This window comes from Neobacillus drentensis, assembly GCF_036965425.1.
In the GTDB taxonomy this organism is placed as follows: domain Bacteria; phylum Bacillota; class Bacilli; order Bacillales; family Cytobacillaceae; genus Neobacillus; species Neobacillus drentensis_F.
On the sequence record NZ_JBALPP010000023.1, the window covers coordinates 1 to 57,671 of the forward strand.

Annotated in this window: 55 protein-coding genes and 1 pseudogene (1 of these 56 running past the window's edge); 44 read left to right on the forward strand and 12 right to left on the reverse strand. The window is 39.9% G+C overall.

Features of this window, described 5'->3' with window-relative positions; translation table 11 throughout:
- The 6 genes from V7161_RS06680 to V7161_RS06705 all read left to right on the forward strand — a co-directional run.
- Positions 1–567, forward strand: a 567-nt coding sequence (locus V7161_RS06680; protein ID WP_335443355.1) for a hypothetical protein, incomplete at its 5' end; no start/stop codon positions are given.
- Positions 568–837: 270 nt separating this feature from the next.
- Complete coding sequence (locus tag V7161_RS06685; RefSeq protein WP_335443357.1) at positions 838–1,182, forward strand: hypothetical protein; 345 nt, start codon at positions 838–840, stop codon at positions 1,180–1,182.
- Between the two features lie 229 nt (positions 1,183–1,411).
- The gene (locus V7161_RS06690; protein WP_335443359.1) at positions 1,412–2,701 is read left to right on the forward strand and encodes a glycosyltransferase; all 1,290 of its coding nucleotides are present in this window, start codon (positions 1,412–1,414) and stop codon (positions 2,699–2,701) included.
- A 130-nt stretch (positions 2,702–2,831) separates the two neighbouring features.
- Positions 2,832–3,185, forward strand: a complete 354-nt coding sequence (locus tag V7161_RS06695; protein ID WP_335443361.1) for a hypothetical protein — start codon at positions 2,832–2,834, stop codon at positions 3,183–3,185.
- Positions 3,186–3,452: 267 nt separating this feature from the next.
- Positions 3,453–3,896, forward strand: a complete 444-nt coding sequence (locus tag V7161_RS06700; RefSeq protein ID WP_335443362.1) for a hypothetical protein — start codon at positions 3,453–3,455, stop codon at positions 3,894–3,896.
- 24 nt (positions 3,897–3,920) lie between these two features.
- Entirely contained in the window at positions 3,921–4,259 is a 339-nt protein-coding gene (locus V7161_RS06705) for a hypothetical protein (protein WP_335443364.1), read from the forward strand.
- A 44-nt stretch (positions 4,260–4,303) separates the two neighbouring features.
- On the opposite strand, the gene V7161_RS06710 is transcribed toward V7161_RS06705, so the two are convergent.
- From V7161_RS06710 to cidR, 3 genes are all read right to left on the reverse strand, one after another.
- Positions 4,304–4,675, reverse strand: coding sequence for a hypothetical protein (locus V7161_RS06710; protein ID WP_335443366.1), 372 nt, complete (start codon positions 4,673–4,675; stop codon positions 4,304–4,306).
- Positions 4,676–4,688: 13 nt separating this feature from the next.
- Entirely contained in the window at positions 4,689–5,207 is a 519-nt protein-coding gene (locus V7161_RS06715) for an acyl-CoA thioesterase (RefSeq protein WP_335443367.1), read from the reverse strand.
- Between the two features lie 217 nt (positions 5,208–5,424).
- Positions 5,425–6,321, reverse strand: coding sequence for a cidABC operon transcriptional activator CidR (gene cidR / locus V7161_RS06720; RefSeq protein ID WP_335443368.1), 897 nt, complete (start codon positions 6,319–6,321; stop codon positions 5,425–5,427).
- A gap of 177 nt (positions 6,322–6,498) precedes the next feature.
- Here cidR and V7161_RS06725 point away from each other — a divergent pair, with 177 nt between their 5' ends.
- From V7161_RS06725 to V7161_RS06780, 12 genes are all read left to right on the forward strand, one after another.
- Entirely contained in the window at positions 6,499–7,179 is a 681-nt protein-coding gene (locus V7161_RS06725) for a helix-turn-helix transcriptional regulator (RefSeq protein ID WP_335443369.1), read from the forward strand.
- A gap of 43 nt (positions 7,180–7,222) precedes the next feature.
- Positions 7,223–7,429, forward strand: coding sequence for a CDGSH iron-sulfur domain-containing protein (locus V7161_RS06730; protein WP_335443371.1), 207 nt, complete (start codon positions 7,223–7,225; stop codon positions 7,427–7,429).
- 434 nt (positions 7,430–7,863) lie between these two features.
- A complete protein-coding gene (gene rlmD / locus V7161_RS06735; protein WP_335443373.1) occupies positions 7,864–9,234 on the forward strand; it encodes a 23S rRNA (uracil(1939)-C(5))-methyltransferase RlmD in 1,371 nt (456 codons plus the stop codon).
- A 418-nt stretch (positions 9,235–9,652) separates the two neighbouring features.
- On the forward strand, positions 9,653–9,982 hold the full coding sequence (locus V7161_RS06740) for a hypothetical protein (RefSeq protein WP_335443374.1): 330 nt from the start codon (positions 9,653–9,655) through the stop codon (positions 9,980–9,982).
- A 238-nt stretch (positions 9,983–10,220) separates the two neighbouring features.
- Entirely contained in the window at positions 10,221–10,544 is a 324-nt protein-coding gene (locus V7161_RS06745) for an ArsR/SmtB family transcription factor (RefSeq protein ID WP_335443376.1), read from the forward strand.
- Positions 10,545–10,546: 2 nt separating this feature from the next.
- Positions 10,547–10,933, forward strand: coding sequence for an SRPBCC family protein (locus V7161_RS06750; RefSeq protein ID WP_335443378.1), 387 nt, complete (start codon positions 10,547–10,549; stop codon positions 10,931–10,933).
- A 50-nt stretch (positions 10,934–10,983) separates the two neighbouring features.
- Positions 10,984–11,451 carry a phage tail protein gene (locus V7161_RS06755; protein WP_335443380.1) on the forward strand — a complete coding sequence of 156 codons (468 nt, stop codon included), beginning with the start codon at positions 10,984–10,986 and terminating at the stop codon, positions 11,449–11,451.
- 145 nt (positions 11,452–11,596) lie between these two features.
- On the forward strand, positions 11,597–14,767 hold the full coding sequence (locus V7161_RS06760) for an ATP-binding cassette domain-containing protein (RefSeq protein WP_335443381.1): 3,171 nt from the start codon (positions 11,597–11,599) through the stop codon (positions 14,765–14,767).
- 135 nt (positions 14,768–14,902) lie between these two features.
- Positions 14,903–16,978, forward strand: coding sequence for a sigma-70 family RNA polymerase sigma factor (locus V7161_RS06765; protein WP_335443383.1), 2,076 nt, complete (start codon positions 14,903–14,905; stop codon positions 16,976–16,978).
- 167 nt (positions 16,979–17,145) lie between these two features.
- Positions 17,146–17,541 carry a VOC family protein gene (locus V7161_RS06770; RefSeq protein ID WP_335443385.1) on the forward strand — a complete coding sequence of 132 codons (396 nt, stop codon included), beginning with the start codon at positions 17,146–17,148 and terminating at the stop codon, positions 17,539–17,541.
- Positions 17,542–17,652: 111 nt separating this feature from the next.
- Positions 17,653–18,150 carry a DUF1456 family protein gene (locus tag V7161_RS06775; protein ID WP_335443387.1) on the forward strand — a complete coding sequence of 166 codons (498 nt, stop codon included), beginning with the start codon at positions 17,653–17,655 and terminating at the stop codon, positions 18,148–18,150.
- Positions 18,151–18,163: 13 nt separating this feature from the next.
- Positions 18,164–18,871: a M48 family metallopeptidase gene (locus tag V7161_RS06780; RefSeq protein ID WP_335443388.1), complete on the forward strand. Its 708-nt coding sequence runs from the start codon at positions 18,164–18,166 to the stop codon at positions 18,869–18,871.
- A 26-nt stretch (positions 18,872–18,897) separates the two neighbouring features.
- Here the strand turns inward: V7161_RS06780 and V7161_RS06785 are convergent, their stop codons facing one another.
- Complete coding sequence (locus V7161_RS06785; protein WP_335443390.1) at positions 18,898–19,398, reverse strand: hypothetical protein; 501 nt, start codon at positions 19,396–19,398, stop codon at positions 18,898–18,900.
- A gap of 94 nt (positions 19,399–19,492) precedes the next feature.
- Here V7161_RS06785 and V7161_RS06790 point away from each other — a divergent pair, with 94 nt between their 5' ends.
- From V7161_RS06790 to V7161_RS06820, 7 genes and pseudogenes are all read left to right on the forward strand, one after another.
- Complete coding sequence (locus tag V7161_RS06790; RefSeq protein ID WP_335443392.1) at positions 19,493–20,074, forward strand: vWA domain-containing protein; 582 nt, start codon at positions 19,493–19,495, stop codon at positions 20,072–20,074.
- Between the two features lie 276 nt (positions 20,075–20,350).
- Entirely contained in the window at positions 20,351–21,127 is a 777-nt protein-coding gene (locus V7161_RS06795) for a transporter substrate-binding domain-containing protein (protein ID WP_335443394.1), read from the forward strand.
- Positions 21,128–21,190: 63 nt separating this feature from the next.
- Complete coding sequence (locus tag V7161_RS06800; protein WP_335443396.1) at positions 21,191–21,835, forward strand: amino acid ABC transporter permease; 645 nt, start codon at positions 21,191–21,193, stop codon at positions 21,833–21,835.
- Positions 21,832–22,560: an amino acid ABC transporter ATP-binding protein gene (locus tag V7161_RS06805; RefSeq protein ID WP_335443398.1), complete on the forward strand. Its 729-nt coding sequence runs from the start codon at positions 21,832–21,834 to the stop codon at positions 22,558–22,560. The genes V7161_RS06800 and V7161_RS06805 overlap by 4 nt, the downstream gene beginning before the upstream one ends.
- A gap of 103 nt (positions 22,561–22,663) precedes the next feature.
- Positions 22,664–24,109, forward strand: coding sequence for an HD-GYP domain-containing protein (locus V7161_RS06810; RefSeq protein ID WP_335443400.1), 1,446 nt, complete (start codon positions 22,664–22,666; stop codon positions 24,107–24,109).
- A 146-nt stretch (positions 24,110–24,255) separates the two neighbouring features.
- Positions 24,256–25,459 (forward strand): annotated as a pseudogene (locus tag V7161_RS06815) (MFS transporter).
- Between the two features lie 50 nt (positions 25,460–25,509).
- Positions 25,510–26,115, forward strand: a complete 606-nt coding sequence (locus tag V7161_RS06820) for an SAM-dependent methyltransferase (RefSeq protein ID WP_335443402.1) — start codon at positions 25,510–25,512, stop codon at positions 26,113–26,115.
- Positions 26,116–26,145: 30 nt separating this feature from the next.
- Here V7161_RS06820 and V7161_RS06825 read toward each other — a convergent pair whose 3' ends face one another.
- A complete protein-coding gene (locus V7161_RS06825; RefSeq protein WP_335443404.1) occupies positions 26,146–26,721 on the reverse strand; it encodes a hypothetical protein in 576 nt (191 codons plus the stop codon).
- Between the two features lie 185 nt (positions 26,722–26,906).
- On the opposite strand from V7161_RS06825, the gene V7161_RS06830 reads away from it, so the two are divergent.
- The 5 genes from V7161_RS06830 to V7161_RS06850 all read left to right on the forward strand — a co-directional run bounded on the left by V7161_RS06830 (position 26,907) and on the right by V7161_RS06850 (position 32,965).
- The gene (locus V7161_RS06830) at positions 26,907–29,024 is read left to right on the forward strand and encodes a sensor histidine kinase (RefSeq protein WP_335443406.1); all 2,118 of its coding nucleotides are present in this window, start codon (positions 26,907–26,909) and stop codon (positions 29,022–29,024) included.
- Positions 29,021–29,689: a response regulator transcription factor gene (locus tag V7161_RS06835; protein WP_335443408.1), complete on the forward strand. Its 669-nt coding sequence runs from the start codon at positions 29,021–29,023 to the stop codon at positions 29,687–29,689. Before V7161_RS06830 ends, V7161_RS06835 begins: the two co-directional genes overlap by 4 nt.
- A gap of 13 nt (positions 29,690–29,702) precedes the next feature.
- Positions 29,703–30,257, forward strand: a complete 555-nt coding sequence (locus V7161_RS06840) for a histidine phosphatase family protein (RefSeq protein ID WP_335443410.1) — start codon at positions 29,703–29,705, stop codon at positions 30,255–30,257.
- Positions 30,254–31,261: a DUF418 domain-containing protein gene (locus V7161_RS06845; protein ID WP_420491590.1), complete on the forward strand. Its 1,008-nt coding sequence runs from the start codon at positions 30,254–30,256 to the stop codon at positions 31,259–31,261. The genes V7161_RS06840 and V7161_RS06845 overlap by 4 nt, the downstream gene beginning before the upstream one ends.
- Positions 31,262–31,504: 243 nt before the next feature.
- Complete coding sequence (locus V7161_RS06850; RefSeq protein WP_335443414.1) at positions 31,505–32,965, forward strand: PAS domain-containing sensor histidine kinase; 1,461 nt, start codon at positions 31,505–31,507, stop codon at positions 32,963–32,965.
- A gap of 55 nt (positions 32,966–33,020) precedes the next feature.
- Here V7161_RS06850 and V7161_RS06855 read toward each other — a convergent pair whose 3' ends face one another.
- Together V7161_RS06855 and V7161_RS06860 are read right to left on the reverse strand one after the other, a co-directional pair.
- Positions 33,021–33,557 carry a ribonuclease H-like YkuK family protein gene (locus tag V7161_RS06855; protein WP_335443416.1) on the reverse strand — a complete coding sequence of 179 codons (537 nt, stop codon included), beginning with the start codon at positions 33,555–33,557 and terminating at the stop codon, positions 33,021–33,023.
- Between the two features lie 272 nt (positions 33,558–33,829).
- Complete coding sequence (locus V7161_RS06860; RefSeq protein WP_335443418.1) at positions 33,830–34,333, reverse strand: DinB family protein; 504 nt, start codon at positions 34,331–34,333, stop codon at positions 33,830–33,832.
- Positions 34,334–34,642: 309 nt separating this feature from the next.
- Here V7161_RS06860 and V7161_RS06865 point away from each other — a divergent pair, with 309 nt between their 5' ends.
- The gene (locus tag V7161_RS06865; protein ID WP_335443420.1) at positions 34,643–37,030 is read left to right on the forward strand and encodes a M14 family zinc carboxypeptidase; all 2,388 of its coding nucleotides are present in this window, start codon (positions 34,643–34,645) and stop codon (positions 37,028–37,030) included.
- Between the two features lie 103 nt (positions 37,031–37,133).
- On the opposite strand, the gene V7161_RS06870 is transcribed toward V7161_RS06865, so the two are convergent.
- Complete coding sequence (locus tag V7161_RS06870; protein WP_335443422.1) at positions 37,134–39,530, reverse strand: M14 family metallopeptidase; 2,397 nt, start codon at positions 39,528–39,530, stop codon at positions 37,134–37,136.
- A 526-nt stretch (positions 39,531–40,056) separates the two neighbouring features.
- Here V7161_RS06870 and V7161_RS06875 point away from each other — a divergent pair.
- Both V7161_RS06875 and V7161_RS06880 read left to right on the forward strand, forming a co-directional pair.
- On the forward strand, positions 40,057–40,221 hold the full coding sequence (locus V7161_RS06875; RefSeq protein ID WP_335443424.1) for a hypothetical protein: 165 nt from the start codon (positions 40,057–40,059) through the stop codon (positions 40,219–40,221).
- 180 nt (positions 40,222–40,401) lie between these two features.
- Positions 40,402–41,328, forward strand: coding sequence for a phosphotransferase family protein (locus V7161_RS06880; RefSeq protein ID WP_335443426.1), 927 nt, complete (start codon positions 40,402–40,404; stop codon positions 41,326–41,328).
- A gap of 103 nt (positions 41,329–41,431) precedes the next feature.
- Here the strand turns inward: V7161_RS06880 and V7161_RS06885 are convergent, their stop codons facing one another.
- The gene (locus V7161_RS06885; RefSeq protein ID WP_335443427.1) at positions 41,432–42,679 is read right to left on the reverse strand and encodes a GGDEF domain-containing protein; all 1,248 of its coding nucleotides are present in this window, start codon (positions 42,677–42,679) and stop codon (positions 41,432–41,434) included.
- 345 nt (positions 42,680–43,024) lie between these two features.
- Here V7161_RS06885 and V7161_RS06890 point away from each other — a divergent pair, with 345 nt between their 5' ends.
- Positions 43,025–43,495 carry a nucleoside deaminase gene (locus tag V7161_RS06890; protein ID WP_335443428.1) on the forward strand — a complete coding sequence of 157 codons (471 nt, stop codon included), beginning with the start codon at positions 43,025–43,027 and terminating at the stop codon, positions 43,493–43,495.
- Positions 43,496–43,577: 82 nt separating this feature from the next.
- Here V7161_RS06890 and V7161_RS06895 read toward each other — a convergent pair whose 3' ends face one another.
- Positions 43,578–44,525, reverse strand: a complete 948-nt coding sequence (locus tag V7161_RS06895; protein ID WP_335443430.1) for an iron-hydroxamate ABC transporter substrate-binding protein — start codon at positions 44,523–44,525, stop codon at positions 43,578–43,580.
- 298 nt (positions 44,526–44,823) lie between these two features.
- Between V7161_RS06895 and V7161_RS06900 the strand changes: the two genes are divergently transcribed.
- Genes V7161_RS06900 through V7161_RS06915 form a run of 4 tightly spaced genes read left to right on the forward strand, consistent with a single transcriptional unit; the run spans position 44,824 to position 48,696 of the window.
- Positions 44,824–45,828, forward strand: a complete 1,005-nt coding sequence (locus V7161_RS06900; RefSeq protein ID WP_335443536.1) for a FecCD family ABC transporter permease — start codon at positions 44,824–44,826, stop codon at positions 45,826–45,828.
- 8 nt (positions 45,829–45,836) lie between these two features.
- Positions 45,837–46,847, forward strand: coding sequence for a FecCD family ABC transporter permease (locus V7161_RS06905; RefSeq protein WP_335443538.1), 1,011 nt, complete (start codon positions 45,837–45,839; stop codon positions 46,845–46,847).
- 14 nt (positions 46,848–46,861) lie between these two features.
- Complete coding sequence (locus tag V7161_RS06910; RefSeq protein WP_335443432.1) at positions 46,862–47,686, forward strand: ABC transporter ATP-binding protein; 825 nt, start codon at positions 46,862–46,864, stop codon at positions 47,684–47,686.
- Positions 47,687–47,700: 14 nt separating this feature from the next.
- Positions 47,701–48,696, forward strand: coding sequence for an NAD(P)/FAD-dependent oxidoreductase (locus tag V7161_RS06915; protein ID WP_335443434.1), 996 nt, complete (start codon positions 47,701–47,703; stop codon positions 48,694–48,696).
- Positions 48,697–48,742: 46 nt separating this feature from the next.
- Here V7161_RS06915 and V7161_RS06920 read toward each other — a convergent pair whose 3' ends face one another.
- Positions 48,743–49,951 carry an MFS transporter gene (locus tag V7161_RS06920; RefSeq protein WP_335443436.1) on the reverse strand — a complete coding sequence of 403 codons (1,209 nt, stop codon included), beginning with the start codon at positions 49,949–49,951 and terminating at the stop codon, positions 48,743–48,745.
- Between the two features lie 268 nt (positions 49,952–50,219).
- On the opposite strand from V7161_RS06920, the gene V7161_RS06925 reads away from it, so the two are divergent.
- Positions 50,220–51,650: an alkaline phosphatase gene (locus tag V7161_RS06925; RefSeq protein WP_420491587.1), complete on the forward strand. Its 1,431-nt coding sequence runs from the start codon at positions 50,220–50,222 to the stop codon at positions 51,648–51,650.
- An 87-nt stretch (positions 51,651–51,737) separates the two neighbouring features.
- Positions 51,738–52,391, forward strand: a complete 654-nt coding sequence (locus V7161_RS06930; RefSeq protein WP_335443440.1) for a DUF4352 domain-containing protein — start codon at positions 51,738–51,740, stop codon at positions 52,389–52,391.
- A gap of 23 nt (positions 52,392–52,414) precedes the next feature.
- Here the strand turns inward: V7161_RS06930 and V7161_RS06935 are convergent, their stop codons facing one another.
- Positions 52,415–53,158 carry an IclR family transcriptional regulator gene (locus V7161_RS06935; protein WP_335443442.1) on the reverse strand — a complete coding sequence of 248 codons (744 nt, stop codon included), beginning with the start codon at positions 53,156–53,158 and terminating at the stop codon, positions 52,415–52,417.
- Between the two features lie 148 nt (positions 53,159–53,306).
- Here V7161_RS06935 and V7161_RS06940 point away from each other — a divergent pair, with 148 nt between their 5' ends.
- The 4 genes from V7161_RS06940 to V7161_RS06955 form a co-directional block, all read left to right on the forward strand.
- Positions 53,307–54,173, forward strand: coding sequence for a dimethylarginine dimethylaminohydrolase family protein (locus V7161_RS06940; RefSeq protein ID WP_335443443.1), 867 nt, complete (start codon positions 53,307–53,309; stop codon positions 54,171–54,173).
- An 18-nt stretch (positions 54,174–54,191) separates the two neighbouring features.
- Positions 54,192–54,953 (forward strand): dimethylarginine dimethylaminohydrolase family protein, encoded by a 762-nt coding sequence (locus V7161_RS06945; RefSeq protein WP_335443444.1) that lies wholly within the window; start codon positions 54,192–54,194, stop codon positions 54,951–54,953.
- A 211-nt stretch (positions 54,954–55,164) separates the two neighbouring features.
- Entirely contained in the window at positions 55,165–56,565 is a 1,401-nt protein-coding gene (locus V7161_RS06950; RefSeq protein ID WP_335443446.1) for an amino acid permease, read from the forward strand.
- 37 nt (positions 56,566–56,602) lie between these two features.
- Positions 56,603–57,671, forward strand: the 5' portion of a protein-coding gene (locus V7161_RS06955) for a M20/M25/M40 family metallo-hydrolase (protein ID WP_335443448.1). It continues 551 nt past the right edge of the window; 1,069 of the gene's 1,620 nt are visible here — the first part of the coding sequence; it begins with the start codon at positions 56,603–56,605; its stop codon lies off the right edge, out of view.

Genomic DNA, 57,671 nt, shown 5'->3' on the forward strand with positions numbered 1-57,671 from the left:
ACTACAACAACTACTACAACCACTACAACAACTACAACAACTACAACAACAACAACTACTACTACTACAACTACAACAACAACAACAACAAGAGCTCCAATCAGCGGATGTGCTTGTGATGAATTTAATTGCGCAGGATTAGTATGTATTGCTAATTTAGAAGGACAAGGACCACTTGCTGGAGTGATTTCTGCAGATGTAACAGCAAATATTAGTAGTGATGGATCAACAATTACATTTACGGTAAAGAATACTTCGAATAGCCCTACCGCGTTAATTGACCAATTTTTCTTTCAACTCAATCGTGAATTTGATTCTACTAATAAAATTACTGGGCATTCAATGACACCACCATCAAAAAGATTTGATTTCGACTCTGCTAAAGGGGGAGTAACACCAAATGATTGTGGTACTTTCCAATATAAATTTGGACGTGATACGCCTGCAGATAGACTAGCTGTTGGAGAAACTGGTATTTTTGTCATTAACGCAAACGGAGGTACTCCTTTTACGGCAGCTGACCTAACAAATCAAACAGTTTGTGCTCGTTTTCAGGCTATAACTTAAGTGGTGCAAGGAGCTAGAGGATGTTCTTGAGGCAATTGGAATTGCACCTAACAACAGTACCTTAGATTCTTATGTAACAATGACACTTCGATATTGTTTTAATCGGAGTGTCGTTGTTTCTTCAATGAAGATATAATCATTCTCACATGACATACAACCACAATTCCATTTATTAAAGTGCTTTTTCATAGGTGACCCACCTAAACAAATAGGACAACTCTTGAATACCTTATTATAGTAAGAAAAAAATACAAGGAGTTGAAAACTTATATGTCCTTTCCTAATACCCCTCCAGAGGGGATAAATCCCATTGAGGGTTTAGATTCTAATCAGGTAGCGCTTTTGCTTCTTGCGAGCATTGCGTTTGAAGAACTTGCACTAGCCCATTTAATTAATGCTGAAGCAGAAAAGCTTCAAGCAGCGATTGGTACGCTTGTGATAAATGGACAACCAGTAAGAACAGGAATTCAAGCTGGAAGTTTTGATGAGCTATTAGCGGTTAACCGTTCAGCGGAAAAAATGTTGCGTACAATTATCAAAAAAGAAATGTTACTCCAATTTAAATTTGAAAATGTTCTTGAATTTCTTTCAAGACCAACTAGTACAACAACATAATCAACTACTCAAACATCGATAAAAGAGGCATTCAAAAAAACGAACTTTTTGGGTGCCTCTTTTTCCTTAATCAAACAACAAATAAGTACATAAAAAAGCTATGTTTCTTCAATGATACTATTTTCAATAATTAATTTAGTTTATATATACTTCCTCATTTATGTTCACCGGTAACCCTATCCAAGTATATAGTATAATGTCTAATCTCACGCAAGGAGGAATTTTTTAAATGAAAGTTGCTTTGCTTACCATGTTTAATGGCCTTACTAGTACGTACTCTTTAGTAAATGTAGTAGCTGAACAGCTCCGGATGATGTTAGATTCCGGGATCGAACCGAAACTACTCGTGAGCGAAACCTGTCCACTTGATGATCGATATGGAGTTTTTTTAGATGAACGGATTGAATGGGTAAAAATTGTAAACCAAATAGATGGAAAACAAATACATTGGCGAGATTATTCCCAACCAAACGAAAAAGTGCACAACACTTTTTTTAATGAAGCGGACGTCATCGCTAAAGACTTTGTTAAACACCTTGAAGACGTCGATGTCTGTATTATGCACGATATTCATTATCAAGGCTGGCATTTAGTCCATAATGTAGCCATTAGAAAAGCCCAAGAACAATTACCTAAAGTGAAATTTATTGCCTTTACACATTCTGCCCCTGCGAATCGTCCGCCTAATTCCAAATGGCCGCTTTCAGCACGTTTTTCTTCCATGCCAAATACATTGTATGTGTATCCAACACAATCGGGTATACCGGCTCTCGCTAAACAATACAATGTCCCAGAGGGAAGATGTAGAGTCGTAAATAACAGTCTAGATTTATTAAACTTTGTAAGCGATGAAATTAAGCTTCTGAACAAAGAAACTGATTTAATTAGCCCTGATATATTAATCGTTTACCCTGGACGTTTAACCACTGGTAAAAAATTTGAAAAGGTAGCTATGCTGGCTGGTGCCATAAAAAAACAAACAGAACTAAGTGTTAAAGTCATATTCTGTGATTTTCCAAGTATGGATATTGCTCCTAAAACCTATAAAGCTTTAATTCGATTACAAGGTACAGTCTATGGATTAAGCAATGCTGATTTATTTTTCACTTCAGATATAAAGGAATTTAAAAATGGATTTCCAAGAAAAGGTGTTATGGAATTATTGGGTTTATCAAATTTATTTATATGCCCATCCTTTTCAGAGTCGTTTGGTTTAACCGTATTAGAAGCTGCCAGCAAAGGAAATTTCCTCGTTTTGAATGAAAGAGTGCCTGCTTTAGAGGAGTTAGGTAAAAATTTGGATGCCTATTTCATGAAGTGGGATGCTAGAAACTTTGGTTTTGATACGAAGGAAACCTATAACCCGTCAGAAGAAGCGTACCTTACCGAACATGCTAACATCATTGTGAATAGGATGAGGGAAAATTCCATACTGAAAGCTAAAACTATGGCCCGACAGCGTTATAGCCCTAAATGGGTGTGGGAAAACCAGCTCGAACCGATGATCCAATTTTTATAAATATAAACTGATGCCCAAACCAGCAAACAAATTATTAGATGTTTTTTAACAATTAATTTTCTCAAAAGTCCAGACAATCTAGGCAAATTAGAATAATGTAATGTAGTTTCAAAAAAGGGAGGTGGATGTCATGTCTTTTCCAAATATTCCAGAAGATATTAATCCCATTGAAGGTCTTGATTCTGAACAGGTAGCGCTTTTGCTCCTTGCTTCTATTGCTTTTGAAGAGCTGGGCTTAGCTCATTTAATTAATGCAGAAGCAGAAAAGCTTCAAGGAGTAATTGGTACACTTGTTGATGATGATGGTGATTTAATTAACCCAGATATAAAGGCAGACAGTCTAGAAGAGTTATTAGATGCAAACAAATCCGTAGAAAGAATGCTTCAAACGATTGTCAAAAAAGAAATGTTACTTCAATTTAAATTTGAAAATGTTCTTGATTTTTTAAATCAAATAGAAAACTCTAGCGATGATAGTAAGTGATAAATAATCGCTCTATTGTAAAGAATAGCGAAACCGGCCATGAATGATTTCTTCATGGCCAATTTTATGGTATTTCTAATTAAAAGTTGCATTTGGAAGTCTATTATTTTGAGATAAATTCTTTTTATCGTTAAGACTTTTCTATGTAAAATATTATTTCTTTCCGAGGGTTTTTTGCAATTTTAGGCTTGTCATAAAGGTTCCACCAAACCTATTTGGGCATAGACTACATGAGAAAGCAAATTGTTTAGAGGAGGTTTTTCTCAAATGGGTATGCCCACAATCCCACAAGAACCGCATCGTCCCAATAAGAAAGAAGTAGTAATTGATTTGCTTGAGTCGATTGCGTTAGAGGAAATTGCTTTGTCCCACATTATGAATGCGGAAGCAGAGAAGATCCAAGCATTTGTAGGAAAAAATTTGAATTTCCCTACCCGTCCAGGGAATGGAGATATTATTAAATTTAATAATGGCGTCAACCGGCTGCTTGAAACTATTGTGATGAAAGAGTGGCTTTTACTAAAAAAATTAGAGAATGTTATAGATTTCATCGAGGAAGAGATGCCGCAACACGAAGAGGAAAGTAGTTCATTTATTAGCTCAGGTAGTTCGGGCAGCAGCGGCAGTTCGGGCAGCAGCGGCAGTTCAGGCAGCAGCGGCAGCTCAGGCAGCAATGGCAAGGCTGGTAAAAAAGGACCTAGAAAAAGATAACAAAGAATAAAGGAGTGATCTGAATTGAACAGCCTAGATAATGATGAAAAAATCATAAAATCATTAAGGTCGGTTTCCTACTTGCAAATGGCGCTAACAAACTATTTACAATCTTCTCTTACGTTGTTAAAGGCGGAATTCAACATTATAGATCACCAAACAATTGCAGATAGTGTACACAGAATGAAAAAAAGTGTAAATCAATTACAAAGTTTAACAGATGAAAGAATCAGGATTTATTCAGAAAATTACTCCGAGACTGAAATCAATACTGTGTTTAAGAGGTATCAACCATTAAATGAGAAGATTAATTCTGAATTCAATCAATTCTTTTTGACACTCCAAAAACAAGGAAAGAATTGAGGAAAGGACTGGTTGCAACAGTCCTTTTTAATATGAGGGGAAGATTATTGAATACTAGAGGCACCTAATAAAGATTCAGGAGTATTCCCTAGTGCTAAAAGGCTGATTTTTGCATATCCAATACCTTTAAATTTAGCGAAAAATTGTTTAAATACTTCGGAATCAGCATCATTTTTTACTCTTTGTAATTCCTTTTTATATAAACGGAGTACTGATCCATAGACAAAATTGGGGGAATATTGACCAGGATCTTCATCCATTAGTAAACATCCCATGTAATGATATTTAAATTGGAAAGCACGGGTTAGATTAATTACTTCCAACAGTTTTTCAAAAAGGTTTGGATAGTCCTTTTTTAGGTTCTCGATGCTTTCTTTAGCTGCCTTTAATTCTTCTATATTAGATAAAGTAATCATAGATGCTCCTCCTTTATTTATCCCAAGGTTTTTCTATTGAAATATACGCTGCTAATTCTTTACTCTTTTGTCTTCTTAATTTACGGATTTCCGCCCTTTCCTTACCTGTTTGGTAAAGAAACTTTTCTTCTTCCGTTTCTGGAATGATACTTGGGACGATTACGGGCTGTTTATTCTCATCTAAGGCTACAAAAGTCAAAAATGCGGTAGCAGCAATACGGCGTTCGCCAGTCATGATATCCTCAGCAATAACCTTACAAAAAATTTCCATTGAGGTTTTTCCTGTATAAGTTACAAACGATTCAACACAAACAGAATCCGTTTGATGAATAGGGCATAAAAAATCGATTGAGTCTGTTGAGGCCGTCACACATTCTTTCACTCTCGAATGACGGCGGGCTGATAATGTCGCGGCATCATCTAGTTTTTTCATCAAAACGCCGCCAAACAATGTATTGTAGTTATTTAAATCGCAGGATAATACTTGAGCTGTATTAACAATGCGGCTTTCTTTTACTTTTTTTGCATTCATTGGTTGCATCCTTTCATGCTTAGATATTAGTTAGTAAAAACTATATCCACGTTTTTAAAAGGTTTTTCTTATCTGAAACAAGTGTAAGCCCCATTGGAACATTAGTAAAATGGTTATATTTCATCAATCCTATAGCTTTTATCTATGTAAATGCTTTCAACTATGCAATGTATATATAGGTGACAAGTAAAAAAACAGTTCACAAAAATGAACTGTTTTAATCGTTTTGATAACAAATTGCAAGCTGGTCTTTCGTAAACTGCAGCCATTCTTTTGCAGCATAGGAGAAATATTGATTTTTTCCCCAGATGATCCCGAGGTTCCAACTAATAGACGGGTTTACAACTCTGACTGACCTTACATGTTTATTTAAATGATGGCAAATACTTTCGGGTAAGAGCGAAACGCCAAATTTGCTTGCCACCATTTCTTCAATAAAAGAGCGTTGTGAACTTTCCGAAATAATGTGTGGATTAAAGCCAGCACTATTACATGCAAAGATTATTCGATCGTTAAGAACAAAATCCTTGTTAAACAATATTAACGACTCATTTGCCAGTTCCTCTAAATTGATTTCCTCTTTCTCTGCTAAAGGGTGTGAAGCGTGCACGATAAGTTTAAGGTTTTCTTCCATAAAAGAAAAATGCTCAAATATCTCATTCTTAGTTGGAAGAACCACTACACCGACATCCAGAAGATTCTTTTCAACATTTTCCTCTATTTTCTTTGAGCCTTCCTCAACCAATTGGAAGGTAATCCCTGGGTATCTTTCGTGAAAACTGCCCACAATCTTAAGGAAATGGTGGGCATCAAATATTGGCGGCAGGCCGATGCGAATATGCCCTTTTTTCAGTCCTGTAAGGTTATCCAATTCCATTTCTAAATTCTTAAATGCTTTGTCAATAAGTTTTGCTTGCTCTAAAATGATGCGCCCTGCATCTGTTAAGGTTAATTGCTTACGAGACCGATCAAAAAGAGCGACTCCCAGTTCCGTTTCTAAGTTTTTAATCATCTTACTAATGGTAGGCTGTGTAATAAATAAATGATTTGCGGCACGTGAGAAGCTATTATAATTTGAAACTTCTATAAAGTATTGTAAATGTTTAATATCCAATTTTGCGGCACACCTTCTTGTGTATATTGATAACGTATCTTTAAAAAATGTACTATTTTGCTTAATCATTAGATTGGGCTATTTTAATTCGATTAATCAACTTTATCAATAAAAAACTTGAACTATTATTTAAATTCATGAATATATTTTTAAAAAGAACAGCGGGGAGGGGAATTTTTGAGTTTCCAAGCCGAGCATTTATCAGAACCAAGGCAGAGAATTATTCATGTCATAAAAAGTCATGGGGCAGCTTCCATGAGCGAAATAGCGTCAGTGTTGGACATTACTGGAGAGGGCGTACGCCAGCACCTGCTGCAATTAGAGAGGGATGGCTGGATCAGCCGTTTTGCAGAAAAAACTAATGGAATTGGCCGTCCACATATCCGCTATCGTCTAACCACAGCAGGAGAGCATTTGTTTGAAAAAAATTACGATCATTTAACAATAGAAGTTCTTGATACAATGGTCAATCACCTGGGAGAGTCGGCACTTAAACAAGTACTTTCTGCGATGATTGAAGAAAGAGTACGTGAATGGGAACCGAAATTAGCGGGCTTAACTACCATCGAAAGGTTAAATGCACTAAAGGATTTTTATATGAAAAACGACTTTTATATGGAAGTTGTACAAAAGGGTAAAGAATATTATCTGATTGAGAGAAATTGCCCTTTTCACAATGTGGCCTTAAAGCGGCCCATTCTTTGCAGTGTTACGTTATCGGTTCTCACCCATTTACTTGGATGTAGCGTAAATAGAGTGCAGCGGCTTCAGAATGGGGATGGCTGTTGTGCATTTTATGTGCAAATAAACGAACCTGTTGATAGTAATACTCCCTGTATCATTATGGAGGATGAATAGTCCAATTCATAATAAAAAATAAAAAGTTAGGAGACTGATAAACATGGAAAATCAAATTAAAATATCGGACAATGGTCCACTAGCAGTAACTGGTGACTTCCAATTAGTCGATGCTGAAGGAAATGAGTTTCCGAAAAAAGCAAAAGTGTATTTGTGCCGCTGCGGTCTTTCGGGTAAAAAGCCGTTTTGTGACGGCTCTCATAAGAAAGGCGGATTTGAAAGTAATCCAAGGGCCGGGGATGGAAAGTAAATCGGTTTACGGGTTTTTAATCTGGGTGGTGGTAGAAAGGGTTTCGCAAGTAAAATGGAAAAAGTGGCGAGTATGCAGCGTAAAATGAAAGTTTGGCTAGTAAACACTGACTTTTGGCGAGTAAATATGAAATGCTCTTCAAAAATTGGATTTTCGTTCTGCTTTAATGTGAGCTTTTCATAAAAATCATAAAATATAGGTAGGAAATGGAATTGTTTGAGTTTCTTGCCTTTATTTTTTTATTTGACGAAAATAAATGATTAATCGTCGGAATTGTTGTGAAATCTCGCGAAATTAAGTTGGTTATTCGCGAAATAAAGTAAAAAGTTCGCGGAATTAATGCTGAATTCAGCGGAATACGGGGACTCATTTCGTATTCTTCTCCATTCTGTGATACAATTCATCTAGTCAAAACGGAGCAAAGGAAGAAGCGAATGAGCAGAACATTGCCAGTAAATAAGAATGATTACATAGATGTAGTTTTTGAAGATTTAACCCATGACGGGGCAGGGGTTGCCAAGGTGGAAGGATATCCGATTTTTGTCCAAAACGGGCTGCCAGGCGAAAAAGCAAAAGTAAAGGTGATTAAGGCCAATAAAGGCTACGGTTTTGGACGTTTAATCGAGCTCTATGAAAAGAGCCCCTATCGGGTTGATATTCCAAACAATGAAAAGCACAAATATGGCGGCTGCCAGCTTGAGCATATTAGCTATGAAGGTCAGCTTCAATATAAAGAAAATCAAGTTCGTCAGGTATTGACGCGTATTGGTAAACTCGAAGATGTTATCGTCCATCCGATTCTAGGGATGGACAACCCTTTGCGGTACCGGAACAAAGCCCAGGTGCCAGTAGGGAAAAAAGACGGCAAGCTGATTGCCGGATTTTTTAAGCCAAGAAGCCATGAAATTGTTGATACGGATGAAAGTGTGATCCAGCTTCCGGAAGTAAATGAAGCGGTACAGGCTGTGAAGGAAATCTGCAGCGGGCTTGGCATACCTGCTTATCAGGAGGAATCGCATAAAGGTGTATTAAGGCACATTATGGCGAGGTACGGAAAACAAACTGGTGAACTGATGGTCGTGATTATTTCAAAGACTTCGGAAATACCTCATCAGAAAAGGATAGTAGAGGAAATTATCGCCCGGCTGCCAAAAGTTAAGTCCATTGTCCATAACATCAATTCCAAACGGACAAACGTTATTTTAGGAGAAAAAACAACTGTGTTATGGGGCAACGAAGTCATCTATGACTATATTGGAGACGTGAAATTTGCGATTTCTGCATTATCATTTTACCAAGTGAACCCAGTGCAGACAAAGGTTCTATACGATAAAGCGCTTGAATACGCAAACTTAACTGGGGAAGAACTTGTCATTGACGCATATTGTGGAATCGGAACAATTTCATTATTTTTAGCACAAAAAGCGAAGAAGGTTTTCGGCGTAGAAGTTGTTCCGGAGGCGATTGAGGACGCCAAACGGAATGCGGAATTGAACGGGATTAAGAATGCGGAGTTTGCGGCCGGAGAAGCAGAGATTGTAATTCCTAAGTGGTATAAGGAAGGCAATGTTGCAGATGTACTTGTTGTCGATCCGCCGCGCAAAGGCTGTGATGAGGCCTTGCTTCAAACCATCATTGAAATGAAACCCAAAAAGGTTGTTTACGTATCCTGTAACCCGGCCACCTTGGCTCGGGATTTGCGTATTCTTGAAGATGGAGGCTATAAGACAGTAGAAGTGCAGCCGGTGGATATGTTTCCGATGACGACGCATGTGGAGTGCGTATCGCAGCTCGTTTTAAAGTAAGGCAACTCCCCCTTTGGGAGTTGCCTTTTTAAGGTACTTTAACTTTTATGATTAACTAAAGAAAGTGTTCACATAATTGTAGAAAAGCTTTAGAAATGACTAAATTCATTTGGAATTTAATGTGATATTATTTTAATTAATTACTTTTTCAAACTTGGGTTTTTCTTCTCATAATTTCCCCCATCAAAACAATAATTTCATTATGCAAACATTTCTGAACAACCTCTTAATTGATTCTTTACATTTTTCTGCCATATCATCCTTTTTCCTTCTATAAGCTTTCAACTAAAAGTTCTTCTATATAAACAAATGTGAAAGGAGTGGTAAGTTATGTAACCTATTTATTACCATTTAAAAGCTTGTAAAGGCAAAGTATATCATTGCTGGTTTACAAATTATTTTTGAAGGAGGATTATCAATGGGTCATGATATATCAGGATACAATAAAGCAGGAAAAGAAATCGCATATGCCCGCTTTAGCATGGGGAATTATAATGCAACCATACTGTACAGTTTACTTGATGCAAATAAATACTATGCAGGAGTTAGCGGATCAGGCGGCAGTTCTACCTTTTCAAGACAACAAATTGAAAAAGCTTTGAATGACTACAATCAATTATTTAATAATAATAATTCCCCATCAGAAAAAGATTCCTTACCCTGGGATCAAAAACAAATCCTGAATTTTATACTAAACTGTTTAGCAACAGCACAAAAAGAAGAGAGTGTAAGAGTGTATTTTGGCTAATGTATTTTCCCTCCAGCCTAATCCATCTTATGAATTGCGTTTTATCTCCCAAAGAAACACTTCATTCAAGCCTTCCCAAAAAAAACTCTCTTTATAGTAAGAATCTTATATATTAGGTAATGGCCAAATTAATGAATAGAATCGTAACTTTATGACTAAAATAAAATTGACACGACACCAATTAGTGTCCTATAATTACGACACCAATGGGTGTCTAATTTGTAAGGGGCGGGTGATTTTGAACGAGAAAAATCTTGAGCGTGATGTTTATGCAGCCATCGCTGACCCAACAAGACGTAAATTGCTGCGGTTGTTGGCAGATGCAGGAGAACTACCTCTTCACGAATTAACCTCTCAATTTCAAATGGGGCGTACCGCTGTTTCTAAACATTTGGCTATCCTTAAAGAAGCTGGTTTAGTTGCTGACCGTAAAGTGGGCAGAGAAACAAGGTATCGACTAAATGCAGCTCCTCTACAGGAAATTAAAGATTGGGTATCTTTTTACGAGAAGTTTTGGAATGAAAGAGTAGCACTATTAAAAAATTTATTAGCGGAGGAATAAGGATGGCAGAAATATCATTAGATTTTCAGTTTACAAGTTCAATCAATGCTGTGTGGAATGCATTAACAGATTCGGATACTCTTGCGAAATGGATTATGGCTAATGACTTTAAACCAATCGTCGGACATAAATGTCAATTCCGAAATCCGCAGTGGAATTTGATTGTAGATTGTGAAATATTAGTGGTCGACGAGCCTAACAAGTTATCTTACACATGGATAGGCGGTCCAATCAACACTGTAGTCACATGGACATTGAAGGAAGAGGATGGAACCACCTACTTACACCTCGAACAAACAGGATTCGAAAAAGAAGATCAGGCGTTCAATGGTGCGAAATATGGTTGGGCAAATATGGTTGAAGGACTTAAAAAGGTGTTAGAGGCATAGTATGACCTTTCCTGTTTTTAGGAAATAAAGAGATAAAAGGAGGGATGGAAATGTCCTATATCGTTGATTTTAAAAATGTGTCTACAGTTGGTTTAGAGTCTTCACCTGTAGCGGAAACGCTTGCTGGATTACGTGCAAATGAAGCCCGTTACTTTATGAACAAATACAAGCATGAATTTACGGTTGTACCAGCTAGCGAAAGCCAGGAAACCCTTGATTATGTAAACCGAATTTTAAAAGAAGAGCGTGATATTGAATTTTCGGCCAAGCCTTTAGAAACGTCGCGTTTTCAAGTGGAAAATATTAATATGGCCTACGTCTTTTATGAGGATGGCCTTGAGGTCAATGTTATGTATACAGTTGATGGCCCTAAGCCAAAGCGGGCCGTTGGTTTTAAGCTTTCTGAGGGGATGGAGGTACCAAAGGAATTAGAAGGCAAGTTTAAGTTTGCCAGGCAAAAGTCTAAGCTTGCTGGAACAATTCGGGGCTCGTTTTTTGTGATAAAAGGAGAATATTAAAAGCAATCAAAAGCGAATAGGAAAAAGCAAGCGGCTCAGTAAAGGACTGGGCCGTTTTGATTCGAAAAAAACTAGAGGCAGATTCATTTGGAATTGTGCTAACATGGCAATACTAGATTTAGAGAATAGAGAGAGAGGATATCCGATGAAAATAAATCAATTGATTGCCAACAATATTAACCGTTTAGATTACCTATTGCCGGAGGATCAGACGCTCGGAATTGCTGGCTTGTCTGGTTCTGGTAAAACTACCTTTTGTCAAACCATTGGTGAAGAATCCAAGAAGCGTCTCGTTTCCTTATTGCCTAAGGCTGAATATCAGTATTTGTTTTCTAATATAATGGAAACGAATTTTAGCGCCATCAAGATGGAAGATATGCCTTTAGTACTTTTTCTAGGGAAATCATCAATTTCTTCGAATCCGCGTTCAACAATTGGCACCCATACCGGCGTTTTTAAAGAGATTCGAGAGCGGCTTGCAGAAAGCTTTTATCTTTCGCCAGAAGTTTTTTCCTTTAATAATGAATTAGGATGGTGTCCGGCTTGTAAAGGACGCGGAACGACTAAAAATGTCGAATGCCCAAAATGTAAAGGACGGCGCTATAATCAGGAAGTGGAGCAGAAACAAATTGAATTATTTGAAAAACCGCATAGTATTTCAGATATCAATGAATTAAGCATTGAATCCATCCTATCCTTAGCAGAGGAATTACATATTAGTGAGGCAAAGCAGCTTATTCTCCAAAATATCATCAATATGAATATCGGTTACTTAACATTAAACCGAATCATGGGTACATTGTCAGGAGGGGAATTAACAAGGCTTTACTTGGCAGAATTCATGGCGGCAAGTGAAAATACTGTAATCATTATTGATGAAATTTCTGTTGGTCTTGATCACCAAACCCTATTGAAAATCTTAGAACAGATTAAACAATTGGGTTATAAGAATCAAATTTGGCTGATTGACCATTCTGACACAGTGCTGAATACAGCTGATGATCAATTGTTCTTTGGGCCTGGCAGTGGTAAATACGGTGGAAAAATTGTTGAGGAATCACCCCGTCCAAAACCTGTTTTTGGCGAAAGAAATCAGGCAATGCCTACAGAATATTATCAATTTCATGATCTTTACTGTCGTAATATTCAAATGGCTGAAATTCAGATTCCGAAAAATAGACTTGTAACCTTTACGGGGGAGTCAGGATGTGGTAAATCGACCCTGGTAAACGAGTGTATCTCCAAGGATTTTCTGAAACGATATCCAAAAGATAAATTGGTCATGGTAGGGCAGGATCGAAATCAATCGATCACCAGCCGGTCAACGGTTGCAACATTTCTGGATATTAAAAAGAAACTCAACAAATACAGTGAGGAAATTGATGATATTTTTCAACGCTCGATTGAAGATATTATTGAAGAACTGCCAAAGGAAGACATCGCTCATAAACGCTTAAGCTTATTGATCAAATTGGGTCTTGGTTATTTGACGTTAGAAAGGAAAACCCAGACCTTATCGACGGGTGAATTTCAATGTGTCCATTTAGTTTCTGAGCTGTTTTCAAACTCGAGAAACCCGCATACCCTGTTTATTTTTGACGAGCCTTCTAAGGGTTTGTCACAAAATATTTTAAACCAGTTTATTGATAGTGTCAGGGGCATTCTTCAAGATGAATCTGTCAGCATCATGATGATTGAACATAACACCTATATGATGGAGAGCTCTGATTTTATCATTGATTTTGGTAAAAGACAGCTTGAACCAGTTCGACATCTTGATGTTGTCAGTCATGATGAATATTTTAGACAACATAACAGTACAAATAGTGTTGTACCATTGCCTATTTCGTCAACTCTAGCATCAAAAAATGGCATTAACTACTTAGAAGAGAACCATATACCCTATTTTAAAAATGCAGAAAACGTCTATAAGGGCGGCATCTTAAAAAGCTTATCATCCATGGCCCGTTTGATTTATGGTGAATACGAATCTGAAACCATCGCACCTGTCATCGCCATTGATCTTGAAAGGCATTTGTATAGTCAATATAGTTTTCTATTTGAGATAGGCGGACTGATCAACCATATTGTCGCTGCCCATCCGATCAATAAAGATACAAGAAGCTTCGATTTCTATTATCAAGAAAATCATTGTCCAAGCTGCTCTGGCCGCCGTGTAATTGAGAAATTCGATATTGATGTAGTCATCCAGAATAAAAACGTGCCATTCTGGGATGGTTTATTACATCCAGACGTGATGGAGGTATTAAAATACTATCAATATCCAAAATTGCAATTCTTATTTGATGAGATCAAAAATGAACTAGGCCAAGATATTAGTAAATCCTATAATGAGATGACAGATGCAGAAAAGCATACTTTTTTATACGGATATTGGGAAAATTCTTTCTATGATAAAGCGGGCAAGACACGGAGGACGTGGGAGGGCTTTAATATCATCATAGGGCGGTATATGTTCATTTCCAAATCCATTATTAAGGAGCATATGAAAGCTTCAAAAGAGTTGATTACTTGTCCAGTATGTCAAGGGACCGTGCTGAACCATCATAAAAAGCTAAGATTTGGTGACAAGGATATCCGTGAGATTATCCATCAACCGATCGATCAGGTCATTAAAACGGTAGGGAAGCTGCCAGAACTGGAAAAACTGAAATCCATTGTTGGCAGAGACATGGTGCTGACGGAGGATGTTTCTTTTCTGCCAAGGGAAACACAAGTACGACTGAAAATGCTAGAACTGGAGCTGGCGAGTTTTGCTGGCTATGAAGTAGTTTTACAAAATGCTTTGCCATTTTGGGACGGTATTATAGGCAATATGGAAGCCATTTGCCATAAAAACCAGATAACCATCTGTGATTTTGCCAATATTGCCGAAACGAGAGAAACCATTATTGATAAGTATTTCACCAATGGAAAATACAAAAAACTAACGTATGTCTATGAAGCGTTTGGTTACAAAAAAATTGTTACCCAAATTAATAAGATTAAAGCAAGCCATCCATGCCCATTCTGTAAAGGGAAGAAGGTCATTTCAGAAGATAATCTCCATGATGGTGTGTATAAATTATCGGTACCATGCGTTAGCTGTTATGCAAGTGGCATCAATGAGGATGGGCGTAAGGAAATCGTCGATGGCATAGAAGTGCAAACATGGCTCACTGGTAAAGTAAGGGATGTTGTGGCCGAAAGCTTACTATCGGAGAATGTTGCAGATATTCCAATTTTTAATCGTATTCGTGAGTTGAATAAACGAGATATGATGGCGGTTTATCAATGCCTTGAGAGAAATAAATAATGTCAGTCAACGATAGAAAACTCATTTGCAATAATTGCAAATGAGTTTTTTATGTTATTATGAAGGTAAAAATAGGCAAAAATGGGTCGCGCTCTCACGTTTATGTAGAGAATTTTAGAGGGGAGGAACACATTTATGATTCCAGCGAAAATAGATCCCATTGCAATCACTCCGATAAGAGAAAAAGGTGTGGAATCCATCTTCGATTGGTTCGATCGGCATAAAGATTCGTTCTATATCCTGGGGTGGTCCTATCTTAGAAATCAGCAGCAAATGGAAGAGCTTTTTTACCGGTCCATTATAAAAGTCCACAAGGAGCTGCCGAGATATAAAAGGGAAACATCATTTGAGACATGGGTTACATCCATTTTCATTCATGCATGCCGGGAGCTTTCTGATAAAAGTAGTTTAAAAGCTTCAGAGGAAAGGGAAACACATGAGGATTTATTTAAAGGACTTGATCAATTGAAAGGGTACGAGAAAGAAGCAGTGGTCCTCACATATATAAAAGGAATCTCTCAGGAGGAAGCGGCAAAACTTCTCCAAGTTTCAGAGGAAAAGATGAAAGAGCTTTTGTTTTCTGGAATCCAGTCACTTAGAAAAGAAATGGGGGATGGAACACCCTATAATGGCTGTAAGGAGTATCATAAGGATTACATTGATTATTTAGAAAGAACTCTAGATCGATCAAAAAAGATTGATTTAGAAATACATATTTTTCATTGTCAAGACTGTCAGGAGGATTTGGCTGCCTTTCAGGATGTCATGTTAACCATGTCGAATTTTTATGAAAGGTTGGAGGATTTCCATGTGCCAACTGATTTCATGGAGAACATCAAAGCTAGGCTGGCAGAAAAAGAAAAGTACAGACAACATAAGAACAAAAAACGTAAAAGAATAGGCATTGTTCTTGCAAGTGTTCTTGCAATATTAATAGGTATCGAAGTTTTTACAGGGTATTATACCAACGTCTACCATACATGGACTGAAGAAGATCAAGAGCTGAGTGCCTTTCTGCAGCAGGACCTGGGTGAAAGGCTAAACCTAGAAGCGGAAAGCGATGGAGTGAAAATTAAAATCAAGAGTGTGATTGCTGATGATGTTCAGACGCTTGTTTTTTATGAAATAGAAGATACAGCTGAAGACAATCAATATGTGATAGAGCCTCAAGAGGGTTTTTCTGTGGAGAACGAACATGAAATCATGAATAGTGAAACATATCCAAGGTACTATCCTCCTGACCTTAAATCGGATGAAAATAATAAAGAAAAGAATGTGTATCGTGGAAAGGTTGGTCTGCTGCCACTCAAATCGGATAACGGGACCATCAATTTTAAGATCACAAAGCTTCAGAAATTGAATCGTGATTCCTCTGACAAGAATGGTTTGAGGGCAAACGAAAACATTGAATATAATACAGGGGTATGGAACTTCGAGATCCCTGTAACAAAAAAGCCTTCGATCGAATATGCATTGGATAAAGAAACAGAAGTTGAGGGGATCACAGTTCGATTTGATAAACTAACCATTGCTCCAACAGCGACGATTCTGCAATATGCTATTAATAATGAACGGCCAGGTAAGCGTATAGACGTTCTTAATTTTGACAATCTAAAAGTGAACAATAAAAAAGTGAAGACTGATATGTATGGCAGCACTTATATGGATTCACAGCAAGACATGAATTGGACCACTTTTCAAACACACTTTGACCCTCTTATTGGAGAAAAATCAAAAGAGGTTAACGTTCAATTCGGCTCTATGTCTTTATCTGTTGAAGACCCAAAAACCATTGAACTGGATGTAGCTAAGGAATATCCTCAAACCTTTGAATATGCAGGCAGTACAATCTCCATCGACAAGCTGGAATTGGGACAACCTGCCATTATTGTCATAAGCAATCATGAACTCAAGAATCGAGCGTATGAGGGGCTTAACTTTAATATTGTGAGTGAGGATGAAAATGAGCCCAGTTCTATGGAGATAATTTCTGAAGGTGTGCTCGTTGATAAAAACGGGATAGAATACGATATGAATGAAATACCTTTCCCATATGAAGAAATCGAGCAGCCCCGTCACTTCATTACAGTTCAAAGCATTCGCTTAGACGGTAACGACGCTGGAGAGAAAGTGGTTCCTAAAAGGATGGAAATTTATGGATATAATACAACGAAATATTTGGATGATGTTGTGAAAATTTCGTTGGAATAATATGTGATGCCACTTACACTCTAGTTTTTTAGAATTATATTATTAAATTCATAATTAAGTTGTAATAGGATTGAATATTTTTACAAATTTTTCACGATAATAGAGAGGAAATTGAAATCGGGCATTGAATGATTTAAGGGAATTTATATAGAAAATAGGAGGTAATTATGGGGAGATTAGTTCATTTCGAAATCCATGTAAGTGACATGGAACGGGCTAAGAAGTTTTACGGTGAGGTGTTCGGCTGGACATTCCAAGATTGGAGTGATTATGCGGGTATGCCCTACTTTGGAGCCGTGACTGGCGATGAAAATCAACTTGGAATCAATGGGGCATTAATGCAGCGCCAAAGTGCTTCGCCAGAACCAAACCAAGCACTAAATGGTTATGCTTGTACAATGGGTGTGGAAAACTACGATGTAACAGAGTCCAAAATTCTGGAGAATGGCGGAAAGGTAGCGATGGCAAAGTACGCCTTGCCTGGAATGGCATGGCAGGGATACTATATTGATACTGAAGGAAATATATTTGGGATTCATCAGCCAGATGCGAATGCGAAATAGAATTTTTTCATAAGCATCGACTTATAGTTGCTGGATTGCACCAAGATAGCTTGATATAATAGTGCCTGTTGCCTTTGGTGACAGGCATTATTTTAAAATCGGAGGTCTATTGTGGATAATAACGACATATTAATTCGCCTAAGATATGCACTTGAATTGAAAAATAAAGAAATGGCTGAAATATTTAAGCTTGGCGGCGAGGAAGTAACAGTGCCAGAAGTGATAAAGATACTCACAAAATCAGATGATGAAGAACCGGAAAATGACGATCAAATCAAATGTAATAACAGTATGTTCGATTCCTTTTTAAATGGCTTTATTATTTTTAAAAGAGGAAAACAAGAACCCAAACCAGGACAGCCTGAAACACCCTCACCAGTATCATCAAAGAGCGTAAACGTTAATAATCTCCTGTTAAAGAAAGTAAAAATAGCTCTATCGTTAACGACAGACGACATGCTGGATATATTCGATAAAGCCGGAATCACCGTCTCAAAAGGAGAACTCGGCGCTTTATTAAGGAAAGAAGGGCATAAGAATTATAAAGAGTGCGGCGATAAATTCGCTAGGAATTTCTTAAAGGGTCTAGCTATCAAATACAGGGGATAAAGGCATTAAAGTTATGATACATACCTACTCTGGTAAGACGATACGTTTTGAGATAAAGTACAAAAACCGAACCTCTATAGGTATTATGATAGATAGTTATGGAAATGTGGAAGTCCAGGCTCCAAAAGGGACGCCTGATGAAAGGGTGTTTCAATTATTAGAGGATAATTGGGATCTCATTCAGCAAAAATTAAAAGAAATGTTGGATAGGCTCCAAGGGCCGCAGCAAAAGGTCTATGAGCCAGGGGAGAGCTTTCTTTATTTAGGAAACACCTATCCAATACAGATTTTTCAGGAGAACAATATCGAGCAGGACTATGTGGTGTTTGAAGGTGATAAGTTACATATATATGTAACGCAGCTTGAAGATGAGAAAATAAAACACGCATTGAGGCGATTCTATTATCAGCAGTGCAAAGCCTTAGTAGAGAAGAGTATCTCATTTTATCAAAGCAACTTCAAAACAAAACCTCGTTCTATTCGTATCACGGATAGCAAAACTACCTGGGGAACCTGTGATTCGAGGCACCAGTTAACCTTTAATTGGAGACTGGCAATGGCACCGCAGAAGGTCATCGACTATGTGGTCGTGCACGAAATGTGTCATATGATCCATCTGAATCACGACCGCTCCTTCTGGCGCCTTGTTGGAAAGATCATGCCTGATTACAAGGAACAAGAAAACTGGCTGACTTTATCAAACTGGAAAATGACGGTTTAGGAGTCAGCGATATAGGTCAAACCCCTTCAATCTGCCACCCCGCTTAACGGTTTCAAACTGAAGTAGTCCAAGGCCTGATTGACGGAATGGATATCAAATATTTTTTTCTCAATACAAAATTGAATGACTAAATCAAATGTTTCACTGTCAGACAAAGAGAAACCGGCTGAACTTAACAGTTTATCGGTTTCTTTTTTATTTAGCTCAAGAGCGAGCGCCAAAGCAATCGTGGTATTTTTTCTTGGCCGATATTCGGGATTCGAGCGAATTTTGGAGAAATGCCTGCGGTCAATTCCTGCTTTTTTGTAAATTTCAGAGTCACTAGCCCCTTTTTTATCAATGAGGGTAAACAAGGTCTGATTAAAGGTTGGCTTTCGCTTGATTTTAATAAAATCCTCAATCTCGCTATTTTGTAGATCCTCAGAAAAAATAATTCCCTCTATATGACTTTCCGTTGTGAAAACCAATATGTTTAAGTGAGCTTCAACATATACCTGCAATTCTATTAAAAGCTTCTTATCTAGCATAACTTCCCCTCCAAAAATGTCGCCTATGAAGCGACCAAATAATGGATGAACTCAAATAATATTATAGTATAAACAATTGGAAAGGATGATAGAAATGAACAAGAATTTAACAGAGATAATTTTCCTGCTGGATCGAAGCGGATCGATGAGTGGTCTTGAAAGTGATACAATGGGCGGGTTTAATGCTTTTATTGAAAAACAGAGGAAATTGGCAGGCGAAACCATCGTGACAACTGTGCTTTTCGATGATCAGTATGAAATTTTATGGAATGGCATCGATGCCCAGAAAGCTAGATTAACGGATAAGGAATATTATGTAAGGGGCTGCACCGCACTGCTGGATGCAGTTGGGAAGACAATCTTGGATGTAGGTTATCGATTATCCAACACGAGCGAGGATAAAAGACCTGGTAAAGTGATTTTTGTCATTACAACAGACGGGATGGAAAATGCCAGCCGCGAATACACCTATAAAAAGGTGAAAGAGCTAATCCAACACCAACAGGAGAAATATAACTGGGAGTTCATTTTCCTTGGTGCCAACATTGACGCGGAGAAAGAGGCGGACAGCCTTGGAATTGACATGGAAAACGCTTATAGCTTTGAGGCTTCGGAAAAGGGTGTCGAAGTAATGTACGATGTGGTAAGTAAAGCAGTATCTGAAATGAGACAATGAAAAATAAACAAAAGCCCTATTACATAAAAAGTAGTAGGGCTTTTAATTTAAAATATTATTCAAAATTTATTATGTGTTCAATTCAATATTTGTAAAACCTCTTAAAATATAGCAGCGACAATGGTGCAGCACGCCCTTGTTATATTTATTCATTGAAAAGAATTTATATTCCAATAATTTATACTTTTTAAATGATTAATAACTATGCTATATTAGTAAGGGAATTTCAATATATTCTGCTAAAAAGAATTATCAAAAAATATAGGGGTGACTTAAATGAAGAAATTGGGTTTATTAAGCTTGTTTTTGATTCTATCAATCTTTATTGCTGCTTGTGGAAGCAGTGATACAGCAGGTGAGAAAGAAGAAAAAGGCAGCGGCAAAGTATATAAAGTTGGTGTCGATACGACTTATCCTCCATTTGAATTTAAAGAAGGAAATGATTATAAAGGAATTGATATTGATTTAATCAATGCGATTGCGAAAAACCAAGGCTTTAAAATTGAACTTTCTCCAATGGACTTCGGGGGAATTATTCCAGCAATGCAAGCGAATCAATTAGATGTTGCTATTGCTGGTATGAGTATCACGGACGAAAGAAAGAAAGTAGTCGATTTCTCAACACCGTATTTTGATGCAGGATTAACAGTGGTTGTAAAAAATGATAATTCAACAATTAAATCTGTTGATGACCTAAAAGGTAAAACTGTTGCTGTTAAAAAAGGAACAACTGGTGCGAAATATGCACAGGATAATGCAGCTAAGCTAGGAATCAATGTTGTTCAATTTAACGACAGCCCGGCAATGTTCCAAGAAGTATCAAACGGAAATGCTGATGCACTTATTGAAGATTATCCAGTAATCTCTTATGCTATTGCCCAAAAAGACCTCGGCTTAAAAATCGTTGGTGACCGTTTAAATGGAGACCAATATGGAATTGCCGTATTAAAAGGACAAAACCAAGATCTTTTGAAAAAAATTGATAAAGGTCTTGCTGAACTGAAGAAGGATGGAACTTACGATAAAATCATTAAAACTTATCTGGGTGAATAATAGATAAGCCAAACTTAAGGCGCGCGTACCTGCGCGCTTTCTTTTTGAAAGGGGATGATCAGGATGGATATAATTTCAGCAGCTTTGCCTATGTTATTAAAAGGGCTTCAAGTAACCCTCTATATATTTGTAATAGCTATTATTCTAGGTTTTTTAATTGGTTTGGTCGTGGCCTTATTACGATTAGCCCCAATAAAGATTTTGAAATGGATTGCAAAGATATATGTTGACGCAATTCGCGGAACGCCATTTATTGTTCAATTGTTCTTTATTTATTTCGGTGTCAATTCCCTGCATATAGTGTCATTGAATAGTACAACAGCAGGGATTATCACGGTTGCCATCAATGCAGGGGCTTATTTTGCTGAGATCATTCGTGCCGGAATTCAGTCAATTGATAAAGGGCAAACGGAAGCCGCAAGATCGATTGGTTTCACGGCCTCCCAAACCATGCGCTATGTCGTGCTTCCTCAGGCTTTTAGAAGAATGCTTCCTACCATTACGAACCAGTCTATTATTAGCTTAAAGGATACGTCTCTTTTATCTGTTATCGGGATAGCCGATCTAACACAGCAAGGACAAATTCAGGCATCGGCTACCTTTGAAGCGTTTAAAATTTGGCTGGCAGTCGGTGTGATTTACTTTATTATTATTTATTTATTAACCATTCTTGCTAATTTCATCGAAAGGAGGATTCAGCTTCGATGAGTATTATCACTGTTAAAAACTTAAGAAAATCGTTTGGAAAAGTAGAGGTTCTAAAAGATATTAATGCCGCAGTTCAAGAAAAAGAGGTAGTTTGTGTAATCGGTCCTTCCGGATCGGGAAAAAGTACCTTCCTCCGCTGTTTAAATCGCCTTGAAGAGATTTCAGGCGGCGAGGTGGTTATTAATGGACATGATATTACCGATTCGAAAATCAATATTAATAAAGTTAGACAAGAGGTTGGGATGGTTTTCCAGCAATTCAATCTTTTCCCGCATAAATCGGTGTTAGAAAATATCACGATGGGTCCAATTAAAATCCTCGGCACAGAGAAAGCAGAAGCGGAAAAAATAGCCCTTGAGTTATTAAGTAAGGTTGGCCTGCGTGAAAAGGCCAACAGCTATCCGGGAGAACTTTCCGGTGGACAAAAACAGCGTGTTGCTATCGCAAGAGCACTTGCTATGAATCCGAAAATCATGCTATTTGATGAACCAACCTCTGCACTAGACCCAGAAATGGTTGGAGATGTTTTGGAAGTTATGAAACAGCTCGCAAAAGAAGGAATGACCATGGTGGTTGTTACCCATGAGATGGGCTTTGCCAGAGAGGTTGGCGATCGAGTCATTTTCATGGATGGGGGATATATTGTAGAAGAAAATATACCAAATGAACTATTTAGTAACCCTCAGCATGAGCGTACCAAGGCGTTTTTAAGTAAGGTGCTTTAAGGTTGAATATTTTCAAAAAAACCCAGTCATTTGACTGGGTTTTAGTTTTAATTAGAGCGCTGCAGCATATGATTGAATATCTATTCGTTTTTGGAGGATGGTTATGAAGTCTTACAGTTTTCTGTGGCCGTTGATTGCTGCGTCATTTCCCTACATATTATTTGAGGCTTTTCATCAAGGCATACTAAAGGATGAATTTTTCCGGGTGCCGAGGGGGCATTTTTATATCGTCAGTCTCGTATCCCTTATGGCAAGTATTATCGCAATTGCTGTTGGGATTGCTGGTGTGAGAATCCGCAATATAAAAGTTAGTTTTCTGTCACTTTCTTTCTTCTCTCTTGGGATTATGTTTTCGATTCATGGACTGGCTACTCCGGATTTTTTTCTCGATGCCTACCATTTGCCTGCCGTTGCAGCCCAATTAAGCGTGTTATTAGCAACGGTTTGGATATGGCTGTCTTCACTGCCTTCGGACAACCCTCTAGTAACTTTTTTAGCAAAACGGCAGCGGTGGCTGCTCCCATTATGGACGCCAGTTTTAGTCGTTTTTTCGATCATTGGGTTCCTGAATCCTCATCTTACCCATGCTATTCCATTACATGTAATGCCATTAAATCTGATTTTGACGATTGTCATTCTGTTATTAAATGGCTTGGCAGCTTATCGCTATTATCAATCCTATCTATTTACACGATTTCCGTTACAATTATCGATTGTATATAGTTCCGGATGGTTCATGGCCTCGCAGCTTATTATGGTAAGAGGGACGGAATGGAACCTAAGCTGGTGGATTTATCATTTCTTATTACTCGCATCAATGATTGTTATGATTACCGGACTCATCAAACAGTATGGCGTAAAAGGGACACTAGCGGAATCGATCCGCTCCCTCTATACTACCGACCCTTTCGAACGAGTGATGAACAGTATTGGACAAAGTGTCAAAGCCTTAGTGAATGCTACTGAAAAAAAGGATCTCTATACCGTAGGCCATACCTTCAGGGTTACCTTGTATGCGTTGCAGCTTGCAGAAGAACTTGGATTGAAACCGGAACAGATGCGTGCGGTTGTACAGGGAGGGCTTGTCCATGATGTCGGAAAAATTAGTGTCCCCGATGCGATTTTAAATAAACCTGGGAAGCTAGAGCCGGACGAAAGAGCTATTATCGAAAAGCACCCTTTAGATGGCTACGAGATTTGCAGGGAGCTCGGCTTTATGATGGAAGAGCTGGGAATTATCCGCTCCCATCATGAAAAATGGGATGGCAGCGGTTATCCTGCCCAATTAAAAGGCGAAGACATACCCTTCTTTGCTAGAATTATGGCTGTTGCTGATGTCTATGATGCTCTCACCTCAGAACGTTCTTACCGTAAAGCGTGGCCCCATTCGGAAGCGATGAAATTTTTAATCGAAAACAAGGGCACCCATTTTGATCCGATTTGTGTAGAAGCTTGGGAAAAGCTTTGTTTGCGAAGTCCATCTGTTTATCAATATCCAGCGCAGGTAATCAAGGATGAATTGGCTATCCGCCAGATTTCTTCATTATAAATAATAATGGCATGACTCCGAAACAATAGGAATCATGCCGTTTTTTCTTTTACACCATTGACTCAAGGTAGTTCTTAATTCATTGAATTTTATCTGATTGAAGAGTAAAGTGATAAAGGAATAAATAAAATGAGAGAAGGATTTTTTTGGGAAAGCTTCAGCAAGGGACAACCGCATTTCGTAAAGCAAATCTTGCCCTTTTTGCAGGGGGCTTTGTTACATTTTCCATTCTTTATGACGTACAGCCGCTAATGCCGATTTTCTCAAAAGAGTTTGGTGTGCGTGCTGCCACGGGGAGTCTAACGTTATCAGTCACTACGTTTACTCTTGCCTTATTCATGCTGTTACTAGTTCATTTTCTGAGGCATGGGGACGAAAAATTATCATGGCGTCTTCGTTAATCTTGTCTTCACTTATTGTTATTGTTACGGCTTTTAGCCCTGATTTTGGGTCATTACTGGCATTCCGTGTACTACAAGGTGTTGTTCTTGCGGGCCTTCCCGCCATTGCGATGGCCTATCTTGGAGAAGAGGTCGACCCAAATAGTTTGGGCGTGGCAATGGGACTTTATATAAGCGGCAATTCCATCGGAGGAATGGCTGGGAGAATTATTACAGGCTAAGTTACGGACTTTTTTTCGTGGCGGATTGCCATGGGCAGTATCGGTGTCATCAGCCTATTGCTAAGTATCTGGTTTTGGCTGAGTTTGCCGGAATCACGAAATTTTAAACCAAAACCTTTGAATTTAAAAGCTTTATTTGATTCTTTGTACCGTCATTTGAGGGATCCTGCTTTACTATGCTTATTTGGAATTGCGTTTATCTTAATGGGAAGCTTTGTTACTTTATATAATTATATTGGCTTTCAATTGCTGGAGCCGCCTTATCAGTTAAGCCAGACCATTATCGGATGGATTTTTATTGTTTATTTAACAGGTACCTTCAGTTCAACTTGGATGGGACGATTATCGGATTCGCTCGGGCGCCGCAAAGTCCTTTGGATTGGACTTTTGATTATGCTTACAGGAGCGCTATTAACCCTAGGCGAACCGTTAGTATTAAAAATATTCGGGATTGCCACATTTACCTTTGGCTTTTTCGGCTCTCATTCGATTGCCTCAAGCTGGGTAGGACAAAGAGCGAAAACGGAAAAAGCCCAGGCTTCCTCGCTTTATTTATTTTTTTACTACAGTGGCTCAAGCATAGCAGGGTCGGCAGGGGAGTTTTCTGGACTGAATATGGCTGGGGTGGAGTTATTGGTTTTATCATTATCCTGCTCCTTTGCGCCTTCCTATTATCCATTAAGCTTTCTTCGGTTTCATCGAATGCCTTACGTGTAAAAAATAAGTAACATACATTTCCACAGCAATCTGCCTAATCATGCATACACAGGAGTCAACTATGAAAGAACATTATTACGACAAATTGTTTAATATTAAAACGAAGGGATACCCAAAGGATGTCCACAAATCCTTACATTATCATCGTTATGAACCAACTCCCTATAGTGCATTAGAGGTGCTTTTTCATCATTACAAATTAAAAAGCAGCGATTATATTGTGGACTTTGGCAGTGGAAAAGGTCGTTTGAATTTTTACATTCACTATTTATTTCATGCCCATGTCCTAGGGGTGGAGTTAGACGAATCACTTTTTCAAGATGCAATTGAAAATCGAAAAAGTTATGCAAGGAAACATAACGGTATCGATCATATTCACTTTGTTTGCTGCCTAGCTGAGGAATACCACATTAAGCCGCTAGAAAATCGGTTTTATTTTTTTAATCCGTTTTCGATACAAGTTTTCAGGAATATTCTCAATAATATTTTGCGGTCCGTAGAAGACGCAGTGCGAGATGTAGAAATAGTATTATATTATCCTTCTGAGGATTATATTTATTTTTTAGAAAACCAAACGGCCTTTGAAATGATCATGGAAATCAAATTGCCTCATGTTTATGAACATAATCCCAATGAGAGATTTTTAATCTATCGATTGGAATATTAAAAAGCCCCTTTGGAATGGGGGCTTTTGGCATTAATTAGCACTTAAATTAGATGTTGTTTTGTCTGTCTGTGAAGTTATGCTTTTGTACTTTCCTGTAAAAATGGTATAGCCCATCACAACGTAAGTTAGTCCCCAAAAGAAGGCAAACCAGTCGCCGAGGAAGGGTATTCCTAACGACAGCAGCATTAAAGCAAAAATCATGGTATACCAGCGCGGAAAGACTTTGGCGCGGAAGGTGACAATCATTAGGAGGAGCGTGCCAAGTAATAGTCCAGGATAGGTGAGCGATTCCGCGATATTAACGAACGTCCCCGGTTTCGGTAAATGTCCATAGGCGAAGAAGCCATAAAAGCCGCTTGCTAATATGATATTGCCGACTGAAAGAAGGATGGCTGCAATAAAACCCAAAACTCCTGTTTGCCGGGTTTGGGATAAAAATAGATTAATTGAACTAATCCCCATTAATATACTAGCTATTAAGGCAAAGGTTATTTCCTGTTTACTGTCTCCGCCAAAAATCAGTCCTGCCGGTGTCATCCCTATTCTTGCGATTCCTGCCAAAATACAAATCAATCCTAGCCACTTAACTACTTTTTCTAACGTCATTTTTCCCAGCTCCCTTTTGTTCCTTATTTACAAGTTAATCTTATCAAGCGGCTATTCCTATTTTCGAGAGGAGCCTATACCTAAAAGCATCGGGAACTTTTATAGGTATAATCGGGATACAATCTATACAATTAGGGTCAGCAGTTGCTATAATTTTCCTATATGTTAAAAGGGAAGGTAGAAGAATGGTGCGAAAAAGGAAGGATCTTAAATTACTGCTCTTGCAATCATTCGTTTTCCTGTTTAGCGTTTTTACGATTGTTTTTTTGCTAAATAACATTCCCCATTATTACGAAATACTTCGTTCGGAGTGTGTATTAGACACATGCAGTTCGTTGGCACCTGCGCCGCCGACAACGTTAGAAAAGTTAGCAGTCTATCACTTAACACCGGACACATACTCCTTATGGTTTGTCATCATAGAAAGTACTTTAGCCTTACTTTTTTACCTAGCCGCTTTGATTATTTTTTTAAAAAACAAGCTGGATGGGATGGGGCTTCTCGCCGCTATTGCCCTTGTAGCCTATGGGACGACGTTCACTTCACTCGTTTATATGGGGTCAGAGGGGGGCGTTATGGCTTGGGCTCCTGAGACAATTGCGGCAATCGGAAGAATGTCCTTATTTCTCTTTTTGCTGCTGTTTCCAAATGGCAGGCTTGTCCCGCGCTGGACTCTCTTTGTGTTTGTCCCGTTTTGCGTCATCCAATTTATAAGTTTACTAATGCCAAGTTCGAGATTTGAGCTGTTGAAGTGGCCGGATTCAGCGAGACTTCTTTACTATTTGCTTATGATTAGTGTCACGATTTTTTCGCAGATTTTTCGCTATCGAAGGGTATCGGGGTCAGTAGAGCAGCAGCAAACCAAATGGGTCGTTTACGGGGTAGCGATTTCTTTCATTGGATCAATTATTCTCAGTGGTTTTTTTGTTTACCCCATGTTTGCTGAAAACCCTGTTTCCTATATTTATTTAAGCGCTTTGTTGTATGCGGTTGTGGCGATTATTCCGTTAACCTTGGGGCAGGCAATCTTAAGGCGCCGTTTGTGGGATATCGATCCACTTGTAAACCGCACTATTTTATACGGGGTATTGTCCTTATCTATTATTCTCCTATACACCGGCTTAGTCATGTATTTAAGCAGTTTGTTTAAAACAGAAGGAAGTTTTATCATTTCGCTTATTTCTACAGCGGTTGTTGCAGTTCTTTTTTCTCCCTTAAAAGAGCGGCTGCAGCGGATTTTGAATCGGCTGATGAAAGGAAGACATGATGATCCCTATTCAGTCCTCAAGGAATTAGGTGATCAACTCAGTCAACCGCTAGCACCGGAAGAGGTTCTTCAAGTAGTAGCGGGGACAGTCAAAGGTGCTCTAAGGCTTCCCTTTGTCGGCATTTCTATTCGGATGAACGGCGAAGAAAAATTGGCTGCCTCCTCGGGTGACACCATCTATGATGAACACTATTTTTTTATTGTTCATGGGGGTGAGGAACTGGGGATTCTGACAGTTTCCAGCCGCTCACATGAAGAAGTCTTTACGGCAGAGGATTTAAGGCTGATGGATGTCATGCTTCGACAGACTGGACCAATACTTCAAACTGTAAAGATGACGTGGGGAATGCAGACGCTTGCGTCTGATTTGCAGGTATCCCGAGAAAGATTGGTACTAGCACGTGAGGAAGAGCGTTTGCAAATAAGGAGAAATCTGCATGACGACCTTGCCCCGAAACTACTTTCATTATCCTTTAATGTGGCAGCGGCTGAGCAGTATGTGAAAAAGAATCCGGATAAGACTCTAGAATTACTGGGCGATCTAAGAAATGTTATTAGAACGACTGTAAGTGAAATCCGCACGATGGTTCACGATTTACGGCCCCCGACTTTAGATGAATTTGGTTTAATTGGTTCCATTCAAGCTAGAATCGATGAAATGAAAAAATCGTCGGTTCCATTGATGGTGAGTTTCAGTGTCCCTGACCATATGCCTTTGTTGCCGGCTGCTGTTGAGGTTGCAGCTTACCGAATCATTACAGAAGCTTTGGTCAATGTGGTTAAGCATGCCAAGGCAGCCAAATGCACAGTGTTGATTAGAGTGATTTCAGAAAAAGACTTAGAGATTGAGGTAATCGATGATGGGATTGGACTCCCTTCCCATATTAAACCGTCGGGAAGCGGCGGGATCGGCTTGAAATCGATTAGGGAGCGGACTTCCGAGCTCGGGGGTCATTGTTCTATTGAAAAAATAGATACAGGCGGGACTCGGGTTAAAGCCCTGCTTCCATTTTTACAAGGGGAGGAAATAACGTGAAAATTTTATTGGCGGATGATCACCCATTATTTCGCAGCGGGGTCCGGAATCTTATTCAAACAACAGAAGATTTGGTAGTGATTGGAGAGGCAGCGACTGGTGATGAGGCAGTCGAAATGGCTTTGAAGCTTAAGCCTGATGTGATCGTCATGGACATTCGCATGCCCGGTTTAAACGGGATCGAGGCGACGCGGGTCATTAAAGAAAAACTGCCGGATATGAAAATATTAATTGTTACAATGCTGAAGAATGATAAGTCGGTATTCACGGCAATGAAACTGGGGGCCAGGGGCTATTGTTTAAAGGATGCGGGCGAAATGGAGCTCATGCAGGCGATTCGGATGGTGGGAAATGGCGGTGCCGTATTTAGTGCAGATATTGCGGAGCGGATGATGAACTATTTTTCCATGCCGGAGAAAAAAGAAGTTTTGAATCCCGCGCTTAGCGAGTTAACCGGAAGGGAGATCGAAGTACTAGAGCAGATTGCACAGGGCCATACCAACACCCATATTGCTGTGCGGCTGCATTTAAGCACGAAAACCGTGGCAAACCATATTTCCAACATCCTCAACAAACTACAAGTGGCGGATCGGCACGAAGCAAAGAGGCTCTACAATGCATCAATGAAATCAGTGGAATCTCAAGATGGGGATGATGAGTTTTAGGGGTGAATAGGGAATGAAAAGTATTTATGTAATTAGGCATTGTGAGGCAAAGGGACAACAACGGGAGGCACATTTATCGTCAAAAGGGGTGCAACAGGCAGAGACATTAGCAGGATTCCTTTCAAATATGGATATTGACCGGATCATATCGAGCCCATTTGTTCGGGCTATTGAATCGATACAGCCTGTGGCAGAGCGAAAAGATAAGAAACTTGAACTCGATGATCGGTTATCTGAAAGGATATTGAGCACTCGAAATTTACCTGATTGGCTTGAAAAGCTGAGGGAGGCCTTTAATGACCTGGATTTAAAATTTGATGACGGAGAATCAAGCAGGGATGCAATGAACCGTGTGACAAGCGTGGTTGAGGAAATTAGGAAAAGTGATGTGGAAAATACTCTTATTGTGACTCATGGGAATTTAATGGCGTTACTTCTAAAGAAATTCCAGCCCGATTTTGGGTTTGAGGATTGGCGGAATTTAAGTAACCCAGATGTGTTTCTTTTGCAGTTCTTGGACAATAATGAAGTGAAAGTTGAACGATTATGGGTGTCAGATACCGTATAGGGAGAAATGCGATGGAAATAAATAATCGGATTGATACGCTTGATTATTTGCGAGGCTTTGCCCTTATGGGAATTATCCTCGTCAATATTATTCCTTTGCTTTCGGTAACGCCGCCGGAACCTGGTTCACTGGATGTCTCGTATTGGAGATTTCTCTATTTGTTTGTGGAGGGCCGTTTTTACACCATCTTTACTTTTTTGTTTGGAGTTGGATTTTATCTTTTTATTAGCAGGGCCAATGCGAAAGGAAAAAATGGCTATGTATTGTTTTTTCGAAGGATCCTCGTATTGTTTATTTTTGGCTTAATCCATGTCCAGTTTCAGCAAGGGGAAGCTTTATCCATTTATGCTATTTGCGGCCTTTTTATTTTACCTTTTTATAAAGCAAATAAAATCGTTAACCTTGTGTTCGGAACCGTCATGCTAATTGTATTAAGCCTTTTTTCGAACAAAATCTTCATGGTTGTTCCATTTATGCTATTAGGAATCGCTGCCGGTCAGTTTCAGGTGTTTGAAAGGATTGCTCATCGATTGAAAGGGATTGTTATTTTTACATGTATTATGGCTGTCTTAAGTGGATTGGGATTAATCTATCAATATCAGCATTTGCCAGTAATGACGGCTGCGAATGACCTCGAGGTGCAAAGGTTCTTCAATATTGGAATTACAATCGGTCCCATTGTCTCAGCTTCTTATATTGGGGTATTCATTTTGTTATTGCAAATTCCAATTGTGCGAAAGGTTCTCTCTCCTTTAAAAAGCTATGGCAGGATGGCGCTGACGAACTATGTTTCGCAAACAGCCCTAATTTTGCTAGCAGGAGAGGCCCTTAATTTATTTAACCGGATCACTTTTGTTCAGTCCCTTTTTCTGTGTATGGCCATTTATATTATCCAGCTAATTTTTAGCACTTTATGGTTCCGTTTTTTTCGATTCGGCCCTTTCGAGTGGATTTGGCGGATGGTAACATACCTTCAAGTACCCCCAATACAGAAAAAAGAATGAGGCTAGTTTCCTTTCTTATAGAAACCGCCTCTTTCCCAAAACAAAAATAAAATTCCCTAATACAAAACAAAAACACCAAACTGTCCGCCTGCAGTGGACAAAATGGGTTAAATGTCTTTTTGTGGTGCCTGACACCACAGATGACAAGATAGATAATATTCGAAAATTTCTCTTTTCTTTATCGTATATTTCTGTAAAATGGATATGATGAGTGAGAATAATTGATTGTTTGGGGAGATCTCTATGTCGAAGAGTTTTCAGATATTTGGCGAAGCAAATGATTCTGTCATCTATAATCCTGATGAGTTAATCGATCTTTTTCTTGATTGTACAGTCGATGGAATTTGTTTAGTCGATATGGACAATCGTTTTATTCGAATAAACCGGATGTATACTAAAATATTTGGTTATACCGAGGAAGATATCATTGGGAAGAGATTTACTGAATTCCCGAATCCTGACATAGTGATCGAAATAATAGAAGCCGTCAAGCTCGGTAAGGCTTTTCATAATACCGTTACACAGCGTTACCATAAAGATGGAAGTGTGCTTGATATAGCTGTATCCTATTCACCTTTTCGAAATTCAAATGGAGATATAATCGCGATAATGGCCATTTACCGTGATATAACAGAGCACCTGAATACGGAAAGGGAATTAAAAAGAACACGGGAGCTATATGAACTAATTACTGAAAACACCTCTGATATGATCAAGGTTTATACGAAAGATAAAAAGATTCTATATGCTTCCCCATCTCATGAGAAAGGGATTGGGTATACTCCAGAGCAATTAGTTGGGCGAAATGCCTATGATATTATCTTTCCTGAGGATAAAGAATATTTTGACACCGTAGTTCAAAACTTAATCGATACTGGAGAACCACAGCTGTTTCAAATAAGGATTAAAACCGCTGATAACGATGTAATCTATTCGGAAACTAATATTTCACCTATTTATAATGAGAAAAAAGAAATTGATTCGTTTGTGGCAGTTGGAAGGAACATAACAGATAGGGTAAAAAACGACGATGCTCTTCGTAATTTAGACCGACTATCAATCATTGGCCAGCTGGCTGCAGGTGTGGCACACGAAATTCGCAATCCTTTAACCTCATTAAAGGGATTTTCAAAACTATTGAAAAGTACGAGTGAGAAGGGTAAGCAAGATAACTACTTATCTATTATTATGAACGAACTAGACCGAATTGATATGATTGTCAATGAGTTTATGTCCTTAGCAAAACCTCAGGCCATTCAATTTGAAAAGGAAAATTTAATAGGGATTTTAGATAGTACGATTAATGTTCTGCACCCGCAAGCGTTATTACATAATGTTCAATTCAAAAAAGCGTATCCGTTTGATGATATTGAGTTACTTTGCAGTCCGCACCAATTAAAGCAAGTATTTGTCAATTTCCTAAAGAATGCTATTGAGTCGATGCCAAACGGAGGAAATGTACATATTGGTATTCAAAAAGTGGAGGACAAAAGGGTACTTGTTAGTTTTAGGGATGAAGGTATAGGGATTGATACAGATCTCATGGGTTTTCTCGGAACACCATTTTATACCACAAAGGATAAAGGAATCGGACTTGGACTAACCGTCAGCAACAAAATTATACAGGAACATAACGGTATAATGAAAATTGAAAGCCAGCCAGGTGTTGGCACTATAGTCAAAGTAGAATTAGAGTGTATATAATAAAGGGTGTCAGGCACCGCACGTGGACAAATGTCCATCTGCGGTGCCTGACACCTTATTTAGTGTACCTATTCGCATAGCTGGAGGCTACGAAGGCGTCCGGCTTGATTTTGGGTTCGACTCCCATAGATTCGATCCGCGTGACCATTTCTTTTACAAATTCACTGGTCTTATTGCGTTTGCCGGCACCGATGTCGATATGACCTTCTATTGTAAATGTAGCCCCTTGATAAAGATAGGGGAGGACAATGCTAATCAATTGATTTTTTCTATCTTCCGTGAACATGGACACAATCTCTTCTGTTAACGAAAGCTCGAGGGAAATCCTCTCATGTAAATGCGTCATTTTCCTTGGTACAATCACTTTTCTAATGCACGCCCATACGCCATGTCCCTCATTTTGAATCACGATGCCAGTTATAAATATGGTCGTGGATCTATGAACTTGCGAATCTGTGCCGACCATTAATCGGTAGTTCCCATTTGGATTTATCTTCATGAACTCGACAATCCGTTCAAAGACCTGTTCAAACGACATCCCATTCTCCTGAAGATTTTGAAACGAATGATGATAAGCTTGGGATTTTTTCATTTAAAGCACCACATCTTTCCCTTCCAATCAGAAAGTTTTGTTTCGGTTCTTATTCCTATCATATGGGAAGGAATTTATAGTCGTGCAGCCTGACACCATTAAATCAAGGCTCTTTTCGTAAACTTTTCTGCTATTAGTACTTATTAAAAGTCATTTACAAAGTTTCTAGGCAATTTTCGCAAAATGTTCTTACAAAAGATGCCACGAAGAATCTTGTTAACGGGTTGATGAACTTATGCGTATAACAACAATCTTTGCGAAAATAGCCTAAATCAAAGAATTTGCGATTTGATTTCGTTGATTTGTTCGATGTGCCTCTGTTCATGTAAATAGATAAGTTCAATCCATTGAATAAGGGGGAGTTCGCCAAATAGAGGATGTTTTGCTGATTTATCACGCAAAATGGAATCGTTTTCGATTTTGTTTAAAACGTTTAGCAGCATCGTTCTCGATTCCTTAAGCATATTGAGGATGTGGTGAATTTCAAAGGGTTCTTCACTAGGTATAACGAAACTTGGTGCGTCAATTTTCTTTGTACGGTCGGAGATATTATCGATTGATTTTGGTTCGACCTTTGGGCTGTCCTTTTGTTTCAGAGCATAATTAATCCCATGTACAAATGATTTTTCTGCTAAATAAAGGTGATAACATACTTGAGCCACGCTCCACGTGTCACTTCGTAAAACAGTATTCAGTTCTTCAAAACTTAAGGTAGTAATTTCATCTAATAACTGCTTCCTCGTTTCCACCAGGTTTCCAAAAATGATTTGATTCATAAGCAAACTCCCCTCAAATGTTAAATGTCCATTTAGATTCCCTACTGTGTTATATTCGCCTGCTTTGAAAATATGCCTTTTAAAGTGGTGTCAGGCACCACTTATGGACATTTGTGTGTATAGGATGGACACAGCATTTCTTATCAATGGCCGTGATGCTTGTATATTTATATACGTCCTTGTACCTAAAAAATTTCCTTATTTGTACAGGGAATTAGTAGGATGCTATATTTTGGAATTATTAATATAATAATCCTCGTAAATAAAAATACATATTTTATTATAAAAATACATTTTTGGGGGTTAATTATGAAGAAAAACACTAAGAGAAAAGCTGCTGCCAGTTTTTTGGCTGTTAGTATAATTTCAATGGTTCCGTGGTCATCAGGTTTTGCTGAGGGCCCAAAATGGACAAACGTAAATACATACGAAGAACAGGATGGCAGCAAGTTTAATAGTGAGAACTATGATTTTGTGAAGTTCTCACAAATTGGTACAAAATTAAATGAAATTGCCAAACAATCTAATAGAATGAAAGTTGAAGTTCGCGGAAAGTCAGCAGATGGGCATCCTCTATATGTTGTCACGATTGCCGATCCAACTACACAAGGTAAGTTTGGCAAAATCCAAGCACTTAGAAAGCAGATGTTTAAAAATCCAGGGAAGGCCCAGGATTGGATTGCGGCAAATCCAGACTTTAAAGTTCCTATTATGATTAATGGCTCCATTCATGGGACTGAATTTGTAGGAAGCGATGCTGTTCTGCAATTAATAGAACGTTTTGCCACACAAAATGACCAGGAAACAAAGGGAATTTTGGAAAATAACATTCTCATTTTTAATGTTGTGCAAAACCCTGATGGACGTGTTAATGCCACTCGTTTTAACGGTGAAGGGATTGACTTGAACCGTGACTTTATCACACAGTCACAGCCGGAAACGAAGGAAACCGTGGGGCTTATCAAAGAATGGAATCCGATGGTATTCCTAGATACCCATGGATATGTAAAGAATTACGCACCAAACCGTCAAGGATTAATTGAGCCTTGTACACCGCCGCATAATCCAAACTATGAGTACGATCTATATAACAAGTGGGCTTATCAGCAGGCAGAGGCAATGGAAGCCAATATCATGGCAGATAAAAAAGAATTTACCGGGGATCTCTACAAAAGCATGGAAGGTGTTTACGTTCCACAACGTGATGATCAGGCAGGCTGGGATGATTATCCGCCAATCTTTACACCAATGTATGCAATGTACCATGGTGCATATGGTCATACGCTAGAAGCGCCAACCAATGACTTGGACGGTGTCCGCTGGCAGTATAATGCCATTATGGGTGCTCTAAAATTTGCAACCGCAAATAAACAAGCAATGATTTCAGACCAAATTGAAATGTTTAAACGCGGCATCAATTTTGACCATCCTTACCATCCAGATGGATTTTTCCCGAAAGCTTATATCCTGCCAGTTGACGAAAAGGACCCTACAGTAACAGATAAAGCTGTTAATCACTTATTAAACAATGATATCGAAGTGGTCCAAGCTACAAAAGCGTTTGAAGCAGATGGAAAAACTTATTCTAAAGGAACGTATATTGTAAAAATGGATCAGGCGAAAGCAGGGTTGGCCAATACAATGCTTTGGGATGGGGAAGACATTACGGATGATACACCAGCCATGTATGATATCTCAGCATGGAGCCTGCCAGAACTTTGGGGCTTTGAAGCGCTGCCAACACAAAATTCAGTGGATGTGACAACAACCAAAGTAAATCAGGTCTCAGAACAAGGTGCTGTTACCGGTAAAGGCCCATATCTAATTCCGAATAGCTCCGTAAAAGCTGTTAATCTAGTAAATACATTGCTTCAACAAGGTGTTGCTGTAAAACGTGACCAACAGGGTAATTTCTACACAGAAGCCGCAGCAAATCAAATCTCTGCCGCGGTGAAAGCGTCAGGCTTGCAGGTGGGATCAAAAGCTGCTATTCCTGCGGATGCAGCCACACTTAATAATTTAAAAGTAGCCATTTTGAAAGACGGCGGGATGGGGAAACAACAATCCCACAGCGGAACAAAGCTTGCATTAAAACGACTTGGCTTCCAGGTGACAGAGGTCACACCGGTTGAGGTTGCAGAAAGTGGCTTGAATGGCTTCGATGTTTTTGTATACAGCGGTACCGAGAGTTTAATTTCTACGAACCTATCAGCAGCGAACAAAGAATTTGGTTTCCAAAATGCCGGCCAACTAGATTCCTTTAAAGCTAATCTTAATAATTTTATGAATGCAGGTGGACAATATATTGCGGTTGGTGCAGGTGCCTCAAGAGCAACGTTCACGCTAGGCCTTACCGATGACACGATAAATTCTGGAGGGTCTAACTCTAACGGAATTGTAAAGGTGAACTATGAAGGTTCCGGGTTAACCGCTAGTTACAAGCCGAATGATCTTGGTTTCGTATATCGTCCAGCCTGGTATACAGGAACCGATAATGATGAAGTTGCGGCAACTCTAGCAGACTCTGACGATTTCTTTATGGCAGGGCACTGGCAAAACAATAGTGCCGCAAAAGGAAAGGCAATAATGGTAAAAGAGAAAAATAAAGACGTTACCATGATCGGTTTAGAAGCAGGCTTCCGTGATCACACCGATTACCTATTCCGCCTATTATCAAATGCGATTTTTGAAAAATAAAACGTTAACGATTAAGAAAAGCCCGGTTCAGCAGAGAACTGGGTTTTTACTTTTTGATATGATAAAAAGGTTGACCATAAAAGGCCAACCTCCCAATCTATTATTACTTTATTGTTAAGGTTACAGAGTTAAAGTTATTTCCTTTGCTAAGTGGATTGTAATTTTTTTCAATGTTTCCGGCTGCATCAACTGCAAACCAATTGATAGTTGTGGTTTTATCAACTTTCAACGTTTCCGCATCTTCACGAATTCCACTTAACTTGATTTTTTCGGATTCAAAAGTTGGACGTCTGCCGTCGAGTGTATAGTAAATAGTTGCTGCCTCACTCGTTTCAAAGCTGACCTCAACCGGACCGGAGAATTTACCATTGCCTGGCACGGCTTTTGAGGAAGGCGGCTGGTGATCCTTCGAATTATTGTAAGCCACTTTTATCATGCCAATTAAACCGTTGGCAAATTCCATGGCTTCTTCATGGCCTTCTGAAAATGCGGGCTGGAATCCCACTGCTTCCCATCTTTGCCTATCTTTATTCCATAAATCTGCTCCAACCTCGAAATCCCAGGCATAAATGCCTTTTGCGTACCATAGGTAGTCGGCAGAGTTGCCTGCTGCAGAGTATAGAACATCTGGTACTGGACCTGTACGGCTTGGAAGAATGACTGTGCCCCTGTGGTCCTGAATATCGTTAAGGATGGTATCTGAGGCTGCCCAATAGAAGGCTTCTTCACCTGCAGTCGGACGTGGCAGTGTTGTTCGATTTGCATCATAAGCACCCGGTGACCACATAAAATACCCGCCATAGCTATGAATATTCATCGCGAATTTAATGTTTGAAAACTTATCGGCGAGCCAGACTATATTTTTAGCTTCTGGCTCTGACGTTTCGGATGGACCGGCGTAAGTACTGCTTGTACAATTTGTAGTTGATGCACCAACATAACCATCAAAAGCCGAACCAACGGAATGGTTCCTATTAATATCGACGCCCCAAGAATTCCGGAATCCTTGATCTGATTTGTCTTGACCGCAATAATTAGTCATATTTTTGCGCTGCATATTGTAATCGTAGAAGCTGTAATTAGCTCCGTCCGGATTTACAGTTGGTACAAGGAAAATATCCAGGTTATCAACGAGTTTCTTCGTTTCTCCATTATAGGCATAGTTTCGGAGCAGCCGTTCAGCCGTTTCAATTGTTACAAGAGGTGTTACCCATTCACGGGCGTGCTCCTGAGCATACCCAAGGACACCTGGCTTTGAACCATCACGGTGTTTTCCAATACGGATTGCTTTTACTGTAAAAGGATCACGGGAAACGCTAGCGGGAGCTTTTAATCCGTCAGTTAACGTTGCAGTCGCTGGGGAAACCGTCTCTGCACCAGCAATACCGCGATATGTAGTTGCGGATACAAGTTCTTTGGCATCAGAATTAAGGGCATCCACAACTTGTTTTGCAGTACTTGTAACCTTAGCGGAAGAATCTGTAGCCAAATCTACTAAAATCTTTTTACCGTCTATTGTTACTTTCAAAGGAGAATCGCTGATTTCAGGATTTCGGAACTCTACTGAAATATCATTTCCGCCTTCATGGCCCCATACTTTTGAAGTAATCACAACTGAGGAATTAGTAGAGCTGCCCACTGTCGCCTGTGCTAAGCGGCGATAGCCGTTTGTTTTATTTGGCATGTCAATAATTTCTACTAAATCAGGAAATTCTTTTGCTAATTTATTGGCCCGCTCATATAGTTCTGCAGGTGCCATATAATGGTCGACAAAATCTTTAACATAGTGTTTCTTTGGACTTCCAGGCTTGTCCACACCTAGCCACTCGGTAACGGAGCTCACAGCGAATCCGCCTAGATTGCTGGTGATTTTTACAGATGATGGGATGGAGCTGACGGGTATTTCAAGAAAGTGGTACATATATTGATTCGCATCTTCAAATCTTTCCAGGGTTGCTGATTTCTCAACTCCATTTTCTGTCCAGGTGGCCGTGAGAGCCGTACTTGCTGCAGCACCGGCACTTGTTTTTGCTTCAACGTATAGGAAGGTTTCAGATTGATTCGTGTAATAGTTTGCCCGAAGAATTTTAACAGAATCTTCAGCAGCGGTCAGATTCGCCTCCTGCTGTACGGCAGTCTGTCTCTCTGCTGTTCTGGCCTTCCATTCCTTTTCTGTGATTAAGGTGTCCTTTACCTTGATTCCAAAGGTTTTTAACATAGCAAGCTCAGTAGGTGTAACCACGGCGTCTACTTCTAAAATTCCACTGTGTTCGCTGGCCCTGTGTGCAAGGTCAATTCCAAGTTCTAGCAGCTTGTCCTTTGCTTTTTGATTAGGAACCTCCAACTGAACAACAGAGACCGATTCCTCCTTTGGCAGAGGCTGATCGGGCAGACCGCTCGCCTGGGTCTTCGTCGTGAGACCAGGATATAGAGTCGTGAATCCTAGTCCGGTGATAGCGGACATCAGCATTAGATTTCGTTTCCATTTCTTTTTAACCAAATACTTGCACCCCCAAAAATTTTCTCATCCAATTTTAATGATACAAGCCTATTGTAAATTCAATATTCTGTATATTTTGTCAGAAATTTAGAATGAAAAAGTATATTCGTTTTACAAAAATTTCAGAAAGCGAAATATTCCCAATGATTCTAGAATAGTATTTTGATAGGGATAAATCCCTATTATAAAAGTTTTATAAGGGTTAGGAGTTTTATGGGTATATTAATGTTTGTATACTAAGGGTCTATATTTTTAAATATCTTTAAACAGTGATAAAGTATGGGGATTGTTACTTTTTATGTAGGTTCTTGTAGAATTTTACAGTGTTTTGGAATCTTTTTTATTGGATAAGTGTTGCTCATTTTAATGGAGATTCTAAAACCTTTAAAGGGTAGAGAATTTTTTTAAATGAATGGCATCACAATATTTACCTTTAGTAATAAAAACAATTAAATGCCTATCAATCTTTATGCCTGTTCAACATTAGATATAGAAACGAGATTTTTTTGGATAGGGATGGATGGAAATGGCGAAGAGAAACCGAGGAAAAACAATCAGCTACCTGCCATCAAACGGCCGGGGGACATGCCCATTGTGCGGGAGAACAAGAATAAAGCTTCTGTACCCACACACAACAGAAACAAACGAAAAAATCAAAGTCTGTAAAAACTGCCGTGAAAAAAAATATTAAACGGTCTTATGGTGTCAGGCACCGCTCGAGGACAAATCCCTCTATTTGTCCTCTGTGGATGGACATTAGGTGCCTGACACCGATTTTCTTTTACTTTTTGGTTTGTTTGATTGTTCCATCATTGTTATATTAATTTAAAGAATAGAATTGGAAGAAGATTCATATGAGGGGGGACTGTTTGTGTTCGATGATTATAAATACGGATTATCGGGTAACGATTTAAAATGGGTCATAGATTCAGTGGATCGGAAAGCAAAAGTGCACTCTATTAGTCCGCTAAAAGGCGGAACGTCTTCTAGTGTATACGGGCTATCAATTCAGGGTGAACAAGGAGTCTCAGAACTCGTTTTACGGTTATTCGACAATGAAGACTGGGTACTGGCAGAGCCAGATTTGGCCCTGCATGAAGCAGAGAGTCTACAAAGGGCAGCACGAATGGGCATTCAGACACCAAAAATAGTTGCATATGATATAACTGGTATATCCTGTCAAGTGCCAGCCGTGCTGATGACGAGGCTCCCGGGCATTGTAGACCTGAGTCCGGCAAACATGAATCTATGGCTGGACGGTCTTGCTGAAACATTAGTTCAGATACACTCCGTGGACGCAGAAGACTTCCCATGGTCTTACAACCCCTACCTTGATATCAACACCTTGGATATCCCCACTTGGACAAGCTGTCCATACTTATGGAAAAAGGCTATTAATCGAATAAGAGGACCTCGTCCCTACACTAAGCAGTGCTTCATCCATCGAGATTATCATCCGGCTAATGTTTTATGGGAAGGGCATGAAGTCAGCGGGGTAGTCGATTGGGTAAATGCCTGCCGGGGGCCTGTTGGAATTGATGTTGGCCACTGCCGGTTGAATTTAGCTCTTTTATACGGCACACACATAGCGGACGCATTCTTAGCAGCATATCAAAGGCACTCAGGTTCCACAGGGTTCAACTATGATCCATATTGGGACATCCTGTCCTTAATTGAAATACTCCCGGGACCGCCACAAGTTTATTCCGGCTGGACAGCATTTGGAATCACAGGACTAACTGACGAAATGATGATTCAACGCGCGGACCAATACATACAAAGCCTGCTGGCAGACTAAGTTTTGAAGTGTCCATCCCACGCGGACAAAAACGTGGAAATGTCTTTTAATGGTGCCTGACACCATCAACAATTAAAAAAAGTGGTCTAACTATTCTAATAGGTTAGACCACTTTTTCGTTTAGTAAGCCGTTGATGACGGATATTTTGTTTCTGCCATGTTGTTTGGATTGGAGCATGAGTTCATCGGCAAGGATATAGCCTTTTTCCATCGAGATATGTTCGTTTACTTTATAGTAGTAGAGTCCAAATGAAGCGGTATAGGAGATAAAAAGCTGTTCTCCGTTATATTCAACTGCGACGGAATTGTTAGCTATTCCCCCAAGCATTCTATTTATCAAAGTCAACGTTTCATCGAAATCTCTTCTTCTGATGCAGAGAGTGAACTCCTCGCCGCCGCTTCGAAACAGAAAATCATCAACATCCAGATAGCTTTTTAAGGTTGCAGCAAAGTGCTGAATGACCTTATCGCCCACCGCATGATTGTAACTGTCATTAATGACTTTAAATTTGTCAATATCAGCCACGACAATTCCAATACTTTCACCCGTTTGATTGAGCTCAGCCATTTTTTTATCCATAAAGGTCCGATTAAATACCCCGGTCAAAAAGTCCGTATAGGCCATTTGCTCGAATTGGTCCCGTTCAACCTTGTTTTGTATACTCTGGGATTTGGAGTAAAAGGAACGGCTAACGATATAATTCAAAATAAATACGATAATTAACATTTCCCAGCTTTTATTTTGGAGAAAAATGAACAGCATTCCATTCGAAACGGCCACCTTCCCATAGTCGAGGAAGCTAATCCCCCTAAAAATAAAATCGATTGCCTCTTTGGAAGATTTTAATTCTCCCAATATTACAAAAACAATTACCATAAATGTACCTGAAAGATAAGAGGAAATACAGACTAAGAGAAACATCATGATCCAAAAGCCAAAAGGAACAGATTGAAAACTTCCTATAAAATGCTGGAACAGGAAATAGGCAATCGAGTTCGTTATGACAAAGCAGCCAATATTATAAAAAGTATCCGATAATTCACTAGGATCCGCGGTTTTAGTCCATTTCCGATAAGAGTAAACGGTAAAACGATAAATCGTTTCAAATATTAGCAAACCTAATGGGCCAGCGAACAAGACCATGGATAAGTCATAGCTAATGCCATATTCAATATTCGTACTGCCATTTTTAGAAAATACCCGGAGGCGAAAATACAGGACAGAGAAAAACCAGAAAAGAATCAGGGCTTTTATATAGTAGGAATTAACGATCTGAAATTCAGAAGAACCAAAAGCTATGACTAATGAAATAAAAAATAACGATAAGTCGTATACCCTAGCTTTTAGCATAATCGTTCAAGTCCTTTCACCAAATGTTATCAAAAATATAGCCTTAGAATTATTGCCCGAAGACTTATTTTTGAGCAGAATTAACCTATATTACCATTGTACAAAATTTCAGACTTATACGAACTACTTTTTTAATAGTAAACTTATAGAAGTAAAATCATTTCATATTTTCCTATTAAAAAGAAAAATAAATAACGCTAATAGTTAGGAAAAACTAGCTTCTCAAAATGAGAAAGCTAGTTTTTTTAGTTAAAAAGTGTATGGTGTAATCAATTTACAATTCTTTTTCCTGCCTAGAGCTAATAAATTAAGTTAAGGGAATTTGAAAAGGGATGGGGGTAGTTTATGAGAGAAGAGATATTTATGAAGATGGCCGTGGATATTGCTAATGAAAATGTGATCACTAACAGCGGCGGGCCATTTGGTGCAGTAGTGGTAAAAAACGGCCAAATTATCGGTGTCGGCCGTAATCAAGTAACGACAAAGAAGGACCCCACAGCACATGCCGAGATTCAAGCAATTCGAGCGGCCTGTGAATTTTTAGATAGCTACCAATTGACAGATTGTGAGCTTTATACAAGCTGCGAGCCATGTCCGATGTGTTTTGGTGCCATTTATTGGTCCAGGCTCAAGACAATTTATTACGGCTGTACAAAAGAAGACGCAGCAAAAATTGGCTTCGACGACCAATTTATATATGATCATATATCCCTGCCTGTGGAAAAACGAAGTATCCCAATGATTCGTTTACTCCCCGAAAATACCTACTCCCCTTTCCAAGCCTGGATAAACTCAACGCAAAAAAAAGAATACTAGATAGTATATTAGGGTGTCAGGCACCACTCGTGGACATTTGTCCACGGGAGGTGCCTGACACCATTTGTTTTTTACACTGTTGCTATTTTGTTAAGGCTTTGACGACTTCGTCTATTGTTTTTTCGCTGGCGATTAGTCCGTTTATGGTCCAGTTGCTTGGGTCGTTCATTTCATAAACGTGTCCGTTTTTCACTGCATCAAGGCCGTTCCAGATGGAGCTTTTCGCTAAGATGTCTAATCCAGGTTCCCCTTTTTTGCTGACTAAGAAGATATGGTCTGCTTTGATTTCAGGTAATTTTTCAAGCGCAATTGGGTCCCACTGGATTGCAGCTTTTCCTAAGCCTTCGACGAAGGCTGGCTGCTTAATGCCTAGATCACCATAAAGAACATTTGCACTGAAACGATTGTTTTCCATTAGATAAAACTTGTCAGCCATTACCCAAATAATGGCGGCTGATTCCCCGTCAATAGCATCCTGGATTTTCGCTTTCGCTTCAGAAACCTTGGTATCATACTTGGCTAAGGCATCCTTGGCTTTCTTTTGCTTATTTAAAATTTCACCCATCTGGGTAACTTGTTTACGCCAGTCTGCACTAACCTCGTCTTTGAACACGTAAGTTGGAGCAACTTTTTTATATTCCTCGTACTGTCCTTTTTGAATCGCTGTAGGAGAACTGAAAATAATTAAATCAGGATTGTTGCTGATCGCTTGTTCCAATGGAAGATCCCAGCCGATTTTTGGAACACCCTTTAATTCAGGCTGCAAATAATCTAATACGGTATCGCCAATCGACCATTGAGCCGCTGGTTTTACCCCTAAAGCCAATAATGAATCCTCTAAATATGGGGCAAGGATACGCTTTGGATTCGCTGGAATCGTCACTTCACCCATGGCGTCCTGTAATTTGACTTCCGCATTTTTGTCTTCTGTTTTCTTGCTAGGTTCTGTATTATCTGTATTTCCACAGGCGGTTGCAAAAACTAACAAAAGTAAGAATGTAATAGATAAATAAAGGCGATTTTTAAACATTGTTTTTCCTCCTGATATAGTGAAAATCTTCTGTTAATGCAAATGATAATCATTTTCAAGTCGATAGTCAATAATCAAAACACCAAGATTCCTTGAAACTTGTGAAGAGATTTCGAGGGATAATTCTGGAAGTTGTATTTCTACTACTAATATATTGAAATATCAGTAGTTGCTCTTTATACTTAATGATAATGATTATCATTACTTTAGGAGCTTTTTATAGCTTTTTTCAAATTAGAAAGGGTGTTCATTTTTGCGTGAAAATGAAATACAACAAGAAGGTAGTTCTTTACCCTATATGAAAAAAAGAACATCCCTAAAAGGAACAAGTGTTATCATTTTTGGGCTTATATTAATTATCCTATCCATGGGCTTATCGATTGCTTACGGAGCGGCAAATATCAAATTAGCAACAGTGTGGGAAGCAGTCTCGCACTTTAATCCTGATGTTACCTCTCACCAAATCATTCAAGAAATCCGTTTGCCAAGAGCCATAGGTGCAGTTCTGGTAGGAGCCTTGCTTGCTGTATCAGGTGCTGTCATGCAAGGACTGACACGGAATCCGCTCGCTTCACCATCGATCATGGGGGTGACCGATGGAGCTGCTTTTGCCTTAGTCATTACACTGGCATTTTTCCCTGCAGCGACCCTTTTAAGTCTTACTTTTTCTTCTTTTGTCGGAGCGGGACTTGGCGTCATGCTCGTTTTCATGATTGGCGCTTATTCAAAAGGAGGTTTGACACCGGTTAAGCTCGCCCTTGCCGGAGTAGCAGTCGGCGCGATGCTGAGCGCCTTCTCGAGCGCGATTGCACTTCATTTTCAAGTGGCGAAGGACATGAGCTTTTGGTATGCCGGCGGGTTAACTTCAATGAATTGGGGCTCTGTAAAGATTTTGCTTGTTGCTGGCGGACTCGGACTCTTACTTTCCATGTATATTTCACGATCGATTACGATTCTGAGCCTCGGGGAAGAGGTGTCAAAAGGGCTTGGACAAAATACCCTTCTCGTCAAATCACTTGGAGTCATCGTTGTCCTTGTGCTGACAGGGGCAGCGGTTTCAGTAGCGGGGGCCATCGGCTTCATAGGGCTGGTCATCCCGCATATTACCCGTTTTATTATCGGCTCGGATTACCGCTGGATCATCCCGATTTCCGCTGTTTTAGGAGGATTATTGCTCGTATTGGCGGATATTGCGGCTAGAATGGTGAACGCACCGTTTGAAACACCGGTTGGTGCGATTACCGCTATCATTGGAGTTCCCTTTTTCCTCTATCTGGCACGCGGCGAAAGGAGAGGGCTTTAATGAACGTATTGAAAGCAAAGCAAAATAAATTTATCGCAACCATCAGCATTTTATTGCTGCTTACAATCATTCTTTTTATCATCAGCTTGAATTTAGGTGTGGTGCGGATTTCTCCAATCAATGTGTTGAAGACATTGATCGGCATGGGAACAGCTCGTGATCAGCTCGTTCTGGTAGATTTCCGCCTCCCAAGGATGATTTTAGCCTTATTAATCGGAGCCGGATTAGCCGTTGCCGGTGCGATTCTCCAAGGAGTTTCCAAAAACGATTTGGCTGACCCAGGGATTTTGGGAATTAACACCGGAGCTGGTTTCGCTGTCATTTTATTTATCTATTTTTTCCAAGGCTCCATGAACAGTATTAGTACTTTTGGCACCTTTTTAATGCCGCTGTTCGCCTTTGTCGGTGCATGTATTGCGGCCCTGGTTATCTACGTTTTAGCTTGGAAAAAAGGAATTGATCCTGTCCGGTTGATTTTAGTTGGTATTGGTGTGAATTCCGGCTTTGGTGCCGCGATTATGATTTTTCAATTAAAAATGAATCCGCAAAACTTTATGCAAGCGGCGGTCTGGCTCTCCGGTGATATTTGGGGAGCGAACTGGAAAATGGTTGGGGTCCTGGCCCCGTTAATATTAGTGCTGCTGCCATTTGCTATATATAAAGGGCATATCTTAAATCTTTTAAATTTAGGTGATCAGGTCGCGACAGGACTCGGAGTTAGGGTAGAAAAGGAAAGGCGCCTGCTCCTTGTCACAGCCGTGGCGCTTTCAGGATTTAGTGTGGCGGCAGGGGGCGGCATCGTCTTCCTTGGAATGGTTGCACCGCATATAGCGAAACGATTAATTGGCCCAAGGCATCAGCTGTTTCTTCCGGTGACCGCCATCTTAGGCTCGTTACTGGTGCTATTGGCAGATACGATCGGCAAAAATCTGCTCACCCCAACCGAAATACCGGTTGGAATTGTAGTGGCAGTGTTTAGTGCACCATATTTTATTTACCTGCTTATGAAAGCAAAATAAAGGGGGAGCTGAGCATGGTCTCACTTTCAACAGAGAATCTTCAAATAGGATATGGAGATAAAATCATTGTAGAAGAATTGAATTTGAACATAAATAAAGGGGAAATAACCACTATCATCGGTGCAAATGGCTGCGGTAAATCGACGATTTTAAAAACGATTGCTCGAGTTCATCCAGCAAAGTCGGGGGTTGTTTACCTGGACGGAAAAATGATACACAAGATTCCGACTAAAGAAATCGCTAAAAAGATGGCTGTGCTTCCGCAAAGCCCGGAAGCACCAAGCGGTTTAACGGTCTACGAATTGATTTCGTTCGGCCGCTCTCCGCATCAAAGCGGCTTTGGCAGGCTGTCGAATGAGGATAAAAAGGTGATTCAATGGGCGTTGGATGTTACAGGATTATCAACATTCGCCGATCATCCTGTTGATGCACTATCTGGAGGACAGCGACAACGGGCATGGATTGCGATGGCCATTGCGCAGGAAACGGATCTTTTGCTTCTCGATGAGCCTACTACCTATCTGGACATGGCGCATCAGCTGGAGATTTTGCAGCTGTTGGAAAAATTGAATCGGGAAGAAGGACGGACGATTGTGATGGTTATTCACGATCTTAATCATGCCTCCCGTTTTTCCCACCATATGGTTGCTATGCGGAAGGGGAAATTAGTAAAAGAAGGTACCGCTGACGAAGTCATGACCCATGAAGTTTTAAAAATCGTTTTTCAAATTGATGCCGAGATTGTCAAGGATCCTCGGACGCAAAAGCCTGTTTGTCTTTCTTATGATTTAATTCAAAAAGAGCACCAGACAGCGAAGCAAAAGGTAGTGAATATTTAGAGCAGTGGAAATGGATGTGGAATGAGATGAAGCTTTTCGACGTAACCATCATTGGCGGAGGTCCTGTGGGCCTATTCACCGCTTTTTATTGTGGCATGAGAGAAATGGAAACGAAGATTATTGAATTTTTGCCGTATTTGGGCGGAAAGGTTTCCTATTTCTATCCGGAAAAAATGATCCGCGATATCGGGGGTATTCCTGCCATTACGGGGGAGGATTTGATCCGGCAGCTGGAAGAACAGGCCAGAACCTTCGAGCCGACGATTGTTCTGAACGAGCAGGTAGTTGGGTTAGAAAGATTAACGGATGGAACATTTCTTTTGACCAGCCATAATGGCGAAAAGCATCATACTCGCACCATTATTTTAACGACTGGTTTCGGCACGTTGAAGAGCGCCAGGCTTGACCTTGAAGAGGCAGAGAAATATGAAGGACAGAATCTGCATTATATGGTGGAAACACTGAAGAATTTTAGCGGCAAACACGTACTGATTTCTGGCGGCGGCAATTCAGCTGTGGATTGGGCGAACGAATTGCTCCCGATAGCAAAGCACGTAACGGTTGTTCACCGCCGTAAGGAATTTTCAGGCCTGGAAAGAAATATTTCGAACCTCCGGAACTCAACAGCAACCATTCTGACACCGTTTGTAATGGAAGGGCTGTCTGGGGAAGAGGACCGGCTGAACAGCGTTCGTGTGAAGAATCTTGAGACGGAAGAAATACAGAACATTGTTGTTGAAGAAGTTCTTGTGAATCATGGATTTTCGATTGACCTGGGTCCCATCAAGGAGTGGGGGCTGGAATTCGAAAATGGCAGTATTAAAGTGGACAGTTTCATGCAAACGAATATTCCTGGAATCTTTGCTGCAGGGGATATCGCCAGCTATCAAAACAAACTGCACCTAATCGCTGGCGGCTTCTCCGAAGGCCCCACCGCCGTCAACAGCGCCAAAGCTTATACCGAACCAGAAAAAGAACTAAAACCAATCTTCTCCACCAATCACTTTTAAAATTAAAACCTGCCCCAATCACAAATAGTGAATGGGGCCGGTTTTTTTATTTTTCTTGATTGATTGTGCGGGTACGGCTTTGCATGTGTTGGTGCCTTAAATAAAAGATAGCGGTCATGATAAGCGATAGACTTCCGAAAAGGACACACATGAGCTGAAGACCAATCAAATCTAACAGAAATCCGCTAATAAGAAGAACAATCTGGAAGCTGATTCGGTCAAGCATGTTTCGGAAAGAGAAGAATCGTCCATGGAAATTCTTTGGTACCATTGTTTGGAAGATAGTGGCCGTTGTCGGGAAAAAACAGCCGACAGAAAATCCAAATAACACAAAGGCGGCAATTGTTACCACCGGGAGGTTTGCTAAATAGAGCATTACCTCCGATAACCCAATCAAAAAGGAACAAGCAAACAGAATGAAATAGGGGGTAATTCTGTCACTGATTTGTTTGATGAAGAAAGCACCAATCATAAAGGAGATACCCTCCGCCGTGTAAATCAACCCTTTAATGGCGGAACTATCCTGAATTTCACTGATATTAATCACCAAAAGATTAAATCCTCCGAGAAACAAAACGGGGACCAGTGTCATGATGAGGGTCATATAAACAATTGGAAGATTTGTTATAATCGGAAAAACATCTTTAAATCTGGTCTTTTCTATAGTGCTTTTCTTAACTAGCTGAATTCCCTTGCTTTCATCAATATCCAAGAACCAAGTAAGGATGAATAATCCGATATAGGCAACCAGAGAACTCATATAAAGCATCGATAGCGGCATGATGACCAGCAATAATCCGGCTAATCCTGTTCCGATAATACGGGAAAGGGTCGAGACATTCATATAAACTCCATTTAAACGGAGCAGTTCCTTATCAGGAACGACCATTGGAAGGGCTGCTTGAAGGGCAGGAAAATAGAAAGCGGCTGAAATTTGAAGCAAGACTAGAAAAATGGCCATCCACCATATTGAGTTAGTTGCAATTGCAATGAGCATAAAAATTACACTGACAGCCCTCACAAAACCAGCGATAAGCATAACCCTTTTCTTACTTGAATGATCAGTAAGTCTGCCGGCATATGGCCCAACCGCAATTCCTGCAAGCAGTCCACCTGCTAGAAGGAGTGATTTTAAGAAGTCTGACGGGAGCATGCCCTGCATGAATTCCAAATTACCAATTATGCCAAACCACAAACCTAGTCCGGCAATAAATTCTCCCGTTAATAAAATCCATACATTTCTGTTTTTCCACATACGTTTCGCCTTTCGAAATTTAATTCATTACTATCAAAGATACAACAATATTTCAAATAATTAAAGAAAAAGTTAAGAAACAGCAATTGTTCGTATTTTGTAAAGAAATGGTTAAGGAATATAGGTAAGAAGTAGGAGGAGAGGGCGCTAGAAATTAGAAATTTTATCAATTTTTTTAAAAGGACTGGGGTAAAATTCCTAATAATTCTCTTTTTTGGTTTTCGCACGTTTACAATTCTTTACATTGACTTAAAACTACCTCTCTATAATGAAAATCGTACGATCTATATTAAAGGGGGAAATTAAATTGTTTAAGAAAAATCTAGTTAAAAAGATTCTTCCATTAGCTATGGTCTCAACTGTAGCGTTTGCGGGTCTTGAAGGTACAAACGCTGTGAAGGCGCAAATAAATAAACCAGTAAACACCAATGCTGAAATTAAAAACGTAATTTTTCTTATTGGTGATGGAATGGGTGTTTCCTATACGTCAGCCTACCGTTATTTAAAGGATAATCATGCTACTAAATTCGTTGAACCTACTGAGTTAGATAAATACCTCGTCGGGCAGCAAACTACATACCCGGAAGATCCGAAACAGAATGTAACCGACTCGGCATCGGCTGCGACAGCGATGGCCGCAGGAGTAAAAACCTACAATGCCGCCATAGCGGTCGACAATGATCAATCAGAAGTGAAAACAGTACTTGAAGCTGCGAAAGAACAGGGAAAAGCAACAGGGCTAGTCGCGACTTCTGAAATCACGCATGCAACGCCAGCATCCTTTGGTTCGCATGATGTAAACCGTAATAATATGAATGCGATAGCGGATGATTATTTTGATGAAAAGGTTAACGGAAAACACAAGATTGACGTCCTTCTCGGCGGCGGTTCGGATTTATTTATTCGCAAAGATCGCAACCTTGTTGAGGAATTCCAAAAGGATGGCTACAGCGCTGTTTCAAACCTTCAGGAATTGAAAAAGGATAACAATGACCAGGTGCTTGGGCTTTTTGCGAAGCGCGGCATGCCGAAAATGATTGACCGTACAGAAGAAATGCCTTCTCTTGCCGATATGACGAATGCGGCCATTGAACGCCTAAATCAAAATAAAAAAGGCTTCTTCTTGATGGTGGAGGGAAGCCAAATTGACTGGGCCGGACATGACAATGATATCGTCGGTGCCATGAGTGAAATGGAAGACTTCGAAAAAGCGTTCAAAGCAGCGATTGATTTCGCTAAAAAGGATGGGCATACTCTGGTTGTAGCAACGGCTGACCATTCTACCGGCGGTTACTCCATTGGTGCCCGTGGCGAGTACAACTGGTTCAGTGCTCCTATTAAGGCAGCGAAACGCACACCGGATTTTATGGCTGAGCAAATCGCAGGTGGTGCTGATGTGAAAGATACGTTGACCAAATATCTTGATCTTCCTTTAACCGATAAAGAAATTCAGTCAGTTAAAGATGCTGCTGGTTCCAAAAAAGTGGTAGATATCGATAATGCCATTGAACAAATCATTGACACCCGTTCATTCACAGGCTGGACAACTGGCGGTCACACGGGTGAGGACGTAAATGTATATGCATTTGGCCCTGCCAGCGAACGCTTTGCAGGTCAAATCGACAACACTGATAATGCTAAAATCATTTTTGATCTCCTTGAAAAAGGCAATAAAAAAACTGTAATCGAAGATAAGTAAGTTTTCTATGATAAAAAGAATCCCGCTGCTCTTTGCGGCGGGATTCTTTTTCAAAAAAGTCCTTTCTACCCGATTGGAGGAATCAATGTGAAACAGATCATGTTCATTTTTTCATTTATTTTTCTTCTAGCAGGCTGTTCGTTTTCATCTATTCAATCTAATTCGAAAGCTGAACAACCCCAAGAAAAAAAGGTTTCAGAAGCGGAGCACGACGCCTATTATAACAGCCCTCAGGTGACGGATGACTCCACTTTGCAAAGACCAGGCCAGTCCTTTACGGATGAAAAAGGGGAAGCCACACTAAAAGCAATGAAGCAGCTAAACAAGACTTATCATTTTGGCGATATTGAGTACACAATAAGGGAAGTAAAGCTGCTTCATTACCGCCCAGATTACAGTTTAATTGACTATTTTCATCCGTTAACAGAAGCCGAAGAGTTTGACTTTATAAAAATAAGCGTCGATATTAAAAACCTATCAAAAGAAAAACGGCAATTTGCTCCTGTTGCACTATTTGAGACCAATACGGGTGTAAAGGCAGACTGGAATCAGGATATGTATCTTGAACATCTCAATGGCGTTTTAGAAGGGGATGAAGTAAAACGCGGCAGCCTTGGTTTTATTGTAAAGGATACAAAAACCCATAAGATTGACTGGATCAAAATCTTAACAAGCGATGTCTATAACGTTAAACAGGAAAGACTCGAAGAAGCACAAACTATCCAAATTCCTTTTTCATGAAAAAAGAAGTTAGTGGACAACCACTAACTTCTTTTTCTTCCCAATTTAGTAGAAATGCGCATGCCGTATTCCATCACTTTATTTCTTAAAAAGTTTTCTCTTTCTTCTGTTACATTAAAGCTGACATACCCGATGCTGATGGCACCTATCAATTCATTAGAATGGTCAAAGATTGGGGCAGCGACTGATGAAGTGCCTTTCGTTCTTTCACCATGACTCTCGGCAAATCCATCGCTGCGAATTTTGTTCAATAAATTTAAAAAGTCCGCTTTGTCTTCTTCGATAGGTACCAACTTTTTAACTATCTTTACAGCCTCATTTTTGGGCATATGGGCTACCATGGCCTTATTGGCGGCGCCAATATTCATCGGGATGCGGATCCCCAGCTGATCATAAATGCGGATCGGGTTATGCGGACAGTCAATTCTTTCTACGATTAACGATTCCAGGCCAATGGGTTTACTAAAATAAACACTTTCCTCGCACTCGTGCATTAATGCCTCCATTTCAGGGCGGATAAGCCCGACAAAATCAAAGGTATCATACATCTGCAAACCATACTCCAACCAGGCATTCCCCATTGAATAAAGTTTTGTTTCGGCCTCCTGTTGAATTAATCCATGCTGCATCATCGAATGTAACAAACGATGCATCGTACTGACCGGGAGCTCGCATTCCTTAGATAAATCAGTAATGGAATACCAGCGCTTCGTGTCGTTTCCAGCAAGAACTTTAATGACTTGCATGGCTCGATCAATTGTTTGCATTACTTCAACCCCTAAAAATTATTTTTCAGTCAATTCTAAATATATTGACATGCAAAAACAGCTGCATTAATATCATAAATATAAGTTTTTCCGTTAATAAGAATTATATTCCACTATGCGGAAAAAGGGAAGGAGGAAATTAAAATTCATGCTAGCATCGATGCATAAAAAGCTTAACCGAGTAATCGTCAAGCATCCCAAAGACGCTTTTCTTAATCAGGAGCATCTAAAAAAGGAATGGAAGAGATTCAATTATATCAGTGAGCCTGATTTTACCAAGGCAGAGCGGGAGTATGAACAATTTCTTGCGATTATGAACAATCATGTGGAAAATATTGAATATTTACCTGCTTCAGAAGCTGTTGGTTTAGATTCGCTTTATGCCCATGATCCCGTTAAATTTACGAAAAATGGCGCGATTATTTTAAAATCAGGAAAAAAATTACGTCAGTCTGAGGCTGAAGCCTATAAAAACTTTTTGCTAGAAAAAGATATCCCTATTCTGGGAGAACTCACTGGAGAGGCGACAGCAGACGGGGGAGATCTTGTTTGGCTCGATGATCGCACATTATTAATTGGGCGCGGCTACCGAACCAATGAGGAGGCAATTGAACAAATCAAGGAAATGACTAGGGATATAGTCGATGAATGTATCGTGGTTCAGCTCCCTCATGATCAAGGGGAAGAAGAATGTCTTCATCTCATGTCATTTATTAGTATTGTCGACGACAATTTGGCTGTTGTTTATTCTCGGTTGATGCCGGTCTTTTTACGACAAATGCTTATCAAACGGGGGTTTCAGCTCATTGAAGTGCCGGATGAGGAATATCAACGACTCGGCTGCAATGTTCTTGCGTTAGCACCGCGCGTATGTGTGATGGTTTCTGGAAACCCTTACACAAAGGAAAAATTAGTAGAGGCTGGGGCAACGGTTTACGAATATGAAGGCAATGAAATTTCTTATTTAGGAACGGGCGGACCGACATGTCTAACGTGTCCAGTGGTCCGTAATTAATAAAAGGGGGAAATAATCATGTTTAATAACACAATTGTCAGAGTACCTGGAGAGAACTACATCAACGGCATAACCACAGCCGATTTAGGAACACCTTTACTAGAAAAAGCTCTAGAGCAGCACGAAGCCTATATTGAAGCTTTGAAAAAATGCGGAACAGAGGTAACAGTCCTTCAGAGTCACGTGGATTTCCCGGATTCTACCTTCGTTGAGGATACCGCCGTTTTGACACCTAGATTCGCGGTCATTTCCAATCCCGGAGCACCAACAAGGAATGGAGAAATCCATGCAATGGAACCTTCTATCAAATCCTTCTATGAAAATATTTATTATATTAAAGCCCCTGGAACACTTGAGGGCGGGGATATTCTTCAAATTGAAGACCATTTCTATATCGGAATTTCAACGCGGACGAATCAGGAAGGGGCCGAACAATTAAAAACGATTTTAGAATTAGAAAACTATAAGGCAACGATTGTTCCGCTGGAAAAGTTCTTTCATTTAAAAACAGGAATCTCTTATTTAGGAAATCAAACCGTTGTCGTGGCAGGCGAATTCATCGACCATCCAGATTTTAATTCTTATAAAAAAATTATTGTCCCACCGGAAGAGGAGTACGCGGCAAACTGTATTCGAGTAAATGATTATGTCATCATCCCGGCCGGATATCCAGTCACAAAACAAAAGATTAACGATGCGGGCTATCAAACGATCGAGCTTGATATGTCGGAATTCCGCAAGCTAGACGGCGGATTAAGCTGCTTGTCGCTGCGCTTTTAAGAGGATTGTAGGCTCTGGCTGTGTTAAGGAACATCTTTGATCATGTGCCCGTGTTGATTGGAACGGAAGGCGCGAGACTCCTGCGGGAGTACGGGACAGGGGAGACCCCGCAGGCGCTAAAGCGCCGAGGAGGCTCCCCGAACCGCCCGCGAACCGCTCGCGCCTGGAGTGGAAATCAACAGGCTAGTATAATACAAGGGGTGAAAGAGGTATGGTCGAACAAGGGGAACAGCAAAATCAATTAAATCGATCCATGAAACGCAGGCATTTGTTTATGCTTTCCTTGGGGGGAGTCATTGGAACGGGGTTGTTTTTAAACGCTGGTTATACCATCAACCAAGCAGGTGCGGGCGGTGCATTAATCGGGTATTTATTTGGAGGAATCATTTTATACCTTGTCATGGTGTGCCTAGGGGAACTCGCGGTCCATATGCCAGTAACTGGGTCGTTTCAAACATATGCCAGTAAGTTCATTAGTCCATCTGCTGGATTTTCGCTCGGATGGATGTATTTTATTGGATCTGCAACTACGGCAGGTGTAGAATTTACCGCTGCAGGAATATTGATGAAACGGTGGTTCCCAGACATTTCGGTCTGGGTGTGGTGTGCCGTTTTTATTGCATTGCTATTCGTGCTCAATGCCCTGACGACGAAGGGATTTGCTGAGGCGGAATATTGGTTTGCGGGTATTAAAGTAGTAGCTGTCATTTTCTTTATCATTATTGGTTTTGGCGCGATTTTTGGCATTATTCCATTAGAAGACCGCCCGGCTCCCTTTTTAGAGAACTTGGCTCCATCAGGATTGTTTCCAGCTGGTTTTGTCATTCTTTTTGTGACCATGATGAACGTTATTTTTTCCTATCAAGGGTCGGAATTGATTGGAATTGCAGCAGGTGAAAGCGAGGATCCGCAAAAGAATATCCCACGTGCGATTCGGAACGTCCTGTATAGAATTATCGTCTTTTATTTAGCTTCAATTGTCATTTTATCAGCGATTTTTCCAAACAAGGAATTAGGACTATTGGAAAGTCCATTCGTTACATTGATGGACTTAGCGGGTATTCCATTTGCACCAGATATTATGAATTTTGTCATCCTGACAGCCATTCTTTCTGTTGGAAACTCCTGCATTTATGCATCGACCCGACTACTGTGGGCGATGGCGCATGATGGAATGGCACCGAAGGTATTCGGAAAGCTGTCAAAGCGTAAAGTTCCTTTCACATCCCTAGTGTTTACAATGATATTTTCGCTTTTATCCTTATTAACAAGCGTAATTGCTGCAGACACGGTGTTTGTATTATTAATGTCGATTGCAGGTATATCGGTGACCATTTCGTGGATTGGGATCGCTCTTTCCCAATTGATGTTTCGAAAGAAATATTTGGGTGCAGGCGGTAAATTAGAGGATTTACAATACAAGGTTCCGTTTTATCCATTAATTCCAATAGTTTGTATCGTATTCTGCGTGTCAATCCTAATATTCCTGGCCTTCGACCCAACACAGCTAGTCGGTTTACTAGCAGGGTTAGGATTTTTGGTGGTCTGTTTCATTTTCTACCACTTTAAGAATAAGAAAAACACCGAAGTGAACATAAAATCAGGCCTTTAACTAACACTATTACAAAATTTAAAGGGGTATTAATATAATGGAACAACTTAGATGGGGGACGCCGGATGCGCTTCGAAGGCTCCTATGTGAAGTAGTGAGTTGGAAAAGCATGACATTAACGGAGGGAGAACGAGAATTTCCTTCAAAAGTACAAGCAAAGCTCGCAGAAGTAACCTATTTTCGAGAGAACCCTAATCATTTAGAGCTTCATGATGCCGACTTAGGGCGGAGGTTTTTAACGGCATTATATAAACACCCAAGTGCAAAGGAAACAATCGTCCTCATTAGTCACTTTGATACCGTGAATACAGAAGAGTATGGGGATCTTGAGGAATACGCCTATCAGCCAGAAGAATTAACCCAGCTCCTTCTGACCAGAAAAAATGAACTGCCGGAGGATGCAAGGAACGATCTTCAATCAGGAGAGTATCTATTCGGAAGAGGCACGATGGACATGAAAATGGGTCTTGTCATGCATATGGGTCTAATCGAAAAAGCTGCGGCCGAGGAATGGCCGATTAATCTTCTTCTGTTGACCGTACCGGACGAGGAGGTCAATTCGTCAGGAATGCGTGCAGCAGTGACCAAGCTTTTGGAATTAAAGGATGAACATCAGCTTACTTATAAGCTTTTCCTGAATGGGGAGCCAGTATTTACGCAAGAACCGGGTGATAAAAATTATTATGTTTACTCAGGTTCAATCGGCAAAATCATGCCGTCCGCACTATTTTATGGGAAAGAGACGCATGTTGGTGAACCGCTTAGCGGCATTACAGCACCTTATATCGCCTCTTTTTTAACGCAGCGAATGGAATGGAATCCAATGCTGCAAGAAAGGGACCTGGGTGAAACTACTCCTCTTCCTGTCACCCTTCAGCAAAAGGATTTAAAACTGGAATATTCTGTGCAAACACCTTACCGGGCATCAGCTTTATATAATGTGTTTTTAATGAAGCGGAATGCCGATGAAATCATGAGGATTTTTGAAAAAGTTGCCAAGAGTGCCGCTGAAGCCTGTAACGAAGCATATAAGCGAGTCTGCCGAGAACTATCTGCTGAGCCGGTTGGAAGCGTTCGTGTGTTACGTTACGAAGATTTATTAAAGC

Bases quoted from the DNA above. Each gene is read 5' to 3' on its own strand.
- V7161_RS06685 (WP_335443357.1), top strand. From the start codon at position 838: ATGTCCTTTCCTAATACCCCTCCAGAGGGGATAAATCCCATTGAGGGT.
- V7161_RS06690 (WP_335443359.1), top strand. From the start codon at position 1,412: ATGAAAGTTGCTTTGCTTACCATGTTTAATGGCCTTACTAGTACGTAC.
- V7161_RS06695 (WP_335443361.1), top strand. From the start codon at position 2,832: ATGTCTTTTCCAAATATTCCAGAAGATATTAATCCCATTGAAGGTCTT.
- V7161_RS06700 (WP_335443362.1), top strand. From the start codon at position 3,453: ATGGGTATGCCCACAATCCCACAAGAACCGCATCGTCCCAATAAGAAA.
- V7161_RS06710 (WP_335443366.1), bottom strand. From the start codon at position 4,675: ATGATTACTTTATCTAATATAGAAGAATTAAAGGCAGCTAAAGAAAGC.
- V7161_RS06715 (WP_335443367.1), bottom strand. From the start codon at position 5,207: ATGAATGCAAAAAAAGTAAAAGAAAGCCGCATTGTTAATACAGCTCAA.
- V7161_RS06730 (WP_335443371.1), top strand. From the start codon at position 7,223: ATGGAAAATCAAATTAAAATATCGGACAATGGTCCACTAGCAGTAACT.
- rlmD (WP_335443373.1), top strand. From the start codon at position 7,864: ATGAGCAGAACATTGCCAGTAAATAAGAATGATTACATAGATGTAGTT.
- V7161_RS06740 (WP_335443374.1), top strand. From the start codon at position 9,653: ATGGGTCATGATATATCAGGATACAATAAAGCAGGAAAAGAAATCGCA.
- V7161_RS06750 (WP_335443378.1), top strand. From the start codon at position 10,547: ATGGCAGAAATATCATTAGATTTTCAGTTTACAAGTTCAATCAATGCT.
- V7161_RS06755 (WP_335443380.1), top strand. From the start codon at position 10,984: ATGTCCTATATCGTTGATTTTAAAAATGTGTCTACAGTTGGTTTAGAG.
- V7161_RS06760 (WP_335443381.1), top strand. From the start codon at position 11,597: ATGAAAATAAATCAATTGATTGCCAACAATATTAACCGTTTAGATTAC.
- V7161_RS06765 (WP_335443383.1), top strand. From the start codon at position 14,903: ATGATTCCAGCGAAAATAGATCCCATTGCAATCACTCCGATAAGAGAA.
- V7161_RS06770 (WP_335443385.1), top strand. From the start codon at position 17,146: ATGGGGAGATTAGTTCATTTCGAAATCCATGTAAGTGACATGGAACGG.
- V7161_RS06780 (WP_335443388.1), top strand. From the start codon at position 18,164: ATGATACATACCTACTCTGGTAAGACGATACGTTTTGAGATAAAGTAC.
- V7161_RS06785 (WP_335443390.1), bottom strand. From the start codon at position 19,398: ATGCTAGATAAGAAGCTTTTAATAGAATTGCAGGTATATGTTGAAGCT.
- V7161_RS06790 (WP_335443392.1), top strand. From the start codon at position 19,493: ATGAACAAGAATTTAACAGAGATAATTTTCCTGCTGGATCGAAGCGGA.
- V7161_RS06795 (WP_335443394.1), top strand. From the start codon at position 20,351: ATGAAGAAATTGGGTTTATTAAGCTTGTTTTTGATTCTATCAATCTTT.
- V7161_RS06800 (WP_335443396.1), top strand. From the start codon at position 21,191: ATGGATATAATTTCAGCAGCTTTGCCTATGTTATTAAAAGGGCTTCAA.
- V7161_RS06805 (WP_335443398.1), top strand. From the start codon at position 21,832: ATGAGTATTATCACTGTTAAAAACTTAAGAAAATCGTTTGGAAAAGTA.
- V7161_RS06810 (WP_335443400.1), top strand. From the start codon at position 22,664: ATGAAGTCTTACAGTTTTCTGTGGCCGTTGATTGCTGCGTCATTTCCC.
- V7161_RS06820 (WP_335443402.1), top strand. From the start codon at position 25,510: ATGAAAGAACATTATTACGACAAATTGTTTAATATTAAAACGAAGGGA.
- V7161_RS06825 (WP_335443404.1), bottom strand. From the start codon at position 26,721: ATGACGTTAGAAAAAGTAGTTAAGTGGCTAGGATTGATTTGTATTTTG.
- V7161_RS06830 (WP_335443406.1), top strand. From the start codon at position 26,907: ATGGTGCGAAAAAGGAAGGATCTTAAATTACTGCTCTTGCAATCATTC.
- V7161_RS06840 (WP_335443410.1), top strand. From the start codon at position 29,703: ATGAAAAGTATTTATGTAATTAGGCATTGTGAGGCAAAGGGACAACAA.
- V7161_RS06850 (WP_335443414.1), top strand. From the start codon at position 31,505: ATGTCGAAGAGTTTTCAGATATTTGGCGAAGCAAATGATTCTGTCATC.
- V7161_RS06855 (WP_335443416.1), bottom strand. From the start codon at position 33,557: ATGAAAAAATCCCAAGCTTATCATCATTCGTTTCAAAATCTTCAGGAG.
- V7161_RS06860 (WP_335443418.1), bottom strand. From the start codon at position 34,333: ATGAATCAAATCATTTTTGGAAACCTGGTGGAAACGAGGAAGCAGTTA.
- V7161_RS06865 (WP_335443420.1), top strand. From the start codon at position 34,643: ATGAAGAAAAACACTAAGAGAAAAGCTGCTGCCAGTTTTTTGGCTGTT.
- V7161_RS06875 (WP_335443424.1), top strand. From the start codon at position 40,057: ATGGCGAAGAGAAACCGAGGAAAAACAATCAGCTACCTGCCATCAAAC.
- V7161_RS06885 (WP_335443427.1), bottom strand. From the start codon at position 42,679: ATGCTAAAAGCTAGGGTATACGACTTATCGTTATTTTTTATTTCATTA.
- V7161_RS06890 (WP_335443428.1), top strand. From the start codon at position 43,025: ATGAGAGAAGAGATATTTATGAAGATGGCCGTGGATATTGCTAATGAA.
- V7161_RS06895 (WP_335443430.1), bottom strand. From the start codon at position 44,525: ATGTTTAAAAATCGCCTTTATTTATCTATTACATTCTTACTTTTGTTA.
- V7161_RS06900 (WP_335443536.1), top strand. From the start codon at position 44,824: ATGAAAAAAAGAACATCCCTAAAAGGAACAAGTGTTATCATTTTTGGG.
- V7161_RS06910 (WP_335443432.1), top strand. From the start codon at position 46,862: ATGGTCTCACTTTCAACAGAGAATCTTCAAATAGGATATGGAGATAAA.
- V7161_RS06915 (WP_335443434.1), top strand. From the start codon at position 47,701: ATGTGGAATGAGATGAAGCTTTTCGACGTAACCATCATTGGCGGAGGT.
- V7161_RS06920 (WP_335443436.1), bottom strand. From the start codon at position 49,951: ATGTGGAAAAACAGAAATGTATGGATTTTATTAACGGGAGAATTTATT.
- V7161_RS06925 (WP_420491587.1), top strand. From the start codon at position 50,220: ATGAAAATCGTACGATCTATATTAAAGGGGGAAATTAAATTGTTTAAG.
- V7161_RS06935 (WP_335443442.1), bottom strand. From the start codon at position 53,158: ATGCAAACAATTGATCGAGCCATGCAAGTCATTAAAGTTCTTGCTGGA.
- V7161_RS06940 (WP_335443443.1), top strand. From the start codon at position 53,307: ATGCTAGCATCGATGCATAAAAAGCTTAACCGAGTAATCGTCAAGCAT.
- V7161_RS06945 (WP_335443444.1), top strand. From the start codon at position 54,192: ATGTTTAATAACACAATTGTCAGAGTACCTGGAGAGAACTACATCAAC.
- V7161_RS06950 (WP_335443446.1), top strand. From the start codon at position 55,165: ATGGTCGAACAAGGGGAACAGCAAAATCAATTAAATCGATCCATGAAA.